Raw genomic sequence first — 54,409 nt, forward strand, 5'->3', positions numbered from 1 at the left:
CTCGGACAACGTGATCGACACGGCAGAAGGCCCAGGATGTGACACTCGAAAAGGGTAGCAACTTACCCTCGTGATTTGCGGCGCAAGACACTAGTAGGACCGCGGGAGGCCGAGGGTGTGCTGGGCGACGTAGTTGAGGATCATCTCGCGGCTGACCGGGGCGACCCGGCCGACCCGGGTGACGGTGAGCAGTGAGGCGAGGCCGTACTCCTGGGTGAGGCCGTTGCCGCCGAGGGTCTGGACGGCCTGGTCGACGGCCCGGCAGGCGGCCTCGCCGGCCGCGTACTTGGCCATGTTGGCGGCCTCTCCGGCGGCGGGGTCGTCGCCGGTGTCGTACAGGTGGGCGGCCTTCTGGGTCATCAGCCGGGCGAGTTCGACCTCGATGGCGCACTGGGCGAGCGGGTGCGCGATGCCCTGGTGGGCGCCGATCGGGGTGTCCCAGACGGTGCGGGTGCGGGCGTAGTCGACGGCGGTGTCCAGGGCGCGGCGGGCGGCGCCGATGGAGAACGCGGCCGTCATGATCCGCTCGGGGTTGAGGCCGGCGAAGAGCTGGAGGAGCCCGGCGTCCTCGTCGCCGACCAGGGCGTCGGCGGGCAGCCGGACGTCGTCCAGGAAGACCTGGAACTGCTTCTCGGCGGCGACCAGCTCCATCGGGATCGCCCGGTACTCGAAGCCGGGGGTGTCCCGCGGGACGACGAACAGGGAGGGCCGCAGCCGGCCGGTGCGGGCGTCCTCGGTGCGGGCGACGAAGAGCACGGCGTCGGCGTGGTCGATACCGGAGATGAAGACCTTGCGGCCGGTGAGCAGCCAGTCCTCGCCGTCGCGGCGGGCGACGGTGGAGATCCGGTGGGAGTTGGAGCCGGCGTCCGGTTCGGTGATGCCGAAGGCCATCCGGCGGGTGCCGTCGGCGAGGCCTGGCAGCCAGCGGCGGCGCTGCTCCTCGGTGCCGTACCGGGCGATGACGGTGCCGCAGATGGCGGGCGAGACGACGAGCATCAGCAGCGGGCAGCCGCCCGCGCCCAGCTCTTCGAGGACGATGGCGAGCTCGGTGATGCCGGCGCCCCCGCCGCCGTACTCGGCGGGCAGGTTGACGCCCAGGTAGCCGAGCTTGCCGGCCTCGGCCCACAGTTCGTCGGCGTACTCGCCGGCGCGGGCCTTGGCCTGGAACCAGGCGGGGCCGAAGCGGGCGGCGAGGTCGGCGACGGCCCGGCGCAGGGCCTGCTGTTCGGGGGTCTCGACGAGGGTGCCTGCGGTGGTGCGCGGTGCGGACATGCGGCGTCCTTCCGGGCGGTGAGGGTGGGTACGGCGTTCGACAAACAGGCGGTCAGGCGGTCAGGCGGTCAGGCGGTCAGGCGGTCAGGCGGGCTGGACGACCGCGAGGACGGCCCCGGGCTCGACCTGCTGGCCGGGGGCGACGCGGAGTTCGGTGAGCAGCCCGTCGGCGGGCGCGGTGACCTGGTGCTCCATCTTCATCGCCTCCAGCCAGAGCAGCGGCTGTCCGGCGGTGACGGTGTCGCCGGGGGCGGCGGCGGTGCGGACGACGATGCCGGGCATGGGGGCGAGCAGCGCGCCGGGGTCGGTGCGCTGCAAGGGGTCGGGGAAGCGGTCGAGCGCGGTGAGGGCGGTGGCGCCGTGCGGGCCGTCGACCCAGACGGCGGTGCCGTGGGCGGCGATGTGGAAGGTCTGCCGGAGGGTGCCGGTCTCCAGGACGACCAGGTCGGGGGCGGAGGCGAGGAGCCGGGTGCCGGGGTGGCCCTCGGCGTCCAGGCCGGCCCGGCCGATCCGGTAGCGGACCTCCCATTCGCCGCCGTCGGCGGCCCGGTACCGCTTGACCTGCGGCTGGGAGGGCAGGTTGCGCCAGCCGGAGGGCAGTGCGGTGCGGCGGGCGGCGGCGTCGGCGAGCGCGGCGGCGAGGGCGGCGAGCGGGGTGTCCTTGCCGTCGGGGGCGGTGAGGTCGGCGGCGTGTTCGGTGAGGAATCCGGTGTGCAGCCGGCCGTCCAGGAAGGCGGGGTGGCGCAGCGCGCGGACGAGCAGCTCGCGGTTGGTGGCGGGGCCGTGGACGCGGGCGCGGGCGAGGGCGTCGGCGAGCCGGCGGGCGGCGGCGGCGCGGGTGGGTGCCCAGGCGACGGCCTTGGCCAGCATGGCGTCGTAGTGCACGGTGACGGTGGTGCCGTCGGTGACGCCGGAGTCGAGGCGCAGCCCGGCGGGGGCGGCGGCGGTGGCGAACTCGGTGTGCGGGTGGGCGAGGGTGAGGCGGTGCAGGGTGCCGGTCTGCGGCTGCCAGTCGCGGGCCGGGTCCTCGGCGTAGAGCCGGGCCTCGATGGCGTGGCCGGTGGTGGCGGGCGGCTCGGCGGGCAGGGCGTCGCCCTCGGCGACGGCGATCTGCAGGGCGACCAGGTCGAGGCCGGTGACGCATTCGGTGACGGGGTGTTCGACCTGGAGGCGCGTGTTCATCTCCAGGAAGGCGAGCCGGCCGTCGGGGGCGAGCAGGAATTCGGCGGTGCCGGCGCCGACGTAGCCGATGGCCTTCGCCGCGTCGACGGCGGCCCGGTGCAGGTCCGCGCGCTGCCGGTCGGTGAGGCCGGGTGCGGGCGCCTCCTCGATCACCTTCTGGTGGCGGCGCTGCAGCGAGCAGTCGCGGTCGCCGACGGCCCACACGGTGCCGTGGGTGTCGGCCATCAGCTGGACTTCGACGTGCCGCCCGGTGGGCAGGTAGGGCTCGCAGAAGACCTCGTCGGAGCCGAACGCGGAGAGTGCCTCGGCGCGGGCGGCGGCGAGGGCGGCGGGCAGCTCGGCGAGGTCGCGGACGATCCGCATGCCGCGTCCGCCGCCGCCGGCCGCGGCTTTGACGAGCAGCGGCAGGTCGGCCTCGGTCGGGTGCTCGCCGACGGTGAGGACGGGCACCCCGGCCTCGGCCATCAGCCGTTTGGCGCCGGTCTTGGAGCCCATGGCGGCGATCGCGGCGGGCGGCGGGCCGATCCAGGTGAGGCCGGCGTCGAGGACGGCCTGCGCGAAGTCGGCGTTCTCGGAGAGGAAGCCGTAGCCGGGGTGGACGGCGTCGGCGCCGGCGGCGCGGGCGGCGTCGATCAGCAGGTCGGCGCGGAGGTAGGTGTCGGCGGGGGCGGCGCCGGGCAGCCGGACGGCGGTGTCGGCCTCCCGGACGTGCGGGGCGCCGGCGTCCGGGTCGGAGTGCACGGCGACGGTGGCGATGCCGAGGTCCCGGCAGGTGCGGAAGATCCGCCGGGCGATCTCGCCGCGGTTGGCGACCAGCAGAGAGGTGATCACGTGGGTCCGTTCCTCCACAAGGAGCTACATCCGGAAGACGCCGTAGCCGCGGGCGCCCTCGACGGGGCCGCTGTGCACGGCGGAGAGGCAGAGTCCGAGCACCGTCCTGGTGTCCCGCGGGTCGATGACGCCGTCGTCGTAGAGCCGTCCGGAGAGGAAGGCGGGCAGCGACTCGGCCTCGATCTGCTGCTCGACCATGGCGCGGATCGCCGCGTCGGCGTCCTCGTCGTACGGGGTGCCCTTGGCGGCGGCGGACTGCCGGGCGACGATGGACAGCACCCCGGCGAGCTGCTGCGGGCCCATCACGGCGGACTTGGCGCTCGGCCAGGCGAACAGGAAGCGCGGCTCGTAGGCCCGGCCGCACATGCCGTAGTGCCCGGCTCCGTAGGAGGCGCCCATCAGCACGGACAGGTGCGGGACGCGGGAGTTCGCGACCGCGTTGATCATCATGGCGCCGTGCTTGATGATGCCGCCCTGCTCGTAGGCCTCGCCGACCATGTAGCCGGTGGTGTTGTGCAGGAAGAGCAGCGGGATGTCGCGCTGGTTGGCGAGCTGGATGAACTGGGCGGCCTTCTGCGACTCGGCGCTGAAGAGCACGCCCTGGGCGTTGGCGAGGATGCCGACGGGGTAGCCGTGCACGGTGGCCCAGCCGGTGGCGAGGCTCGGCCCGTACAGCGGTTTGAACTCGTCGAAGTCGGAGCCGTCGACGATCCGGGCGATCACCTCGCGCGGGTCGAAGGGCACCCGCAGGTCGCCGGGGACGATGCCGAGCAGCTCCTCCTCGTCGTACTTCGGCGGTTCGGCGGCCAGGTCGGGCAGCGGGCCGCGGCGCTGCCAGTGCAGGCGTTTGACGATCCGGCGGGCGATCCGGCAGGCGTCGGGTTCGTCCTCGGCGACGTGGTCGGCGAGGCCGGAGGTGCGGGCGTGCATGTCGGCGCCGCCGAGCCGTTCCTCGTCTGCCTCCTCGCCGGTGGCCATCTTCACCAGCGGCGGCCCGCCGAGGAAGACCTTGGCGCGCTCCCGCACCAGCACGGTGTGGTCGGACATGCCGGGCACGTAGGCGCCGCCGGCGGTGGAGTTGCCGAAGACCACGGCGACGGTCGGGATGCCGACGGCGGAGAGCCGGGTGAGGTCGCGGAAGAGCGCCCCGCCGGGGATGAAGATCTCCTTCTGGCTGGGCAGGTCGGCGCCGCCGGACTCGACGAGGTTCACCAGCGGCAGCCGGTTGTGCAGGGCGATCTCGTTGGCCCGCAGCGCCTTCTTCAGCGTCCACGGGTTGCTGGCGCCGCCGCGCACGGTCGGGTCGTTGGCGGTGATGACGCAGACCGTGCCCTCGATCACGCCGATGCCGGTGACCAGGGCGGCGCCGACGGGGTAGTCGCTTCCCCAGGCGGCGAGCGGGGAGAGCTCCAGGAACGGCGAGTCCTGGTCGAGCAGCAGCTCGATCCGCTCGCGGGCGAGCAGCTTGCCGCGGCCGCGGTGCCGTTCGACGTAGCGGGGTCCGCCACCGGCGAGCGCCTTGGTGTGCTCGGCGTCGAGGGCGGCGAGCTTCGCCAGCATCGCGTCCCGGTGGGCGGTGTGCTCGGCGCCGCCGGGGTCGAGGCGGGTGGGGAGGACGGTCACAGGAGGGCCTCCGGGATGTCGAGGTGCCGGGAGCGCAGCCACTCCCCCAGCGCCTTGGCCTGCGGGTCGAAGCGGGCCTGCGCGGCGACTCCCTCGCCGAGCAGTCCGGCGACGGTGAAGTTGACGGCGCGCAGATTGGGCAGCAGGTGCCGTTCCACCGTCAGGCCAGCGGTCTCGGGGAGCAGTCGGCGCAGCAGGTCGGTGGTGAGGGCGTGGGCGAGCCAGCGCCAGCCGTCCTCGGTGCGGGCCCAGACGCCGAGGTTGGCGTCGCCGCCCTTGTCGCCGCTGCGGGCGCCGGCGACCACTCCGAGCGGGGCGCGGCGGGTGGGCCCGGCGGGCAGCGGTTCGGGCAGCGGCGGTTCGGCGAGCGGCTCCAGCGGGCGGGTGCGGTCGGGCGCCGGGACGGCGAGGCGGGTGCCGTCGGGCAGCACCGCGGTGTGCGGGACGCCGCGCCGGTCGGTGTACGCGGTCTCGAAGACGCCGTACGGGGTGCCGGGGCCGGGTGGCGCGGTGAGGTGGAAGCCGGGGTAGCCGGCCAGGCCGAGTTCGACGGCGGCGGCGCCGACGGCCCGGCCGACGGTCCGCTCGTCCGGGTCGCGGACGGTGAGGCGGAGCAGCGCGGAGGCGCTCTCCTCGGTGTCGGCGTCCTGGTGGTCGGTGCGGGCGAGGGTCCAGCGCAGTTCGGCCGGTCGCCGGGCGAGCGCGCCCTCGAACTGGCGGCGCACCAGATCGGCCTTGGCCTCGATGTCGAGGCCGGTGAGGACGAAGACGATTTCGTTGCGGTGGCCGCCGAGCCGGTTGAGGCCGACCTTGAGGTCGGGTGGCGGGGCCTCGCCGCGCACCCCTTCGACGAGCACCCGGTCGGGGCTCTGTTGGGCGAGCCGGACGGTGTCCAGGCGGGCCGTCACATCCGGTCCGGCGTAGCGGGGTCCGGCGGTCTCGTAGAGCAGTTGGGCGGTGACGGTCTCGACGGTGACGGCGCCGCCGGTGCCGGGGTGTTTGGTGATGACGCTGCTGCCGTCGGCGTGGATCTCGGCGAGCGGGAAGCCGGGGCGCGGGTCGGTGCCGGGGCCGAGGTGCTCGCGGAAGAAGGCGTAGTTGCCGCCGGTGGCCTGGGCGCCGCACTCGAGGACGTGGCCGGCGACGACGGCCCCGGCGAGCGCGTCGAGGTCGTCCGGGCCCCAGCCGAAGTGGGCCATGGCGGGGCCGGTGACGAGGGCGGCGTCGGTGACCCGGCCGGTGACGACGATGTCGGCGCCGCCGCGCAGGCAGGCGGCGATGCCGGCCCCGCCGAGGTAGGCGTTGGCGGCGAGCAGACCGGGCCGGGGGCCGAACTCCGCGGCGCGGGCGAGCAGGTCGTCGCCGAGGACGTGGCCGACGCGCAGCGTGAGGCCCTGCTTGGCGGCGAGTTCGGCGACCGCCTCGGCGAGCCGGGCGGGGTTGAGGCCGCCGGCGTTGACGACGAGTTTGACGCCCCGTTCGGCGGCGAGGGCGAGGCACTGTTCGGCCTGCCGCAGGAAGGTCTTGGCGTAGCCGAGGCCCGGGTCCTTGAGCCGGTCCCGGGCGAGGATGAGCATGGTCAGTTCGGCGAGGTAGTCGCCGGTCAGCACGTCCAGCGGTCCGCCGGTGAGCATCTCCTCGAACGCGGCGAACCGGTCGCCGTAGAACCCGGACGCGTTGCCGATCCGCAGCATGCCCGCCTCCCCTGCTCTGGTCGTGCAGCAGCCTGGCAGCGGCCCATGAATAAATCAAGCATGCATGCTTGTTTTTCTCCGCGACCCGTCCGGGCGGGGGCGCCGCGGCGGAACGGTTCGTCCGGCGAGGGACGGCGCCGTACGGGGGTGGTGCGGGCCCGAATCCGACGACCCGTCACAGCCCGTAACCAGCAGCGGGGGTGTCGGTACCGCCGATGGCCCAGTGTTCGTGAAGATTCCCACCCGGGCGGAGGAACCTCGCGCGCGCCCGGAGGACCGTTTCGTCTCGCCGTGCCAAGACTGGGTGGTGGGCACCGCCCTGCCGGCGAGCCGCCGGCCCGGCGCCCGGGTTCCACCCAGGAACGTCCCCTCCCGAATTGGAGAAGACCGTGAAGGACATCCGCAGGGCTCTCGCGCTGGCCGGCGCCGCCGGTGCTCTCGTGCTCGGCACCGCCGGTGTGGCCAACGCAGACGCGAGCGCCGTCGGCACGGCCACCGACTCCCCGGGCCTGCTGTCCGGCAACGTGGTTCAGGTCCCGATCCACATTCCCGTCAACGTCTGCGGGAACAGCATCAACCTGATCGGCCTGCTGAACCCGACGTCCGGCAACGTCTGCACCAACAGCTGAGCCTCGCGCACGGGTGCCCCCGGCGCGGCCCGAACAAGGGCCGTCCCGGGGGCACCGCCGCGAGTGCGGGCCGGCGGTCCGTCAGGCCTGCGCCTCGATCTGCGCCACCACGTGCTCGCACAGCTCGTGGGTGCGCAGTGCGTCCCGCGCGGAGAGCACCTTGCCGGCCCGGACGGACTCCAGGAAGGACAGCACGGTCTGCTCGATGCCGCGCTGGCGGGCGACCGACACCCAGTCGCCGCGGCGGCGGACGGTCGGCTGGCCGCGGAAGTCGACCACCTCGGCGAGGTTGATGACGCTCCGCTTGGAGTCGCCGCCGGAGACCTCCAGCACCTCCTCGGTGGCGCCGCTCATCCGGTTCATGATGCCGAGCGCGGTGAAGCCCTGGCCGGCCAGGGTGAGCACGACGTGCTCCATCAGCCCGTCGCGGCTGCGCGAGCGGACGTCCACGTGCTCGATCTCGCCGGGCACCAGGAAGCGCAGGGTGTCGACCACATGGATGAAGTCGTCGAAGACGGCGGTGCGGGCGGCCTCCGGCAGCCCCTCGCGGTGCTTCTGAAGCACGATCAGATCGCGCGGGCGCTCCATGGCGAGCAGGTAGCCGGGGGCGTGGCGGCGGTTGAAGCCGACCAGCAGCGAGCGGCCGGACTGCTCGGCCAGGTCGACCAGCCGGCGGGCACCGTCCAGGGTGTGGTCCAGCGGCTTGTCCACGTACACGTCGACACCCGCGGTGAGCAGCTGCTCGACGATCGGCACGTGCTGGCTGGTGGCGGCGTGCACGAAGGCGGCGCGGATGCCGCTGTCGATGACCTCGCCGAGGTCGGTGTAGCGGTGCCGGATCCGGTAGGCGTCGCCGAGGCGGTCCAGCTTGGCGCGGTCACGGGTCATCAGCCGCAGGTCGAGGCCGGGCTGGGCGGTGAGCACCGGGAGGTAGGCCTTCTGGGCGATGTCACCGAGTCCGATCACCGCCACCGGCAGGGGTGCGGCATCGATGTCGTGGTCGTGGCTCACGTGCTCTCCTGCTGAGGGTGTGGTGGCCCCCGGGGGTGGCCCGGGGGCCTGGCCGCCCAGCAGCATATGCCAGCCATGCCGTTGAGCAGTGCGGATGCGGAAGATCCGGTCCGACGGACCGTCGGACCGGCCCCTGGCGGCGCCTCGGCGCGCCGGTACCGTGGGAGACAGGAGAGGAGGCAGCAAGATGGCCGAGCGCATGGTCGAGGCGGACGGCGTCGAGCTGTGCACCGAGTCCTTCGGCGACCCGTCGGATCCGCCCGTCCTGCTCGTCATGGGCACCGGGGCCTCGATGCTCTGGTGGGAGGAGGGCTTCTGCCGGATGCTCGCCGAGGGCGGGCGCTTCGTGATCCGCTACGACCACCGCGACACGGGCCGCTCGACCACCTACGAGCCGGGCCGCCCCGGCTACACCGGCGCGGACCTGGTCGCCGACGCCGCCCGGGTGCTCGACGGCCACGGGATCCCGGCCGCGCACGTCGTGGGTGTCTCGGCCGGCGGGGCACTGGCGCAGCTGCTCGCGCTCGACGACCCCGCCCGCGTCCTCTCCCTCGTCCTGATCAGCACCACCTCGGCCGTGCCCGGCGGCACCGGCGGACTCCCGCCGCCGACCGAGGAGTTCATGGCCTTCGTCTCGACCGCGGACGCCGACCCGTCCGGCGCCGACGCGGTGGTCGACCACCAGGTGGCCTACGCCCGCCTGCTCGCAGGCGGGCGGCGCCCGTTCGACGAGGCCGCCGCCCGCAGCCTCGTCCGCCGCGACGTCGAGCGCGCGCACGACATCGCCGCGGCCCGCAACCACGACGTGCTCGCGGAGGGCGAGCACACCCGGGCACCGCTGTCCTCGATCACGGTGCCCACGTTGGTGATCCACGGAACCGCCGACCCGATGTTCCCGCTCCCCCATGGCCAGGCCCTCGCGGAACGGATCCCCGGGGCCCGGCTGCTGGCCCTGGAGGACGCCGGCCACGGGGTCGACCGCGCCGACCGGGCAACGGTCGTCCGCGCGATCCTCGACCACACCGCTGCCGGCAGCGGCGGCCGGACCGCCGGGTGACGCACCCGATGAGCGTTCCCCGGCTCGGCACTCGGGCCCCGGCATTCAGGCCCGGAGGAACCGGAGGACCGCCAGCACCCGCCGGTGGGTCTCCTCGGCCGGGGGCAGGTCCAGCTTCATCAGGATGTTGCCGATGTGCTTGCCGACGGCCGCCTCGGAGACCACCAGCTCGCGGCAGATCGCCGCGTTGGACCTGCCCTCGGCCATCAGCGCCAGCACCTCGCGCTCACGCGGGGTCAGCCGTTCCAGGGGATCGCGTCGGCGCCGCAGCAGGTGGCGCACCACCTCCGGGTCCACCACGGTACCGCCGGCCGCCACCGTTGCGACCGCCGCGAGGAACTCCTCGACCTGCCCGATCCGGTCCTTCAGCAGGTACCCCACACCGGATCCGTCCCCGGAGTCCAGCAGCTCGGCGGCGTACGAGCGCTGCACGTACTGGCTGAGCACCAGCACCGGGAGGCCCGGACGCCCGGCACGCAGCGCGACGGCGGCGCGCAGGCCCTCGTCGGTCTGGCCGGGCGGCATCCGGACGTCGGTGATGACGATGTCCGGCCCGTGCGCGTCGACGGCCGCGCTCAGCGCGTCAGCGTCCCCGACCGCGGCAACCACCCGGTGGCCGAAGCGGTCCAACAGGCCGAGCAGGCCCTCGCGCAGAAGCACGCTGTCCTCGGCGAGCACCACGCGGAGCGGCCTCACGGGCTGTCCGGGGCGCACGGCAGGTCCGGGGTACGCGGGCTGATCGGGGTGCGCGGGCCGATCGGGGTGCACGGGATCTCCACACGCAGCAGGGTCGGGCCTCCGCGCGGGCTGCTCACCGTCAGCGTCCCGTCGACGACGGAGACCCGGTCGGCCAGCCCGGTGAGGCCGGTGCCGCCCGCCGGATCGGCCCCGCCGCATCCGTCGTCCGACACCTCGATGGTCAACAGTCCGTCAGCGTACCGCCCGTCGACCCGGGCGGAGCGGGCACCGCTGTGCTTGGCGATGTTCGCCAGCGCCTCGGCCACCGCGAACCAGCCGGCCGACTCGACCGCGGCCGGCAGCCGCCCGGGCAGTGCGAAGGCGACGTCGACCGGCACCGGCGACCGGTCGGCGGTGTCCGCACAGGCATCCGGCAGGCCCCGGTCGGCGAGCACCCGCGGATGGATGCCGTTGATCAACTCTCGTAGCTCGGACAGCACTTCGCCCGCCTCGCGGTGCGCCTGGGCCAGCCGGGCCGCGAGCGGGCTGCCGGGCTGCGCGTCCAGCCTGGCGAGTCCGAGCGTCATCGCCAGGGCGACCAGGCGCTGTTGGGCGCCGTCGTGCAGATCCCGCTCGATCCGACGCCGTTCCGCCTCGAAGGCGTCCACCAACCGGGCACGCGAGCTGACCAGTTCACCGATCCGCAGCTCGTGGCCGCCCGGCGCCAGCACCGCCCGGACGAGTGCGGCCCGCCCCGCCGCCACCGCGGTCAGCGGATAGGCGAGCAGCGCCGCCGCCAGCACCCCGCCGAGCCCCAACACCCCTGCCAGGTAAGGGGAGTGAACCTGCCAGAGTTTGAGGACGTTCACCTGTTCGCCGTCCAGCAGGAGCAGGGGCAGCGCCGCCACCAGGTACCCGGGCACCGCGAGTGCGCAGCCCGCGACGACCAGGTCGATCGGCCACAGGACGAAGGCGGCGAGCGCGGCGAAACCCAGCTCCCGCCAGGTGGCCCGCTCGCGGTAGCGCAGCCGCAGCCAGGCCGAGAGCCCGGGGCGGGCCGGCAGCAGGTGCGGGCCGGGCACCGGCGCACCGTCCAACAGCGCTACCAGCCGCCGTTCCCACGCCGCGAACGGCACTCCGACCAGGCCCAGTCCCAGCAGCAGCGGCAGCCCGACCAGCAGCACGGCGAGCACCCCGGCGACCGTCACCGCCAGCAACAGCCCCGCGCAGAGCAGCAGCCCGGCCGTCCCGGAGGCGAGCAGATAGCCGGCCGCCCGCCAGGGCAGCGCGCCGCGCAGAAATCCGGGCCGGGCCCACGCCTCCCACAGCGCCCCGCCCCGCCCGTCCGCGTCCATCCGTCGCCTCTCCCCCGTCCCGGTATCCGCCCCACCCTAGGCCGCCCCGGCGGCCTGCACGGTAGGGCTGGGCCTACCCCGGAAGGTGGGCCCTGGCCTGCTGATCCGGCCCGGCGCCGCCGGTTGGCTGGGCGGCATGACAATGATGCGGATCGCGCTCAGGTCGCTGAGGGTGCGTTGGGTGTCGCTGCTGGGTGCGTTCACGGCCCTGGCGCTCGGAGTGGCCATGACGGCGGTGATGCTGCTCGGTCTGGCCACCGCGATGTCCTGGCCCGGCGGCGGCGAGGCCATGGTGTCGCTGGTCGCCGCGCTCGGCACGGCCGGCGGGGTGAGCGCCTTCGTCTCGGCGTTCGTCGTCGCCTCGACCTTCTCCTACGCCGTCGCCCAGCGCCGTCGTGAGCTCGGCCTGCTGCGGCTGGCCGGCGCCACCCGGGCCCAGGTGCGGCGTGCGGTGCTGGCCGAGGCGGTCGTGCTCGGTGCCGTCGCCTCGGCCGCCGGGTGCGCGCTGGGCCGGCTCGGCGCGCCAGGGATGGTGCGGTGGCTGGCGGACGTCGGGATGGCCCCGGCCGGGTTCACCGTCGAGCGAGGGATCTGGCCGCTGGTCGCCGCGTTCTGGACCGGCCTGCTGGTCGCCCTCGGCGGCGTCGCCGTCGCCGCCCGCCGCGCCGGGCGTCTCGGCCCGCTGGACGCGCTGCGCAGCGCCGACCTGGACACCGGCGTGATGACCGCCGGGCGCTGGTTCTGGGGCCTCGGGCTGCTGACGGCGGCGGCCGGGCTGATCGGCTCGGCACTGCTGACGAACCCCGTCGACCTGCTGCACCGCAAGACCTACACCGTCCAGCCGATGGTGCTCGTCTCCGCCTGCGGACTGCTCGCGCCGGTCCTCGCCCGGCCGCTGCTGCGCCTGCTCGGCCGGCTGCCGGCCCGGCTGTCCCGCTGGTCGGGCCGCCTGATGCGGGAGAACGCCGCCGCCGCGCTGCGCCGCACCGGGGCGATCGCCGCGCCGGTGCTGGTGTCGGTGGCCCTGACCGGATCGCTGGCGGGCGCGCTGGACACGGTGAGTGCCTCCCGGACGGCCGAGGCCCGGGCACGGACCGCCGCCGACTTCGTCCTCACACCCGGTGCGTGCCGCCCCGGGCTGGTCGAGGCTCTGCAGGCCGTTCCCGGGGCTGTCGTCTCCCCCACCGGGCCGACCCGGCTCGCGGTGGTCGAGGCGGACGGCACCACGGTCCGCTCCGAGGCGCGGACGGCCGATCCCGGCGGGCTGGCCGGCGTCGCCCGGCTGCCGGTGGTGACCGGATCGGTGGCCGCACTGACCGACGACGGCATCGTCCTGCCGCTGGAGTGGGGCCACCGGGCCGTCGGCGACCCGGTGCCGGTCGTGCTCGCGGACGGCCACCGGGTGACCCTGAAGGTCGCCGCCGTGCTGCGGGACGGACTCGGCGACAACGGCCTGTACGTGACCGCGCGCAACGCACCGGGATCCCGGGTGGACCGCATCGACGTCCGGGCCGCCGCCGGGGCGGACCGGGTCGCACTGGAGGCGCGACTGCGCGCCGCGGCCGCCGGGTTCGGCGCCCGGGTCGACACCCGCGAGCAGTGGCTTGCCGCCACCGCCCCCGCCAACGGCCGGATCGCTTGGCTGCGGACCGTGCTGGTGCTGGGCCTCGCCCTGACGTACACCGGCATCGCGCTCGCCAACATCCTCGCGATGGCGACCGCCGACCGCCGCCGGGAACTCGCCCTGCTGCGCCTCACCGGCGCCACCCGGGCGCAGGTGGTCGGGCTGGTGGCCGGCGAGTCGCTGCTCGTGGTGGCGGTGGGCGCACTGCTGGGCTGCGCGGTGGCGGCCGTCCAACTCGGGGCGATGAACGGCGCGCTGGCCCTGCTCGGCAGCCCCCCGCCGCTGGTGCTGCCGTGGCGGCCGGTCGGCGCGGTGACCGGCGCCTGCCTCCTGCTGACCGCCCCCTGCGCGGCCCTGGCCGCCCTCTGGTCCCTGCGCCGGCGCCCGGTGGAGGCGGCGCGGGACTGACGAGGGGCGAGTCCGGGCAACCGGGCCGGGCCGGCCGGCCGTTCACCCCGGCGCCGGTGGGCCCGGGGTGAACGGTCTGCGCGTCAGTGGCTGTCGAGGCCCCGGGCGGCGGCGGTGAGGGCGGTCAGCACGGGGGCGATCAGCGGGTGGTGTTCGGCGCCGGCGCGGACGGCGGCGAAGACCTTGCGGGTGGCGAGTTCGGTGTCCACCGGGCGGACGGCCACCGCGGTGAGGTCGGCGCCGCGCAGCGCGGAGCGCGGAACCAGTGCGACGCCGGCCCCCGCCGAGGCGAGGGCGATCACCGCACGGAAGTCGTCCGAGGAGTGCAGCAGCCGGGGCTGGAACCCGGCGTGCTCGCAGGCGAGCAGCACCACGTCGTGGCAGGGGTTGCCGGGGTACGGCCCGATCCACGGCTCGGCGGCCAGGTCGGCGACGGCGACCGGGCCCTCCCCGGCGGCCAGCCGGTGGCCGAGCGGCAGCACGGCGCGGAACGGCTCGGCGTACAGCGGGACGCGGGTCAGCCGCTGGTCGTCCGCGCGCGGCGCACCACGGTACTCGACGGCGACGGCGATGTCGGCCTGGCCGTCCAGCAGCATCGGCAGGCTGGCGTCGCCCTCGGCGTCCAGGACCTTCAGCCGGACACCGGGGGCGGCGGCGGCCAGCTCGGCGATCGCCGGGGCCAGGACGAGTGCGATGCCGGTGGCGAAGGCGGCGACGGTGACCTCTCCGGCGACGCCCGCGCTGTAGGCGGCGAGGTCGGCCTCGGCCCGCTCCAGCTGGGCGAGCACCGCGTCCGCGTGGCCGAGCAGGATCTCGCCTGCCGCGGTGAGCCGCACCCCGCGACCGTCCCTGGCCAGCAGGTGGTGGCCGGTCTCCTGCTCCAGCGCGGCGAGCTGCTGCGAGACGGCGGAGGGGGTGAGGTACAGCGCGGCCGCGGCGGCCGTCACGGTCCGGTGGTCGGCCACGGCCCGCAGGGTCCGCAGCCGTCGTGCGTCGATCACGGCTCAATTCTGCCAGCGCCCCGGAGCCTCCCGTTCCACACCCCGCACGGCCGGACGGGACACCCCGGTCACGGCTCCCGGCGGCGTTCGGCGGGTTCGGTGCTCGGGGCGGCGGGCGGGCCGGGGCCCGGTGCGGGGCCGGGGGATGCGGGGCCGGGGGGCGCGGGGCCGGTCACGGTGTCCGGGTCGGGTCGGCTGGCGGGGCGCGGTGCCCCGGCCCAGGCACCGGCGCGGACCGTCAGGGCGGCGGAGCGGTCCAGCAGCCGCCGCCCGGTCAGCACGTACTGGAAGAGGCAGCCCGCGAGGACGACGGCCACGCCGCCGACCGCGTCGAGCACCCAGTGGTTGGCGGTGGCGACCACCACGAGCAGGGTCAGCAGCGGGTAGAGCACCGCAATGGCCCACACCCAGCGGCGGCGGGTCGAAGCGATCACCGCCGCCGTGCACCAGAACGCCCAGGCGCAGTGCAGCGAGGGCATCGCCGCGAACTGGTTGGTGAGGGCGGTCAGCGCACCGAGCGGCGAGCTGTCGGGGGCGCCGAACGGGCTGTCGCGCAGGCCGAGGCCCGGGGTGAGCCGGGGCGGGGCCAGCGGGTAGCCCCAGAAGCCGAGCAGGGCGAGGCCGGTCGCGGTGAAGAGCACCGTGCGGCTCGTGCGGTAGCGGCGCGGGTGGCGCAGGTAGAGCCAGCCGAGCACGGCCAGCGGCCCGATCAGGTGGAACGTCTTGTAGTACTGCAGCGACAGGTCGAGTATGCCGTGGGTGCGCAGCACCCATCCGTTGACCGCGCGCTCGACGTCCATCCGCAGGAACTGCTCCACACCGTAGATGTCGCGCGCGTGGTCGACGGCGGCCTCGACCCGGTTCGGCGCGGCATTGCGGATCTTGGTGTAGATGCCGTAGCCGACCTGGATGAACAGCAGCTCCATCAGCAGGTTGGGCCGGCTGACCGGGCGCATCTTGGCGGGCAGCAGGGGCAGTCTGCGGCGGCCGAATGGATGGTGCGGGGTGGGTGCGGGCGTGCGGTGCAGCGTCCAGAGCGGGTCGGTGGTGCGGCGGAAGGGCAGCAGGGCGGCCGCCAGGGCGGCGGTCAGCGGGGCGGCGCCGCGCAGCAGGAAGGTCGTCACCGGTTCGATCTGGGGGTCGAGCATGCTGCTGGAGAGCAGCGCGACGGTCACGGCGACCACCGGCCACAGCGCGCGGTCCTCGGGGCGGCGGCCGAGGCGGCCGACCGCGGCGGCGAGCAGCCAGCCGAAGTCGGCCGGCCCGGTGAGCGGCGAGATCACGACGGCGGCGCAGCCGACCGTGCCGGCGGCGAGCAGGTGCTGCCCGTCCGCGGTGAAGGCCAGTCCGCGGCGGAGTGCCAGCGCGGCGACCAGGACGGCGGCGGCCAGGAAGACGGCGGCGAGCAGCGGCCCGCGCAGGCCGAGGCGGAGCAGCAGGCCGTAGGCCGACTGGTTGTCCGGCCCGACCCCGAGCAGCGGGTCGACCAGTTGCCGCCAGCCGCGGGCGGTCTGCACCGGACGGGCGGCCCAGGCCGCGGTGTTCAGGGCGAACGCGAGGACGAGGGAGTTGAGGGCGCGCCGGTGGGCCTTCCGGCAGATCAGCAGGACGGCGAAGAGGGCGAGCGCCGGTTCGAGGGCGATCGCCGCGCCGAGTGCGAGGCCTTCGGGCGCGCGGGCGCGCGGGAGCACCTCGGCGAGTGCGAGCGCGACGGCGGCGAGGCCGAGGACGGCGTCGACCGGCTGCCCGCGCAGGTCTGCGCTGAACAGCAGGGCGCCGGCCGCGGCGGTGCCGGCGGCGCCGGGGAAGGGCAGACCGGGCGGCGGGTCGCGGGCGAGCAGCAGGCCGACGGCGAGGACGGAGACGAGTGCCGCCGCCAGCAGGACGGCCCGGGTGCCGATCGCGTACCAGCCGCCGAGGCCGGTCGCGGCGAGGTCGGCGACCGGGCTGGGCCGGCCGACGGGGACCGCCAGCGTGTTCCAGGTGACGGGGGCGCAGACGCCGAGCACGACGAGGGCCGTGGCCAGGGCGACCAGGCGGCCTGCGGAGGCGAACCGGGGCCGGGGCAGCGGCAGCGCGGGCACCGGTGGCATCCCTGCTCCTCTCGCCGCTCGCACCGGCCGGTGGTCCGGGTGCCGCGGGGAGGGCGACGGGCCGGCGGCCGGTCCTACCCTGCGACTGTCCAGCGGCGGGGGTCGGCACGCATCCCGTGGGCTGCCGGCCGGGTGGCGGGCGCGGCCCGGGGACGCGGTACGGCGGAGGGGACGCCGCCGGCCCGGCTGGGGAAGGCCGGGCCGACGGCGGGGCGGGGCCGGGGGTTGCCCCGCAGGGGCGCGGTGAGGGTTGGGCCGCGCCCCGGGAAGGTGGCTCGATCAGTGCAGCTGCTACTCGCCCATGGCCGCGCGGGCGTCGATGAAGGCGGCGACGGCGCGCTCGACGTCCTCGGTCGAGTGGGCGGCGGACAGCTGCACGCGGATCCTGGCCTTGCCGTGCGGCACGACAGGGTAGGAGAAGCCGATCACGTACACGCCGCGCTCCAGCAGCAGCTCGGCCAGCCGGCCGGCCTTCGCCGCGTCGCCGATCATGACCGGGGCGATGGCGTGCTCGCCCGGCAGGATCTCGAAGCCGGCCTCGGTCATCTTGGTGCGGAACAGGTGGGTGTTGGCCGCGAGCCGCTCGCGCAGGTCGCCGGACTGCTCCAGCAGGTCGAGCACGGTCAGCGAGGCGGCCGCGATGACCGGGGCGAGCGAGTTGGAGAACAGGTACGGGCGGGAGCGCTGGCGCAGCAGGGCGACGATCTCGCGGCGGGCGGCGACGTAGCCGCCGGAGGCGCCGCCGAGGGCCTTGCCGAGGGTGCCGGTGATGATGTCGACGCGGTCCATGACGCCGTGCAGCTCGGGGGTGCCGCGGCCGGTCGGGCCGACGAAGCCGACCGCGTGCGAGTCGTCGACCATGACCATCGCGTCGTAGCGGTCGGCGAGGTCGCAGATCTCGCGCAGCGGGGCGATGTAGCCGTCCATGGAGAACACGCCGTCGGTGACGATCAGGCGGCGACGGGCGTCCTGGCTGGCCTTGAGCTGCTGCTCCAGGTCGGCGAGGTCGCGGTTGGCGTAGCGGTGGCGGCGGGCCTTGGACAGGCGGATGCCGTCGATGATGGAGGCGTGGTTGAGGGCGTCGGAGATGACCGCGTCGCGCTCGTCCAGCAGGGTCTCGAAGACGCCGCCGTTGGCGTCGAAGCAGGACGAGTAGAGGATCGTGTCCTCCTGGCCGAGGAAGTGCGAGAGGCGCTCCTCGAGCTGCTTGTGCACGTCCTGGGTGCCGCAGATGAAGCGGACGGAGGCCATGCCGTAGCCCCAGCGGTCCAGGGCGTCCTTGGCGGCGGCGACCACGGCGGGGTGGTCGGCGAGGCCCAGGTAGTTGTTGGCGCAGAAGTTCAGCACTTCGCCGGGGCGGCCGCCGCCGGTGACGGTGACCGCGGCGCTCTGCGGGGTGCCGATGACCCGCTCGGGCTTGAAGAGGCCGGCCTCGCGGATCTCGTCGATGGTGGCGGCGAGGTCCTCGCGCACGTTGTCGAACACGGGTGGTGTCTCCCAGAGTCGTGTGTCGCTGACGGTTCCGGACGGGTCCGGTCTCAGACCGTCCAGTCGAGGATGATCTTGCCGCAGTTGCCGCTCGCGGCCTCGTCGAAGGCCTGGTCGAAGTCGGCGGCGGCGTAGCGTCCGGTGATCACCGGGCTGAGGTCGAGACCGCCCTCCAGCAGGACGGACATCGCGTACCAGGTCTCGAACATCTCGCGGCCGTAGATGCCCTTGATGGTGATCATCGAGGTGACGATCGACGCCCAGTCGACCGGGAACTCCTCGGCGGGCAGGCCGAGCATGGCGATCCTGCCGCCGTGCGTCATGTTGGCGATCATCGAGCGCATCGCCTCGGGGCGGCCGGACATCTCCAGGCCGATGTCGAAGCCCTCGCGCAGACCCAGCTGCTGCTGGCCCTCCTCGATGGTGTGCTGCGAGACGTCCAGCGCCAGGGTCACGCCGACCTTGCGGGCGAGGTCCAGGCGGTACGGCGAGACGTCGGTGATCATGACGTTGCGGGCGCCGGCGTGCCGGGCCACCGCGGCGGCCATGATGCCGATCGGACCGGCGCCGGTGATCAGGACGTCCTCGCCGACCAGCGGGAAGGACAGCGCGGTGTGCACGGCGTTGCCGAACGGGTCGAAGATCGCGGCCACGTCCAGGTCGACCGGCACCCGGTGCACCCAGACGTTGGAGGCGGGCAGCGCCACGTACTCGGCGAAGGCGCCGTCGCGGCCCACGCCCAGGCCCACCGTGTTGCGGCACAGGTGCCGGCGGCCGGCCAGGCAGTTGCGGCACTTGCCGCAGACCAGGTGGCCCTCGCCGCTCACCAGGTCGCCCACCTCGACGTCGGCGACGGCGGCGCCGATCGCGGCGACCTCGCCGACGAACTCGTGGCCGACGGTCAGCGGGGTCCTGATGGTCTGCTGCGCCCAGCCGTCCCAGGAGCGGATGTGCAGGTCGGTGCCGCAGATGCCGGTGCGCAGCACCTTGATCAGCACGTCGCCGGGGCCGATCTCCGGCATGGGGACGTCCATCAGCCAGAGACCTGGCTCGGCCTTGTGCTTGACGAGTGCCTTCACGGCGAGCGCTCCTGACGCGGGGTGGAACGGGAGCCCGGCGATGCAACCCCTGCCTCGCCGGGCACAGTGAAATCTGCCGGGTCGGAGCAGGTCAGGTCCATCGAGGAATTCTTAAGGGCGGTCGCAGCTGGGCTGAACGATCGTCCCCGAGGTCCCGCCGCCGCGCGCCCCGGCCGCCCCCGCGGCGTGCCGAGCGCCACCCGTACGGGCTACCGGGCGGGCCGGGTGTCCGCCTGCGCGGCGTGCCGGGCGGTGGCGTCGAGCAGGCCGTTCACCGCCTCGGCCGGGGTCTCGGAGGTCTCCTCGCGGGCGGCGTGCCGGTGGCCGTCCGTGGCGAGGATCTCGCCGGGCTGCCTCGTCCGGTGTACCGGGGAAGACCCGGTGGAGGTCGCCGTCGCCGATCGGGGGCTGCGAATCCACGCTCCGGGAGCGCGGCCGCGGGGCACCGGCGATTTTCAGGGCCCGGGTCGGTGCGGGGGTGTGCGGTGCGGGCCCGTAGCGTGGGGCGCCGTGAGCGGAGTCGCGGGCGAGGAGGGGACGGTGTCCGTCGGGACGGCAGGGGTGACCGGGGTCGCGGGGGTGCGGAACCTGCGGGACGCGGGCGGGGTCGGGGCGCTGCGGCGCGGGGTGCTCTACCGGTCCGCGGCGCTGCACGGGCTGAGCCCCGCGGGGGCACGGCAGGTGGCGGAGCTGGGGGTGCGGACGGTCGTCGACCTGCGCAGCGTGCCCGAGGTGGCGGACCGGCCGGATGACGGGCTCGGGCCTGAGGTCGAGCACTGCCACCTGCCGGTCTTCACCGAGCAGCGGTGGCCGGCCGACCAGGCGGAGCTCTACCCGGCGATGGCGGAGCACGGCGGGCCCGCGGCGGCCGCGCTCGTCCGCCGGCTGGCCCGGCCGGGGGCGCTGCCCGCCCTCGTCCACTGCGCCTCGGGCAAGGACCGCACGGGTGTGGTGGTGGCCGTGCTGCAGCTCCTGCTCGGTGCCACGGACGAGGAGGTCACCGCGGACTTCCTCCGCTCGAACGCGGCCCTCGGCCTCACCGTCGAGGCCGCCGGCGCCGGCCACAACACCCGTCCGGTGGCGGCCGTCCATCTGCGCCGGGCACTGCTCTGGATCCGCAGCCACCACGGCTCCGTCGAGGACTGGCTGCGGACCCACGGCGCCGCGGCGAAGCACCTGGACGCCGTACGCGCCGCACTCGCCGGACCAGACGGTGCGCGCGGTGCGGGCGGTGACGATCGGCGGTCCGGGGCCGGGGCCGACTGACGGCGGCGGCGGTCCGGGGCCCGGTGGCGTTCCGGGCGGGGGGTGATCCGCTCGTTGCCCCGGCGGGCCCGGGTGGGCGTCCGGCCGGCGACGGCCGCACCGGCGGTGTCCGTGTCCATGCACGACGCGTCGGCGGTACAGCGGAGTGGGCGACCGGAGCGGCCGGGGCGGGTCGGCGGCGGCCGGTCAGCGGAGGATGTCCGCGAGGTCGTACGAGACCGGCTCCTCCAGCTGCGCATAGGTGCAGGTCTCGGGCTCGCGGTCCGGTCGCCAGCGGCGGAACTGGGTGGTGTGCCGGAACCGGGTGCCCTCCATGTGGTCGTACGCGACCTCGACCACCCGGTCGGCGCGCAGCGGCACCCAGGAGAGGTCCTTGGTGCCCGTCCAGCGGCTGACCGCGCCGGGCAGCCGGGAGGAGGCCTGCGCGCTCTCGTCGGCCCAGGCCGCCCAGGGGTGGCCGGTGAGGTCGTCGAGCCGCAGCGGGGCGAGTTCCTCGACCAGTTCGCGGCGGCGGGCCATCGGGAAGGAGGCGCAGACGCCGACGTGCTGCAGCTGCCCGTCGCCGTCGTAGAGGCCGAGCAGCAGCGATCCGACCACAGGGCCGCTCTTGTGCTCGCGGTAGCCGGCGAGCACGCAGTCGGCGGTCCGCTGGTGCTTGATCTTGAACAGGGTGCGCTCGCCGGGCGCGTACGGCTGGTCGAGCGGTTTGGCGACCACGCCGTCCAGGCCGGCGCCCTCGTACTGGGCGAACCAGGTGCGGGCGAGGTCGATGTCGGTCGCGGCGGGTGCCAGGTGGACGGGGGCGGAGGCGGCGGCCAGCGCCGACTCCAGGGCGCCGCGCCGTTCGCCGAGCGGGCGGTCGGCGAGGGCGGTGTCGTCGAGGGCGAGCAGGTCGAACGCGACGAAGGAGGCTGGGGTGCGCTCGGCCAGGGTACGGACCCGGGAGGCCGCCGGGTGGATGCGCTCCAGCAGTTCCTCGAAGCGCAGCCGTCCCTCCCGGGCGATCACGATCTCGCCGTCGACGACGCAGCGGGCCGGCAGCTCCCGGCGGAAGGCCTCGACCAGCTCGGGGAAGTACCGGGTGAGCGGCTTGGTGGTGCGGCTGGCGATCTCGATCTCGTCGCCGTCGCGGAAGACGATCGCGCGGAAGCCGTCCCACTTGGCCTCGTACTGCATGCCGGGCGGGATCTCGGCCACCGACTTGGCGAGCATCGGCTGCACCGGCGGCATCACGGGAAGGTCCATGCTCCGATCGTCGCCGCACGTCGCGCGGCCCGCGCGCCGGATACCGGGGGCCCGCCTAGCGTGGGAGGCATGGTCTCGACAGCGGTGGAACTGGAGGTGGAAGGCCGGCCGGTCCGGCTCTCCAACCCCGACAAGGTCTACTATCCGGCGCGCGGCTTCACCAAGCGGGACGTCGCCGAGTACTACCTCGCGGTCGCGCCCGGCGTGCTGCGCGGGCTGCGCGACCGGCCCACCACCCTGCAGCGCTTCCCGGACGGAGTCGAGGGCGAGTTCTTCTACCAGAAGCGCGCCCCCAAGGGCCTGCCGGAGTGGCTGCCCACCGCCCGGATCGCCTTCCCGAGCGGGCGCACCGCCGACGAGATCTGCCCGAACGAGCCGGCCGCGGTGCTGTGGGCCGCCAACCTGGGCTGCCTGACCTTCCACCCGTGGCCGGTGCGCCGCGGCGACACCGAGCACCCGGACGAGCTGCGGATCGACCTCGACCCGCAGCCGGGCACCGACTTCCACGACGCGGTGACCGCCGCGCACGAGCTGCGCGCCCTGCTGGAGGAACAGGGGCTGCGCGGCTGGCCGAAGACCTCCGGCGGCCGCGGGCTGCACATCTACGTGCCGGTGGAGCCGCGCTGGACCTTCACCGACTGCCGGCACGCGGTGATCGCGCTCGGCCGGGAGCTGGAGCGCCGGATGCCCGGGCGGGTGACCACCGCGTGGTGGAAGGAGGAACGCGGCGAGCGGATCTTCGTGGACTACAACCAGATGGCCCGCGACCGCACCATCGCCTCCCCCTACTCGCTGCGGGCCCGGGCCGAGGCCACCGCCTCCACCCCGCTGCGCTGGGAGGAGCTGGACGACGTCGTCCCGCTGGACTTCGACCTGCGGACGGTGCCGAAGCGCTTCGCCGAACTCGGCGACCTGCACGCCGACATGGACGAGCACGCCTTCGACCTGGAGCCGCTGCTGGAGCTCTTCGCGCACCAGGACGCCGGCGACCTGCCCTACCCGCCGGACCACCCGAAGATGCCGGGCGAGCCGATGCGGGTACAGCCCAGCCGGGCGAAGAAGGACTGAGGGCGGAGAACTCCGGCACCCGAGCGGTCGGGTGCGGTCGCTTGGCGCCGGTTCCGAAAGCCCCGCCTCGGCCGGCCGCGGGCGTGGCTACGCTCGCCGCACCTAACACCGGTTCGGAGGGGACGGCGACCATGGGCGAGACCACCCGCTGCGCGACGTGCGCGGCCGTCGAGGAGCCGCGCAGGCGCTGCCCCGGCTGCGGCGACGAGGGCTGACCGGCCGGTGGACGCCTACGAGGAGCTGCTGGCGCTGGCCCGCGGCACCGCCCGGACGATGCTCGCCCAGGGGGTCGCGCCGCGGTCGTTCCACGACGACGGCGGCAGCGCGGTCGAGGGCTGGGTGGTGGACCGGCTGCCCACCGGCGAGCAGGGCGGCGACGGGCTCCCGCTGCCGGCGTCCGGCGTCCGCAGCAGCTGTGCGCTGGTGCTGGACGTGGACGGCCGCTTCCACCGCTACCGGGACAGTTCGCTGCGGACGGCCGACAGCCGCGGACGGGCGGTGCTCACCCGTCGGCTGGAGCTCTCGCCCGCCTCCGCGCGGACCCTGGTCGGCCTCGGCCCGGGCAGGCCCTTCGACCAGGCGACGGTGCTGTTGGAGCAACTGCCGTGGACGGCGGTGGCGCGGCGCCCAGCGACCCGGCCGATCCCGGCGGCCGCCGTCCGGACTCCGGCGCGGCCGTCGTGGGCGCAGCGCCCGGAAGCGGAGCCGGTGGCCGTCGTACCGGACGGGGGCACCGAGCGCGCCGGTACGGCCGCCCGGCTGCTGTTCGGATTCGCCGGCGGCTGTGTCTGCGCGACCGCGGCCACCCTGGCCTGCGCCGCCCTCCTGGGCGACGCCGCCCGGCCGGTCGGCCTCACCACGGCGGGGGTCTGCGTGGCAGCCGGCACCGCGGTCGGGGCCCTCCGCGGCCGGCACGGTGCGGGGTCGGACTGACGGGCGGGCGCGTACCTGAACCACCCGCCGCCGTCGGCCGTACCACTGACCCCGTGCCGACCGCGGGCCGACGCATCACGCGGTGCCGAACGTCCGCTGATGTGGCGGCTGCGGCCCTGGGGGCCGCCTCGTTCGTCCGGGCGACGCGAGGCGGCGATGTCGGATCAGGGCAGCAGGACGGCCTTGCCGTGGTTGCGGTGGGCCTCCAGGTCGGTGTGGGCCTGCGCGGCGTCGGCCAGGGGGTAGGTGCGCCAGACCGGCACGGTGAGCCTGCCCTCGGCGGCCAGCTGCACCAGCTCAGGCAGCACGTGGCCGCCCTCGTCGGCGGCGCCGGCGCTGAAGCGCACCCCGTGCTGCGCGGCGGACATGTCCGCGATGGTGATGACCTTCGCCGGGTCCCCCGTGAGGGCGACGGAGTCGGCGAGGATGCCGGCGCCGGAGGCGTCGAGGACGACGTCCACCCCGTCCGGGGCGGCGGCCTTCACCCGCTCCACCCAGCCGTCGCCGTAGCGGACGGCGGTGGCGCCGAGCGCGGTGACGCGCTCGATGTCGTGCTCGCCGACCGTGCCGATGACGGTGATACCGCGGGCGACGGCCAGCTGGACGGCGAGGAAGCCCACGCTGCCGCCGGCGCCGTGGACGAGCAGGGTCCGACCCGGCTGCACACCCAGCTGACCGAGAACGCGCGACGCCGTCCGGCCGACCGTGACCAGCGAGGCGGCGACCTCCCACGACAGGCTCTCGGGCTTGGCCACCGCCCGGTCGAGCAGGGCGTATTCGCCGTAGCTGCCGCCGACCGTGGCGCCGAGGACCTCGTCGCCTGCGGCCGCCTCGGCTCCCTCGCCGACGGAGTCGACGACACCGGCCGCGTCCAGGCCGGGGATCACGGGAAAGTGCGCGGGGACCATGCCGGCCATCAGGCCGGACCGGATCTTCATGTCGAGCGGGTTGACCGAGGCGGCCCGCACACGGATCCGGACCTGACCCGGGCCCGGCTCCGGCGGGGTGACCTCGGACAGCCGGAGCACCTCTGGCGCGCCGTACTCGGAGAAGGTGATCGCTTTGGACATCGGGAACTCCCAGGTGGAGACGGGTGGAAAGGGGAACCGCAGTCGCTCCGGCCGGCGGCGCGGCCACGGGGGGCCTCGCCGCTCAGGCGGTGAGGGTGGGGTAGTCGGTGTAGCCGCGGTGGTCGCCGCCGTAGAAGGTGGACTGGTCCGGGGTGTTGAACGGACCGCCGGCGGCCAGGCGGGCCGGGAGGTCGGGGTTGGCCAGGAACAGCGCCCCATAGGCGACCATGTCGGCCGTCCCGTCCTCGACCAGCTTGAGCGCGTCGGGGCCGGTGACGTCCGGATGCGTGAACGGGTTGAGGACGAACGTGCTCGGCCAGGCCTTGCGCAGCCGTGCGGTCAGATCGCCGTCCGGGCCTTCCATCAGGTGCAGGTAGGCCAGATCCAGGCCGGCGAGGCGCCCCAGCAGAGCCTCGTAGACCTCACCCGGGTTGTCCTCGGCGATGTCGTTGAACGGGTTTCCGGGCGAGATCCGCAAGCCGACCCGGTGGCTCCCGATCGCCTCGGCCACCGCCGTGACGACCTCCACCGCGAACCGGATCCGGCCCTCGGTGCCGCCGCCCCAGGCGTCGGTGCGCCGGTTGGTGTTGGGGGCGAGGAACTGGTGGATGAGGTAGCCGTTGGCGCCGTGGAGTTCCACGCCGTCGAACCCGGCCTCGACGGCGCCCAGGGCCGCTGCGGTGAAGTCGGCGATCGTCTGCCGGATCTCGGCCTCGCTCAGCTCCTTCGGCGTCACGAAGTCCTGCGGCCCCTCGTGGGTGTACACCTGGCCCTTGGCGGCCACCGCCGACGGCGCGACCGGCACCAGGCCGTCGGGCAGCAGGCTGGGGTGGCCGATCCGGCCGGTGTGCATCAGCTGGGCGAAGATCGCGCCGCCTTCGCGGTGCACGGCGTCGGTCACCGTCCGCCATGCCCGGACCTGGCCGGGCGTGTGCAGACCGGGGGTGTCGGGGTAGCCCTGGCCGACCGGTGAGGGCTGGACGCCCTCCGTGACGATCAGCCCTGCCCCGGCGCGCTGCGCGTAGTACGTCGCCATCAACTCCGTCGGCTCGGCGCCGGGCCCGGAGGCACGGCTGCGGGTCATCGGCGCCATCGCGATGCGGCTGGTCAGGCGCTTGCCGCCCAGGACGATCGGATCGAAAGCAGTGGTCATGGTCTCTCCTCGGGATGGATGACGCTCTGTGGCTCGGGCGTTCCGCCGCCTGCGGCAGCAGATGCCTGTCCGAACAAGTACATCACAATCACCTGTCCGAACAGGTAAGCCGGGCAATCCATTCCCGGGAGCGCATGCGAGGCATGCAGAACCACCCCCACCTGCTCACATGCGCCCAGCCATCCGAACAAATCAGCGGGACTGCGGGTCCGGCGGTAGGATCAAGCTGATCAGGCAGGAAAGGTGAGCAAGCGATGACGCAGTCCACGCCGGAGTCCGGGAACAGAGCCGAGGGGATGGGGCAGGAGGCCACCGTCCCGATGCCGGGCGCCGCCACAGGCGGGCCGGTCAGCCATGCGATCTTTCGCCTGGCCCGCCTGCACCGCATGTTCGCGGGACAGCTGCTGCGCCGCATCGGCCTGCACCCGGGCCAGGAGCTGGTGATGATGCACCTGTGGGAACTCGGCCCGCAGCGGCAGGCCGACCTGGTGCGACTGCTGGACTCCGACGCCGCCACCATGACCCGCACCGTCCGGCGCCTGGAACAGGCCGGCTTCGTCCGCCGTCGGCCCTCGCCCACCGACAAGCGCGCCTCACTCATCGAACCGACCGCGGCCAGCCAGGCCCTGCGCCACGAGGTGGAGCGGATCTGGACCCAGCTCGAGGAGATCTCGACGGCGGGCCTCTCGGACGACGAACGCACCGCAGCCCTGCACACCCTGGAGCACCTGGAGCAGAACCTCGTACGGGCCGCCGCCGAACCCGCGGGCACGGAAGCGGAGGGCTAGCCTCGTCGGCGGCCCTCACCGGCCGCAGTCACCGGCCCGGCCGTCAGGGCAGTGGCTTGCCGGCCGGGCCGGTGACGGTCATGATGTCCGCGCTGAGCCACGGGTCGTCGGGCCAGGTCAGCTGCACCAGCTCCGCCGGCGGCCGGACGCCCTGCGCCACGGCGGCCACGTAGGCCTTGGCCTCACCGATGCCCAGCCGCGGGACCAGCCGGCGCAGCTGCCGCATCGCCGCGACCGGTCCGGCCGACTGCAGAAGGCCGCGGATCTCGACGACCAGCGGGTCGTCGTCGGTCCCTCCCCTGACCCGCCGTCGGTAGAACGTCTCCCAGTCGTCGCCCAGGCTGGTGGCACGGATGAAGTGGAGGCTGCCGTCCTGGCGGTCCACCAGGTACGGGCCGCCGACACCGCAGGTGTCGCGCCTGTCCCGGCTGCGCATCCACGCCACCGACTCCCAGAAGACCAGCCAGCCGACGGCGCGCTCCTCCACCCGGTACACGGCGAACCCGGGCTGACGCGCCATCCACGGGTCGGTTTCCCGCTCCCGCGCCAGCTCGGATTCGACCAGCTCGACCGCGTGCTCCTTGGTGATCACCGTCCCAGTGTCTCCGGCCTGGCAATCGGATTTTCCCGGCCGGCCCGCGCCGAGGCCGTTCACGGCCCGGCTGCGCCGCTCAGGCCAGGAGGGCGGCGAGGAGGGTGTCCGGGGTCCAGTCGCCGGCAGCGCCGGGGCGGGTGCTGAGGTAGGCGGCGGCGCGGGGGGCGGGCCAGCCGTGGGACTCGGCGAGGCCGGCGGCGAGGTTGCGGAGGTAGCGGGCCGACGGGCGGCTGAGCTGTGCCTCGCTGGTGCGTTCGGGGGCGGTGAAGGTGACCACCGGGTGGCCGTCCAGGGTGCCGGGGCAGAGCAGGGTCTCGTACCGGCCGGGGCCGAGGACCGCCCGGCCGTCGCGGAGGGCGGCGGCGAGGCCCGGCGCGGCGGCCCCGCTCGGGGTGCGGCGCATCTCCTGGGCGGCGATGTCGAGGAGTTGGCCGAGCGTCAGCAGGTAGCCGCGGGCAGGGAGTTCGCCGTCGTCGAGCCCGTCCAGGAAGGCCATGCCGCCGCCCCAGACCGCCGACTCGCGGGCGAAGTACAGCCGGCCGGGGAGCAGCAGCGGCAGGTCGGCGGCGGGCGGGCGGCGGTCCCGGCAGCCCGGGTAGTGGCGGGTGCTGCCGGGCGGGCGGCCGCCGGCGAGGTAGGTGTGCAGCCGGGCCCGGTACATGTTGGAGCCGTAGGCGGCGTACCAGACCGGGCGGGCCGGGTCGATCGGGTCGACCGGGTCCACCAGCCCGGCGGGGTCGACGAGTTCGGGCGGCCGGGCGGGGTCCGGCCGGGCGGGTCGGGGGCGGTGGGGTGCGGGGGTGCCCATGCCCGATGATGCGCGGGCGGGTGCGGCGCCGTCGGCCGTACACACCGTCGGTGGGCGGTGACGGCGGGCGGTTCACCCGTCCGGGCGCGGGGTCCGAACCGGCGGGCGAGGTAAAGAATCTTTGACACAATGTCCGGTCTGTTTTACCTTGATGGCATGGCAACCGAAGAGAAGCGCGCCTGGATCATGGTGGTGGTCACGGTCTGCGCCTATGCGGCCTACGCTGCCGTCGTCCTCGGCCGGGCCGACGGCGGACCGCTCACCGCGGCGCCGTACGCGGCGCCGCTGCTGTGGAGCGTCGGCCTCGCGATCCTGGCCTCGATCCTGCTGCACATCGCCGCCTCCCTCGTCTCGAAGGACGGCGGCCGGCAGAAGGACCAGCGGGACCGCGAGATCCACCGGTTCGGCGACCACGTCGGCCAGTCCTTCGTGGTGCTCGGCGCGGTGGCGGCGCTGGCCATGGCGATGGCCGGGTGGGACCGGTTCTGGATCGCCAACACGGTGTACCTGGCGTTCGTCCTGTCGGCGCTGCTCGGCTCGGCCGCGAAGATCGTCGCCTACCGGCGGGGGTTCGGCCCGTGGTGAAGCCGACCAGGATCACCAACAGCATCCGCGCCCTGCGGTTCGGCCACGGGGAGATGACGCAGGCGGCCCTCGCGGACCGCATCGGCGTGACCCGACAGACCGTCATCGCCATCGAGCAGGGCAAGTACTCGCCGTCCCTGGAGACGGCATTCCAGATCGCCCGGGTCTTCGGCGTCCGACTCGACGACGTCTTCCAGTACCCGGACACCGAAGGGGAGGCACCGTGAAGGCCGTCGTGCAGCAGAGATACGGCGAGGCGGACGTCCTGGAGCTGCAGGAGACCGACCCGCCGGAGATCGGCCCGGACGAGGTCCTCGTCCGGGTGCACGCCGCGGGAGTGGACCCGGGCGTCTGGCACCTCATGGCCGGACTCCCCTACCCGGTCCGACTGGCCTCCGGCCTGCGGACCCCGCGCAGGGCCGTCCCCGGCACCGACGCCGCCGGACGGGTCGAACGGGTCGGCAGCGACGTCACCGCCTTCCGGCCCGGTGACGAGGTGTTCGGCAACTGCGAGGGCGCGTTCGCCGAGTACGCCCGCGCCCGCGTCGACCGCCTGGCCGCCAAGCCGGCCGGGCTCACCTTCGAACAGGCCGCGGCACTGCCCGTCTCCGGCTGCACCGCCCTGCAGGCGCTGCGCGACACCGGACGGCTCCGCGCCGGCCAGCAGGTCCTGGTCATCGGCGCGGCAGGCGGCGTCGGCTCGTACGCCGTGCAACTCGCCAAGGCCCTCGGCGCCGAGGTCACCGGGGTGTGCAGCACCGGCAAGACCGAACTGGTCCGCGAGCTCGGCGCCGACCGGGTGCTCGACTACACCCGCGAGGAGATCACCGAGGGCGGGCACCGCTACGACCTGATCCTCGACACCGCCGGCAACCGGCCGCTCGGCCTGCTGCGCGGTGCCCTCACCCCGCGCGGCACCCTCGTCATCGTCGGCGGCGAGGGCGGCGGCACATGGCTGCAGGGCATCGACCGGCAGCTGCGGGCGGCCGTGCTCTCACCCTTCGTCGGGCAACGGCTGCGCACCCTGCTGGCCCGGACCACGGCCGAGGACCTGCGCCTCCTCGCCGAAGCCGCCGAGGAGGGCCGCCTGGTGCCGGTCCTCGACCGCACCTACCCGCTCGCGGAGGCGGCGGCCGCGGTGCGCCACGTGCACGGCGGCCACGCCCGCGGCAAGGTCGTGCTCACCGTCGCGGCCTGAGCCGAGCGACCTGAACTGCGCGACCTGAACTGCGCGGCCTGAACGGTCGGGGTCCGAGGGTGGTCAGCGGGGTCAGCGGTCGGCGCCGAGGACGGCGTCGGCGACCAGACGGGCCACCGCCCCGGGCTGTTCCACCATCACCAGGTGGCCGCTGTCCGGGATCTCCTCCAGTGAGACGGAGGGACAGGTCAGGAGGGCGGCGCGCTCCGAGTCGGTGAGGCCCACCTCGTCCCGGTCGCCGCGCACCACCCAGGCCCGGACCCCCGAACCGCACAGCCGCGACGCCAGCGACCCGTGCCGGTCGAGGTACTCGAAGTACGCGGCGATGGCCCGGCGGCAGAACGGCGCCGAGTTCTTCCTCAGGTCGGCGAGCAGCGCCGGCCTCCGCCGCTCCGGGATGCTGTCGGCGAGCGCCTTCGGCGCCAGCCACAGCATGGTCGGCCAGGCCAGCGCACCCAGCCCGGGCACCCGGCCCACCGCCGAGGCGACCGCCAGCGCCCTCGACTCGTCCTGCCGCGAGAACGTCGGCGAGAGCAGCACCACCGGACCGTTGAAGTGCCCGCCGCCCACCATCTCCAGCGCGACGTTGGCACCCATGCTGTGCCCGACCACGGCCGTGCAGCCGCGGTCGGCCGCGAACGCGGCGGTGATCGCCGCGTAGTTCTCCATCGACACGTCCTTGGGCGCGACCGTCCCCGCGTGGCCCGGGACGGTCGCGGCCACCAGCCGGATCGGCGCACCGGCGAGCTCCGGGGCAGCCATCATGTCCTCGTAGAAGCCCGTACCGCACAGCCCGCCGGGCAGCAGCAGCACCCGGTGCGGCGCGTCGGCGGGCCCCGACTCCCGGACGTCCCAGGCGTGGAACTGCGCGGCACCGCTCACGGCTCGGCCCTCCGTCTCGCTCGACCCCCCGCAGTCTCCCGCGCCGCCGGCCGGCGGCTGCCGACCCTGCGCCGAACGCGGCATGTCGGGCGTTGCGGGGCGCGGTCAGCCCGCCCGGCCGCGGCGGGCGCGGCCGCGCGGGGCCGGTCGGCGAGGGCGGCGCGGCGCGCGGCGACGCCCTCGCCGCGCCGGGTGCGCTGGACCGGGACGACCTTGACCCCCAGCAATCGACCGGAGGGTCAGCCCTGGCCTGAGCCTCCCCGCTCTCCACCGCCCGGACGAGTGAGAGGCTCGCGCAGCGAGACGACACCGTCGACCCACTGCTGGAACACAGCACCGTCGACTGCGTGGATCCGGTTGGCTGATGCGAAGTCGACAGCCGGGCGGGTGCGGTCGGCCGGGTGGGCTGGGGGTGTCGGCGGCGTCCTGCTCTTCGGAGTGCCGGTACGCCGAAAGCGGCTCGGGAAGTCCGGACGGTGGCCCGCACTTTCTTCCCGGCAGGGGCTGGTGGTCGGCCGCGTGCCGGTGGTGGGGCCCCGGTCCGGGAGCGTCGGGGGGTGCGGGCCGGGGTGATGGGGAGCGGGGCGGGTGGCCGGCTGTCGCGGTTCGCCAGGCCCCGGCCGGCCTACGGCCAGTCGAGGAGTTCGACGTCGCACTCCTCGAGTGCGTGTGCCTGCACGCCTGACGCCTTCGCCGCTTTCGAGCGGAGCTGTGCCTGCGGTCCCCGGGTGGCCTCCAGTGCCGCGCGGTCGCGGAAGATCGCCCCGACGCTACCGGTACCGCGCGTACGGTCGATCAGCAGGGCGCCGCCGGCGAACCGTCCAGGGACCCCAGCCCGGGCAGCGCGGTCGTCTCTAACACCGCCACCAGCCGGTCGGCCGCCGCCGGGTCGAACCCGAGGCGCACCAGCCGGAACCCCGCTCCGCCTGCACGTCGCCCCGGCGGGACACCGCGGCCTCCCAGCCGGCCACGACGACCGTGCCGCCGAACACGGTCAGCAGCTCCTGGCGCTGGTCGCGCAGCGCCGCATAGCTGTCCCGCTCGTTCTGCGCGCTCTCCCACCACGAACCCAGCAGGATCTCCCGAGCTGCCGGTCCGAGAAGATGCTGAACCCCCGGTAGCCGGCCTGGCCGGAGAGCAGCCCGACGGACTCCGCCTTCAGCCGTCCCGGTCCGCCACGGAACCGGCATCTTGCGCCCTCCCCGCCCACCTTCCATCGCACGCCCGACTCGACCCCCGGTCAAACGCTGAACGTCACGTGGTCGGGGATGTCTGCGGCGGACAGCCCTGACCAGCCTGAACGGCGGCCTGGCAATCGGGCGGCCGCCGACCTCTGGCGTCATGGGAATCTCCACGCGCGGCCACCGTCCCCATGTCCACAACGGTCGCGGCACCGCCGTCCCCCTGGCCCGTTCATGGCATTCAGGGTGGGAAATTGAGGCTCTTCGACACATTCCGTGACGGGTGGTCATCAGGCGAGGAGGATGCGACGCCTCAGGAGGTCGAATCCGGCTCGACCGTAGTGCTGGCGCTTGATCATCTTGATCCGGTTCACGTGTCCCTCGACCGCGCCGGAGTTCCAGGCCGTGGTGAGGCCAGCGGTGACGGCGGCGAGGTCCTGGCGCAAGCCCTTCGCGAAGGAGTGGAGTTCGGTGATCTCGCTCTGCTCGGCCTCGGCGAGCCAGTCCTGGAGGTGGTGGCCGTCGCGGCGTCTCAGGAGCGAGGCGAAGCCACGGGCGAGCCGACAGGTCGCGGCGATGTGAGTGCAGCGCGTGCAGAGTTCTTTGAGGTGCTGCCCGGCTGGCTCGCTCTGATTCTCCGGGCGACCGATGATCCAGTGCACCACGTCGGGGACGGCAGGTGCTGGAGCGGGCGGTGGTTGCCGGAGGACGGAGGTGCCAAGGGTGTTGAGGAATCGGCGGACCGTCCTGCGGGAGCCGGTGTAGCCGCGTTCCGCGAGTTCGTTGCGCAGTGTCTCGGCGTTGTCGCATCCCTCCTCCCAGCGCTGGACCAGATGTGCTTTGTGGAGGTCGAGGTCTGTGCGGGTGCGCCGGCGAGGCCGGATCAGTTCCTCGGCAGAGGTCGCGCGCGCGTATCGGCGAACGGTTGTGAGGTCGTAGCCGGTGTGCCGGCTGATGGCCTGGAGCGTCATGCCGTTCTCGAACAGCGGGCGGATCTGCTGCCAGCGGGCGCGGGTCGTCTGCTCGCGCCGCCCCGGGGCAGGCTGGTCCTCGACTGGTGGCGCCTGGCTTGCCCCGGTCTCGGTGGCGCCGGGGTCGAGCGCGGGAGGTGCCAAGCAGGTGCGATGTCGTCGGACGGCCTTCTCGACCGCGATGGCCAGGTTGTGGAGGATGTGCCACCTGTCGGCGACCTGCGGAACGCCGGGCAGGGCCCGCTGAGCGCCTTGGGCGAACGAGCCGCCGCGGTCGCGGCAGACCATCTGGACGTGGTGGCGGTCCTGGAGCCAGGCTGCGAAGGTGTCCGCGGTGTGGTCAGGCAGGACGTCCACTGGGCGGTGGGTCTCCATATCGATCAAGATCGTGCCGAACCTCCGCCCGCGCCGGAAGGCGAACTCGTCCACCCCCAGCACCGCCACGTCGCCGACCGGTGGGAGGTCGAGTCGGCGGATCAGCCGCAGCAGTGTCGAGCCGCTGACCGGGTACGCCAGATTTTCCACAAGGCGCTGTCCTGCCTGCCCGCCGAGCGCCAGCGCAACCTTCTCCAGGTCGCGTTGCAGGCTCATGGTGCGGCGGCCATACCGAAAGGTGAGCTGGTCGACCTGCTCGGCGAACGTCCGTTTCGGGCACTCTGCGGTGTCGCAGAAGAAGCGCCGCACCGTGAGGTCGATGGCCGTCATCTGGCCGCCAACGGCGGTGTCGGCGAGTCGGCGCCGATAGCGACTGTGAGCCCGAGACGAGGCAGTGCCGCATCCGGGGCACCTCGCCGTCGGGGCGATGGATCTCGCAACGATCCGCACCGACCGGCCGACACGGACGATCCGGTCGACCAGGACCTGATCCAGGTGCGGAAATAGGACTTTCAGCAGCTCAGGAGCTTGTTCCCCCACGATCGAGGGCTACCCCGAGGTCGTCCGTTTCACGGAAAGTGTCGAAGAGCCGAAATTGACTGACCGTCGACATCGCGTAGGGCTGCCCGCCAACTCGGGCAGAGGTGCTCGGCGTCGGAATGTGCCGCGCAGGTTCAGATCCTGTCGTCCCGACAGCGAGGTCGGAGCCCCGCTGACTGGACGAAAGTTCAGGTCAGCAGGTGCAACACGCCGATCCGGCTCGCCCGGCAGGACTGACCCGGGCGCCGAGGCTCCCGGCCGGCGCCGCCGGGTATACGGGGATGAGACCACCGCGATACCTCCGCACACCACGATGGCGTCCAGGGCGAGGGCTCACCCGGCGGCCCACTGCCAACGGACCGGAAGAGGATGCAGGACGGGATGCGGAAGATGTGCAAGCACGTGGCCACGGGTCCGACGGTGACCGCGATCGGGGCTGTCGGCGTATGAGTTCCGCCGTGCATCAGCGATTGACCGGCAGAGGTGTGCGGGTAGGGCTGGCCGGACTGGCCGGGCTCATGGTCCTTGCCCTGGCCGGTTGTTCGTCATCCGGGCAGCCAGCCGCAGGGGCGGTGCCGACCACGCAGTCGCCGTCCGCACTCCCGACGAGTGCTGATCCGCATCTTCCTATCGAGCCGTATCTCTTCTCCGAGGCGGAGGCGGAGAAGCTGACCAGGGCGGGAGCGGTGCTGCGCAAGGCGTGCCTGCAGCGGTTCGGTCTCGACTACGCCATCAGCCCCGCCGGCCCGCCGACCGGACCGGGCACGTTCAATGACCGCCGGTACGGCGTGACGGACCAGGCCGAGGTGGCGGCAAACGGCTACCACCTCGGCGACCGCGACCCGCGCCCCCACCCGGTCCGCCCGCCGCAGTTCTCCGCCGAGCAGCAGCAGGTGCTCACCGGGCACCTCCCGGGGAAGACCGGTGGGGACGAAACGAATCTCCAGGTCAACGGCGTACCGGTACCACCCGGCGGCTGTTACGAGGAGGCGAGGCGCGGCCTGGCTGGTGCGGGGGAACTGGGCTCGAGCAGCGTGGCCCAGCAGGCCAACTTCCAGACTTTCAAGGCCAGCATGTCGGTGGCGCAGGTCACGCAGGCATTCGAGGAGTGGTCCGGCTGCATGAAGAACAGGGGTTACTCCTACCCCAATCCGATGGATGCCCTCGGCGACCGGCGCTTCCTGGGGGACTCACCCACGCCGCTGGAGCTCCAGGTGGCGACGGCTGACGTGATCTGCAAGCAGCAAGTGGATCTGATCGACACCTGGTTCGCGGTCGAGACTTCCTTGCAGAAGGAATTGATCGCACGGCAACAAGCCGAATTCACGGCGGCGCTCGCGGCGAAGACCGAGCAACTCGCCAAGGCCGAGGCCGTGCTGCGCGATCAGTGAAGTAGTGGGCTGACACTTTTTCACGTCCGGGCGCGCCCACCCTTCCCCAGGCATGCCGAGGGGATTGCACACACGCCTGGAACGTCCATGAAGAGAGGATCAAAGAAGTGAAGCGCACCCTCAAGCTCGCCGCAGTGGCCCTGGGCGCTGCCCTGCTCGTCCCCACCCTCGCCACCTCCGCGCAGGCCGCCGTCGGCGACTGCCCGGACGGAAATTTCTGCCTCTTCTACAACTCGAACGAGCAGGGCTCCCACTTGGCGATGTCGACGAGCATTCGCGACCTCGCCGGGTACACCTTCACCAGCCCCGGCAACGGCCGGGGCCAGCACGTCAAGAACAACGCCGCATCGGCTGTCTCCAACGTGTGCATGACGGTCCGGGTGTACTACAACTCGAACTACAGCGGCCCGATGGACATGTTCAACTACCGCAATGCCGCGAACCTGGTCAACACGTACAACGAGAACGCCTCGGTGAGGTTCGCCGAGGACTGCTGAGCCTCACCCACGTGGCAACCGGTCGCCGGTACGCGCTCCGGCGTACCGGCGTACCGGAGCCGGGCTTCGGCAAAGACCGCGACAACACCGCCGTAACAGCGCGGGATCGCGCACGACCACCCCGCACCTGATCCGCGGTCACATGTGCAGCATCAACGCTCGTGCAGCGAAGCATCGAGCAGACTCTCGCCCGCGTGGGCGTCGCAGTGGTCGCCGTCCCTCGGTGGCGCAGGCCGCCGACTACAACGGGGTTTGCGGTTCGGGCTACGACGTCGTCGACTCGATGTCGCTCGCGGGTGGCACCGCGTTCCTGACGTACAACGGCTCGACCGGGCAGAACTGTGCCGTGACGGTCCGCGACAGCCCCGGCAGTCGGGTGTACGTGCTCGCATCCATCAGGGTCGCCGTCGGGGGAAGCCCCTGGAACAAGGACGGCGACTACTACGGCACCTACGCCGGACCGGTCTACGTGCAGGCGCCGGGCCAGTGCATCGACTGGGTCGCCCAGATCGACTAGGACTCGGCGCAGCAGCTCGATTCCCACTGCGGCTGAGGCGGTGGAGGTTCGCCCGCGTAGGTCGCTCTGACGGTGCGACGGTGCGCGGCGGCCAACCGGCCTGCTGCTGACCGGAGTCGAGGCCGACCGGCCCCGTGACACGGGCGTCCGCCGGGTTTCGGCTCGGACGAGCGGACTGCGGGTGAGGTCCTGCGGGTGCGGCTGCCGCCGGGCACGGGAGTGTCCCGGACCCGGCGGCGGTGCCGAGGCGTGGGCTGACGAGCGATCGGCCGAGGACGCGGATGGCGTAGCTGTGGCTTCCGTACACGTTGGTGACGTGCACGCCGTGTGTGCCGCGAAGCGGAGCGGCCTCGATGATCCGGCCGTTGCCGATGTAGAGGGCGACGTGGTAGGTGTCACCCGGGCTTCCCCAGAGGATGAGGTCGCCGGCCCGGACGTCGCTGGAGGGCACCCGGGTGGCCCGGACGGACTGTTCGTCGGTGTCCTCGCCGATGTCCACTCCGGCGCCGGCCCAGAAGAGGTACTCGGTGAACCCGGAGCAGTCGAACCCGAAGGTGTTGTAGTCGTTGTAGCCGCCCGGGAGAGCGAGTCGACACCGCAGCCCGGGCCGCCCTTCCCGCCGGCACCCCAGGAGTAGCTGAGGGCCTGGGTGGTCGTCTGCTGGGCGAGCGCGATGACGCGGTTGATCTCCTCGGTGGTGGTGCCGGAGGTGCTGCCCTGCGGGCCGTCGAACCGGCCGTGCCCCGTGGTGTCACAGCTGCCGTTGCCGGTGCCGTGATCGGAGATCACCGCAGGACCTGCCCCGGCAGGCCGGCAGGCCAGGCGCGTTGGGCGGGGGTGTCGGGGACGGCGAGGCCGCGGGCGTGTTCCACGGCGGTCCAGACGGTGTCGGGGGCGGTGCCGTTGAGGACGAGGAGGGAGACGGCGAGGAGGGAGGATCGGCCGATGCCGGCCCTGCAGTGCGTCACCACGTGGGCGCCGCCGCGCAGTCGGGCGGCGAGCCGGTGGAGGACGGGCAGGACGTCCGCGGGGTCGGGCACCGTGCGGTCGGGCATCGGGACCGGGACGAACTCCAGGCCGGCGGTGGCCGCGATCCGCGGCTCCTCGGTGAGGCCGAGCTCGTCGAGCTCCGCCGCGGTGAGTGCGCAGACCAGGACGTCCGCGAGCCAGTCGTGGCCGCGCGGGCGAGCCATGGTGCTGACCCGCCCGGGGCCGGGCAGGTCGAGGGTGAACAGGGAAGCGCGCACGGCGGGACCGCATTTCGCTCGGGGGTGTGGGCTCCGGGCCGGACGGCGGGCGACGCTCGTTCACCTGACGGAACGTCGAAGGGAGCGCGTACGCCCGGGCTGCGGCCACGGGGTGCCGGCCAGCCTACCGCGGCGGCTTGACCCTGACACCGGTGGCGGGGTCAAGCCGGCGGCCGCCTCCGGAGCAAATTCGTTTCCCGATCGTGGAGTTCAGGCTCGATCGGCAGGGTCTGCCTGGCTGTCCAGGGCGGCGCGGAGCCAGTCGTGGGCGGCGCCGAGGGTGGGGGTGTCCGGGTCGGTGAGGTCGGCGGCGAGCTGCCAGTAGCGGTCCATCACCGGGTGGGCCAGTGCGTCGAGGCGGTGGCCCAGCAGGCGGCGGAAGGCGGGTGTGTCGCGGTCGCCGTGGGCGGCGGCGTGGGCGGCGACGAAGCAGTCCAGTGCCTCGCCCGCCCGCGGTGCCCGCCCGGCCCGCAGGGCGGGCACGGCCAGGTCGTACGCCTCGGCGAGGCCGTCGTACAGCACGGCCGGGCGGTACGTCCCGCCGTCCGCGGGCGGCCGGGGCGGCGCGTCGACGCCGCCGGGGCAGGGCATGGTGGTGAGGGCGTGCAGCCGGGCGAAGGCCAGGACCTGGGCGGGTGACGGGTCCGCGGGCGGCTGCGGCACCGCGGCGTCGACGATCCGCGCGACCTGCGGGGTCGGGAGGCGGGGCGGCAGGACGCGCCGCCAGTAGCGGGCGAGCGCGGCGGTGTCGGGCGGGGATCCGACCGCGCCGATCAGTCGCAGCCGGTCGGCGCGTTCCTCGGCCGGGCAGTCGTGCAGCAGCCGCAGGGCGGCCTCGCGCCAGCGCAGGGCGGCGAGGCGGCTGCCGAGTTCCTTCAACTGCGTGGCGACGGCGTCCTCCAGCGCGTCGCCCAGCGCGCGCCCCGGCGCCTCCGCCGCCGCGTCCCCCGTCGCCTCCCCTGCCGCGTCCTGCCGGTTCAGGACGCGGTCGATCGCGGTGACGGGCAGGTCGAGGCCGCGCAGCGAGCGGATCAGGCGCAGCCGGTCGAGCGCGTCCGGTCCGTACCGGCGGTGGCCGCCGGAGCTGCGGGCGGCCTCGGGCAGCAGGCCACGGTCGGAGTAGTGGCGGACGGTCTTCACGGTGACGCCCGCGCGGTGGGCGAGTTCGCCGATGCTCCACAGTCCGTCCGGGACCACGACTTGAACCTCCCTCAGGGGGAGTTCCTACCGTACCGGCACGGGCGGGCGGCCGGACGGGGCGCCCCTGGACACCCGTGTGCGCGAGGAGGCGACGATGGCGGTTTTCGTGCTGGTGCCCGACTGGTTCACCGGCGGCTGGATCTGGGAGGACGTGGCCGATCGGCTGCGGGTGTCGGGCGCCGGGGCGCACCCGGTGACCCTCACCGGGATGGCGGGCGGCCGGGACGCGGCGCCGCCCGGCACGGACCTGGAGACGCACATCGAGGACGTGCTGCGCGTGGTCGACGGCCTGGACGCACGGGAGGTGGTGCTCGTCGGCCACGGCTACGGCATCCACCCGGTGCTCGGGGCGGCCGACCGCCGGCCGGGGCGGATCGCCCGGATCGTCCACCTGGACGCGGGCAGCCCCGGGGACGGCGACACGGCCCTGCAGGCGGTGCCGGCCCCGGAGGTCCGCCGACCGGTCTCCGCCGGGGCGGCGCACCTGATCCCTCCGCCGCGGCCCGACGGATGGCAGCGCTGGGGCAGCACCGCGGGTCTGTCGGCCGAGGCGCTGGCCCGGCTGTCCGACCGCGCCGCCCCTCAGCCGGCCGGCACCCTGACCCGGCCGCTGCGGCTCTCCGGTGCGGCCGCGGCCCTGCCGGCCACCGGCGTCCTGTGCACCGGGAGCGGCCTGACCGTCGCCCTGCTCGAATCGCTGGTCGCGGCAGGCCGGCCGGAGGCGCGGGACCTCACCCGGCCGACCTCGCGGTTCCTCGAACTCGCCGCCGGGCACTGGCCGATGCTCTCCTGCCCCGGCGACCTGGCCGAGGTGCTGCTGCGGGCCGCCGCCGGCGAGGGCCACCGGATCACGGCCTCCGCCGAACCGCCCGGTCACCTGCGTCCCTTCGTCCTGGACGTGCCGGAGCGGCCCCGCGAGCGGGTCGGCCGGGTCGACCTCCACCTCCCCGACGGCGCCGGGGACGGGCGGCGCCGGCCCGCGGTGCTGTTCGTCCACGGCGGCCCGCTCCCCGCCGACCTGCGGCCCACGCCCCGGGACTGGACGGGACTCGTGGGCCACGCCCGGTACGCGGCGGTACTGGGCGCGGTCGGGGCCGTGCTCGACCACCGGCTGCACGGCTTCGAGGACTACGGGCGGTCCGCCGAGGACCTCGCCGCGGCCGTCGAGTCGGTGCGCGCCGACCCTCGGGTCGACCCGGACCGCATCGCGCTCTGGTGCTTCTCCGCCGGCGGGCTGCTGCTCGCGGACTGGCTCGCCGCTCCTCCGCCGTGGCTGCGGTGCGCGGCGGCGAGCTACCCCGTGCTCGCGCCGCTCCCCGCCTGGGGGCCGGTCGACCCCCGGTTCCGTCCGGTGGATGCGGTCGGCTCGGCCGGGCGGCTGCCGATCGTGCTGACCCGGGCGGGCCGGGAGAACCCCGGGATCGCCGCCACCGTCGCGGAGTTCCTGGCGGCGGCGGAGAAGGCTTCGGCGCGGGTGGAGGTGGTGGACGTGCCGGAGGGGCGTCACGGCTTCGACACCGTCGACCCCGGCGAGTCGTCACGGCAGGCGGTGGAGCGGGCGATGCGGACGGTCGTGGCCCATCTGCGGGTCTGACCGGTCGTCACAGCGGGCGGTCGTCACAGCGGCCGGTTGTCACAGGGGTCGGTCGTCACAGCGGCCGGTTGTCAGGGGGAACGGTCGGTTGTTGGACGGGGGTGGGCCGGACGGGGTCTGCTGGGCGAGGGGGAACCGTTCCCCGTCCGCTCGCCCGTGAGGATCCCATGACCGACAGCCCCGACCTCTCGTTCCTCGACCTGCCCGCCGTGGCGGCGGGCTTCGTCGAGGAGACCCGCCCGCGCGCCCACGGTGCCGGTCTCGACGCCTGGGAGTACCGGCGGGTCACGGCGGGGCTCGCCGCGCTGCGGGAGTGGCCCGGTGTCTGCGGTGCGGCCGCGCGGCGGCACCTGGCGGCGGCCGGGCAGGCCGCGGCGGAGGGGCGGACGGTGACGGCCGGCGAGGCGTACCGGACGGCGGCCCGCTGGTTCCATCTGGCCGGGCTCGTCCCGGACCCGGACCGGGCGGCCGCCGCCCGCGTCGCCACCGCGGCGGACGAGGCGATGCGGGCGGCCCTGGCGCTGCTCGACCCGGGCGCCGAGCGGGTCGAGGGCGAGGGCTTCGCCGGGTGGCTGCGGAGGCCGGCCGGCGTGCGGCGGGCTCCGGTGGTGGTGGTCGTGCCCGGGCTGGACTCCGGCAAGGAGGAGTTCCACCGCGTCGCTGAGGCGCTGCTCGCCCGGGGTTCGGCGGTGCTCGCGATCGACGGCCCCGGCCAGGGTGTGCTCGCCGCGACCAGCACCTTCGAGCCGGACTACCACCGGGTGGTGGGGCGCGCCGTGGACGCCCTGGCGGAGCGGGACGGCCTGGACACCGCGGACGGCGTCGCCGTCATCGGCCTGAGCCTGGGGGGCTGGTTCGCGGCGGCCGCGGCGGCGGGTGAACCGCGGGTCCGGGCGGCGGCGCTGGTCAGCGGCCCGTCCCGGCTGGACTGGGACGCCCTCGTCCCGTTCGTCACCGCGACGCTCGCCCAGCGCTGCGGCGGCATCCATGCCGCCCGTTCCTTCGCCCGCCGGGTCGACCTCGACACCCTCGCCGACCGGCTCGACCTCCCGCTCCTTGTCGTGGAGGGCGGCGAGGACCGCATCCCCGGGGTCACCGGCGCCGAGCTGCCGGCCCGTCGGCTCCCGAACGCGGAGCTGCTGCTCGTCCCGCACGGCAACCACCTGCTCGGCAACGCCCTCGCCGACTGGCTCCCCACCACCGCCGACTGGCTCGCCCGGGCGGCGTCGGCGCGGCTCTGACGCATCCTCCGCCGCAGGACACGGAGCCGGACGCGGCGCAGGATCCGCCCGCCGACCGCCCGGCGGCGGCCGGATCCGTCAGGGGCGGGGGGCCGGCGGGGCGGGGGCCGGGACGGCGAGGAGTAGGCCCGTACGGGCGGCGGTGGCCCCCGCGGTGCCGGTCCACTCTGCGGCGGTGATGTAGAGGGTGGGGACGCCGGCGGGGGTGCCGAGGGCGCAGGAGAAGCAGCCGCGGTCGGTCTCGACGGTCTGCAGGATCTCGCCGCCCTCACGGACCCGGACGCAGCGGCGGTTCGGCACGTCGGCGTACCAGAGCGCCCCCTCGGCATCGAGGCTGATACCGTCGGGAGCCGATCCCTCGACCTCGGCCCAGGTGCGACGGCCCGTCAGACCGCCGTCGGGGGCGATGTCGAAGGCGGTGATCCGGGCTGCGTACGACTCGGCGACGAGCAGGGTCGCGCCGTCCGGGGTGACGGCCATGCCGTTCGGGAAGGCGAGGTCCTCGGCGACGGTGCGGGCGGTGCCGTCGGGCGCGACCAGGGCGACGAGCCCGGGGGCGGGCGGCTCGCCGGTCATGAGGTCGAAGCCGATGCAGTTGGCGTAGGCGTTGCCGCGGCCGTCGGCGGCGACCTCGTTCCAGGGCCGGTCGCAGAGCGGGCGGAGGTCGGCGTAGGGGGTCAGGGTGCCGTCCGGTTCGCGCCGGAGCAGGCGGCGGTCGCTGCCGGCCACGACCAGCAGACGGCCGTCGGGCAGCGGGTCGATGCAGAACGGGAAGGCCTCGACCCGGCCGACCGTCTCACGTGCGCCCTGCTCGTCGACGGTGATCAGCTCGTGGGCGCCCCAGTCGCAGAGCCAGAGCCGGCCGTCGTGCCAGCGCGGGGACTCGCCGAGGACGAGGCCGTCCAGGAGGACACGGGGTTCGGTCACGGCGGGCTCCTCGCTGCGGACGGATGCTCGGCACCATCATGGGCGACCGGGCGCAGCGGGCAGAGGTCGTGCGGGGGCGTGTCGGGGCGTCAGGTCCCGGGCGGCGCCCGGTCCGACGTTGCGCAGCCCCGGGGCGGCCGTCAGGCGGGGCGGGTGGCGGCGATGATGTGGACGGCTTCGGCGATCTGGGCGTCCGTCAGGTCGCCGCGGGCGGTGAGGCGGAGGCGGGAGATGCCGTCGGGGACGGACGGGGGGCGGAAGCAGCCGACGGCGAGGCCGGCGGTGCGGCAGTCGGCGGCCCAGCGGACGGCGGCCTCCGGGCCGGGGGCGCGGACGGAGACGACGGCGGCGTCCGGGGTGGAGGCGTGCAGGCCTGCGGCGGTGAGGCGGGCAGCGAGGGTGTGGGCGACCTCGCGGGCGCGGTCGGCGCGGTGCGGTTCGGCGCGCAGCAGCCGCAGGGCGCCGAGGGCGGCGCCGGCGGCGGCGGGGGCGAGGCCGGTGTCGAAGATGAAGGTGCGGGCGGTCTCGGTGAGGTGCCTGATGACCCGTCGGGGTCCGAGGACGGCGCCGCCCTGGGAGCCGAGCGACTTGGAGAGGGTGACGGTGGCGACGGTGTCGGGTCCGCCGGCGAGGCCCGCGGCGGCGAGGGCGCCGCGCCCGCCGCGGCCGAGGACGCCGAGGCCGTGGGCGTCGTCGACGAGCAGCGCGGCGCCGTGCGCGCGGGCGGCGGCGGAGTGCCCGGCGAGCGGGGCGGCGTTGCCGTCGACGGAGAAGACGGAGTCGGTGACGACGAGGGCGCGGCGGTGCGAGCGGGCGGCGAGCACCTCGCGGACGGCGTCCGGGTCGGCGTGCGGGGCGCGGTGGACGTCGCTGCGGGCGAGCCGGCAGCCGTCGATCAGCGAGGCGTGGTTGTACGCGTCGGAGACGATCAGGGTGTCGGGGTCGGTGAGTGCGGTGAGTGCGGCGAGGTTGGCGGCGTACCCGGAGGAGAACACCAGGGCGGCCTCGAAGCCGCAGAACTCGGCGAGTTCGTCCTCGAGTTCGGTGTGCAGCGCGGTGGTGCCGGTGACCAGGCGGGAGCCGGTGGCGCCGCCGCCCCAGCGGCGGGCGGCCTCGGCGGCGGCCTCGGTGACGGCGGGGTGGTGGACGAGGCCCAGGTAGTCGTTGCTCGCGAGGTCCAGCACCGGGTCGTCGGCGGGGCGGCTGCGCAGGGTGCGGGTGAGCCCGGCGCGGGCGCGGAGGTCGGCGGCCTCGTCCAGCCAGTCGAAGACGGCGGACGGCGCGAGGGTCTGCTGCGGCACGGTGGGGTGGACCATGGCCGCACTCTGGCACGGCGGCGCTACGGGCGGCAACGTGCGTCGGCCCACAGTGGCGCGTGTGTCGGCCCGGCCCCTGACGGGGGGTGCTGCGCGTAGACTCCCCCGACCGGCTGGAGTCCTGGCGAGGGGAGAGCTGGTGGAGAACGGCCGCCTGACCGTGCGGGACGTGCTGGCGCTGGAGCTGGTCGCGCCGTGGGACGCGGAGGTGGTCGCCTGCCCGGACCGGTTGGACCGGCCGGTGCGCTGGCTGCACGTCGCGGAGGCGGCGGACGTCGCGGTGATGCTGACCGGCGGTGAGATGGTGCTGACCACCGGTCTGCTGCTGGCCGGGGACGAGCAGGCGCAGGCCGCGTACATGGAGTCGATGCGGCGGTCCGGGGCGGCCGCGGTGGTGCTGGGGTTGGGGCGGGCGTTCTCGACCACGCCGGGGGCGATGCGGCGGGCGGCGCAGCGCTGCGGGGTGCCGTTGGTGGTGCTGCACCGGCCGGCGCCGTTCGCCCGGCTGACGGAGGAGGTGCACGCGCGGCTGTTGCACGGCCGGTACGCGGCGCTGGACCTGTCGGACCGGATGGGCGGTTCGCTGGCGGCGCTGAATCTGTCCGGGGTGCCGTTGCAGCGGCTGCTGGACGAGATCGCGGGTTTCGCGGGGTGTCCTGCAGTGGTGGTGAACCTGGCGCACCGGGTGCTGGCCTCGGCCGGGGAGCCGGGGGCGCTGGGTGATCTGCTGCGGGACTGGGAGCGGGTGTCCCGGCAGGTCGCGGAGCTGCTGGGGAACGGGCCGGTGACGCCGGGCCCGGACGGCTGGGTGGTGGCGCGGTTGGAGGCGCGCGGTCGGCAGTGGGGTCACCTGGTGCTGTTCGGGCACCAGGGCGGCGAGGAGACCGGGCGGGTGCTGGGGCGGGTGGCGGCGGAGGCGCTGGCGGTGCACCGGCTGCTGGCGGACCCGGTGGGCAGCCGGCAGCGCGGCTGGGAGGACCAGGCGGCGGAGGCGCTGCTCGCGGACCTGGCCTCGGGCACGGCCCGCCCCGAGCATCTGCTGCCGCGGTTCCGGGCCGCGGGGCTGCCGACCGAGCGGCGCACCTTCGTGCCGGTGGTGCTGCGGCCGCCGTCCGGGGCGGGGGTGCTGTGCGAGGCGGTGCGCCGGACGCTGGACGAGGAGGCGCTGGCCGGTCTGGTGGCCCGGGTGGGGCCGGACGGGGCGATCGCGGTGCTGCTCAGCGTGCCGCCGGAGCGGGACGCGGACGCCGAGGTGGACCGGCTGGCGGTGCGGCTGCTGGAGCGGGTCGAGGGGGCGGTGCTCGGCGCGGGTTTCGGCTGCCGGGTGCTGGACGAGGTGCGCCGCTCCTTCCTGGAGGCGGTGCACGTCGCGGACGCGGCGCTGGCCGGACCGCCGTCCGGCCCGGTGGCGCGGCTGCGGGACGTGCGGCTGCGCGGCCTGGTCCGGCTGCTGCGGGACGAGCCGGAGCTGCAGGCGTTCATCGGCCGGGAGCTCGGGCCGCTGCTGGGCCGCAAGGAGTTGCTGGACGTGCTGCGCACCTATCTGCGGACGGGCCGGAACAAGTCGCTGGCGGCGCAGGAGCAGCACGTCAGCCGGCCCGCGATGTACCGGCGGCTGCAGAGCATCGAGTCGCTGCTCGGGATCGACCTGGACGATCTGGAGCAGCTGACCTCGCTGTACGTGGCGCTGCTCGCGCACGACGCGCAGCGCGGGCCGTAGGGCCTGTGTTTGCCGGGGCCGGGTGGGCGGGCCAGAGTGGAGGTGCCGGCGTCGCGGCTCGTCAACGGAGCAGATCATGGCAGTTCCCCGCCCCGTCCCGGCCGGGCCGGCCGACGGCTGGGGCTTCGAGACGATCCCGGTCGGCCAGGGGCCGCACAGTGTGACGGTGAGCCGGGACGGCAGCCGGGTGTACGTGACGTGCGCGCGGACGGGTTCGGTGACGGCCGTGGAGCCGACCCGGCGACAGGTGGCGGCGGTCCACCGGGTCGGGGCGTCGCTGTACGGGGTGGCGGTGAGCCCGGACGGGGAGCGGCTGTACACGGCTGACCCGAGCCGGTGCGCGCTGTCGGTGGTGGGGGCGGAGAGCGGCGCGGTGGCGGCCGAGACGGTGTTCGAGGAGCGTCCGTTCGGGCTGGCGATGGCGCCGAACGGGGCGCGGCTGCTGGTGTCGGCGCCGCGCGAGAACGCGGTGCTGGTCACGGACGGCCTGGGTGCGCCGCGGGGCCGGCTCACCGGGGTGGACTTCGCGGTGGGGCTGGCGCTGAGCCCGGACGGCCGGCTGCTGTACGCGGCGAACGTCTTCGCGGGCACGGTGAGCGTGCTGGACGTATCGGGCCTCGGCTCGCTGGCGGGCAGCGCGGCGGCCGTCGCGGCGGCGCGGATCCCGGTGGCCCGCAGCCCGTACGGCCTGGCGCTGAGCCCGGACGGCGGGCGGCTGTACGTGGCGCACTTCCCGTTCGACCTGGTCTCGGTGGTGGACACCGACGAGCGGGCGGTGGCGGGCACGTTCGCGGTGCCGGACGGCCCGCGCGGGGTGGCGGTGAGCCCGGACGGCGCCAAGCTCTACGTGGCGAACGGCTTCGCGAGCACGGTGACGGTGGTGGAGCTCTGGGGCCGCGGGGACGGCGGTGATCGGCGGCTGCGATGACGGCGGGTTTCCGGACGGCCACCCGGCGCGTTCGCCCGCACCCGGCTCTACAGCGCTGTAGAGTCCAACGGCCGGGTGCGAACGACACGGGAGGCGGGCGACGGTGGACAACGTGCGGACACAGGCGTGGGAGCCGCCGCAGGCGCAGGTGGAGCGGGCGTACCAGCCGGTCGAGGTCCGGTTCGAGGACGGCAGCTGGGCGGTCGGCCGGATCAACGCCTGGTGGCGGCCGACGGACGGCAGCCCGTGGTGCCGGGTGCGGCTGCTGCGCCGCGGCGGCCCGGAGCGCTGGATGGTCTTCGACCCGGAGCAGCTGATGCTCCTGCCGGCCGGCGGCATCTGAGCCGGGGCGTCCGGGCCGGGACATCCGGCCCGTGCGGCGGGAGTCGACCGCTCCCCCGGTGGGAAGATCCTCCCCGTCGGGAGTGCCGCGCACGGCGCGCGTCCCGGCTGCAGGGCGTCGGATCAGCGAAAGGGTGACGGGCCTGATGAGCGTGAACCTGGGCAAGGGCGAGAAGGTCGACCTCGGCAAGCCGGGCGGTGGCTCGCTGGAGGTCGTGCGGATGGGCCTGGGCTGGCAGGCCGCGCCCCGCAAGGGGTTCTTCGCCAAGCTGATGGCCCGTGAGATCGACCTGGACGCCTCGGCCGTGCTGTTCGCCGGCCGCACGCCGGTGGACGTGGTCTACTTCCAGCACCTGACGAGCTCCGACGGCTCGGTGCGGCACGGCGGAGACAACCTGACCGGCGGCGCCGGGCAGGGCGCGGACGACGAGGTCATCACGGTGGACCTGACCCGGGTGCCGAAGAAGGTCGACCAGATCGTCTTCACGGTCAACTCGTTCACCGGCCAGACCTTCCAGGACGTGCAGAACGCGTTCTGCCGGCTGGTCGACGACTCCACCGGCCGGGAGCTGGCCCGCTACACGCTGACCGGCGGCGGCAGCCACACCGCGCAGATCATGGCGAAGGTGCACCGGTCGAACGGCGGCTGGCAGATGACGGCGATCGGCGTGCCCGCGCAGGGCCGGACCTTCCAGGACGTGATCCCGGACATCGAGCCGCACCTCTGAGCCGCACCGCCCGGGCCGCACCGCCGAGCGGCCACGGCGAGCCACGGCGGGCGGGGCGGGCGACACTGGGGGCGAGGGCCCCCGGGCTTGTCCGGGACGGCCCGCCGCGGTACGGGACGGAGGCAGCTCGGATGGGTGGTGCCGGGCCCCGCGCGCCCGAACGCGACCGCGCCCCGTGGCCGCCGATCGACCTGCTCGGGCGGATCCGGCACGACCCCACGCACATGGCGGAGCGGGCGGCGCTGTTCGGCGTCGAACGGCTCGGCCGGGAGTCCGTCGAACGGCTCGCGAAGATGCGCAGGTCGGTGCCGCCGGAGCGGCTCAAGGACACCGTGGTCGAACGGGGCGTGCACACCGCGATCGCGGAGGGCGCCTTCGTCGGCGGGCCCTTCATGGGGCTGATCCCGGTGATGTTCTGTGCCGCGCTGCTCGCCCAGGGCCGGATGGTGCTGGAACTCGCCGAGCTGTCCGGACGGTCGGCCACCGATCCCGAGCGGGCCGTCGACATGCTGGTCCTGCAGGGCGCCTACCCCACCCGGGAGCAGGCCCGGCGGGCGCTCGCCGAGCTGCCGGAGCCGGACGATGCGGCGGAGGGCGCGGCGGAGGGCACGGAGGCCGGCACGGCTGGTGGCACGGCGGAGGGCTCTGCGGCCGGCGAACCGGCACCGAAGCTGTCGCTGCGCGAGTGGCTGCGCGTGGTCGAGCGGATGGCCTACGTGCTCGGCGTGATCTCGCCGGGCGGTAGCAGCGCGGCGGCCGGGCGGCTGCGCTATCTGCGCTGGGCCGGGGTGGTGCTGCTGGTCGCGGTCGGCCTGATGCTCCCGTTCGTCTGGGTGCCGGTGCTGGGCGTGGCGTACCGCTCGGCGACGCTGCGGCTGGCGACCCGGGCGTCGATCCTGTTCGGGCTGGTCGAGGACGAGCGGGATCAGGCGGCACGGACCCGCGGGCGGGGCCGGGTGCGGCCGCTCGCGATGCTGGTCTTCCTGCGGACGATCGCGGTGCTGGTGGTGCCGTTCGCCGTATCGGTGATCATGGTATTCACCGGGGCCCACATCGCCAACCAGCGCTGGCTGGCGGTCGCCGCCGGAGTGGTCGGGGTGTCGATCGGGTCCTGCCTGGTGTGGCGGTTCCGCCAGTGGCGGCGGGGGCACTGACCCTCACTCGTAGGTGGCGAGGGCCGCCTCCAGCCACTCCACCCAGTACGTCTCCAGGCCGATGCCGGCCCGCAGCACCAGGTGTTGCAGCCGGTTCTCGCCGCCGGCCCGCTCGGCCGGGAAGTCGCGCAGCTCGATCTCCCGGTACTCGTCCAACTGCCGCTGGTGCAGGTCGAGGTGGCGGCGCAGCTCGTCCTCCAGGGCGGCGCCGGCGCCGACCGCGGCGGCGGCCCGCAGGCGCAGCAGCAGCGGATCGCGGATGGGCCGCGGGTCCTGCGGCTGCCCGATCCACTCGGTGAGGGCGGCCCGGCCCTCGGGGAGCACCTCGTACTCCTTGCGCTGGCCGCGGCTGGGCGGCTGGGGGACGGCGCGGATCAGGCCGTCCTTCTCCAGCCGCCCGAGCTCGCGGTAGATCTGCTGGTGGGTGGCGGACCAGAAGTAGCGGATCGACTTGTCGAAGCGGCGCGTCAACTCCAGTCCCGAGGACGGCTTCTCCAGCAGGGCGGTGAGGATGGCGTGCGGCAGCGACATGAGGTGATCCTAGATCGTCAGTCCGTTCCGCCGAGGGCGTCGGCGACCAGGGCGCGGGCCTCGTCCTGGACCTGGGCGAGGTGGGCGGGGCCGTGGAAGCTCTCGGCGTAGATCTTGTAGACGTCCTCGGTGCCGGAGGGGCGGGCGGCGAACCAGGCGTTCTCGGTGCAGACCTTGAGGCCGCCGATGGCGGCGCCGTTGCCGGGGGCCTCGGTGAGCACCGCGGTGACCGGCTCGCCGGCCAGCCGGTCGGCGCGGACCTGGGCGGGCGAGAGCCTGCCGAGGACGGCCTTCTGCTCGCGGGTGGCGGGGGCGTCGACCCGGGCGTAGGCGGGGTCGCCGAACCGGGCGGTGAGCTCGCCGTACAGCGCGGAGGGGCTGCGGCCGGTGACGGCGGTGATCTCGGAGGCGAGCAGGGCGAGCAGGATGCCGTCCTTGTCGGTCGTCCACACCGAGCCGTCCCGGCGCAGGAAGGACGCGCCGGCGGACTCCTCGCCGCCGAAGGCGACGCTGCCGTCGAGCAGCCCGTCGACGAACCACTTGAAGCCGACCGGCACCTCGACCAGCTCGCGCTTCAGCTCGGCGGCCACCCGGTCGATCATCGAGGAGGACACCAGGGTCTTGCCGACCGCTGCCGTCTCGGCCCAGCCGCCGCGGTGCCGGAAGAGGTAGTCGATCGCCACGGCGAGGTAGTGGTTGGGGTTCATCAGGCCGCCGTCGGGGGTGACGATGCCGTGCCGGTCGGCGTCGGCGTCGTTGCCGGTGGCGACGGTGTACTCGTCCTTGCGGCCGATCAGGGAGGCCATCGCGGAGGGTGAGGAGCAGTCCATCCGGATCCTGCCGTCCCAGTCCAGGGTCATGAACCGCCAGGTCGGGTCGGTGAGCGGGTTGACCACGGTGAGGTCCAGGCGGTGGGTCTCGGCGATCCGGCCCCAGTAGGCGACCGAGGCGCCGCCCAGCGGGTCCGCACCGATCCGCACGCCCGCGGCGCGGACGGCGTCGAGGTCGAGCACCTGCGGGAGGTCCTCGGTGTAGGTGGTGACGTAGTCGTACCGGCCGGTGGTGTCGGCGGCCAGCGCCCGCGTGTACGGGATGCGGCGGACGCCGGCGAGGCCGGCCTCGATCAGGGCGTTGGCGCGGTCCTGGATCCAGCCGGTGGCGGCCGACCCGGCCGGACCGCCGCTCGGCGGGTTGTACTTGAAGCCGCCGTCCCGCGGCGGGTTGTGCGAGGGCGTGACCACGATGCCGTCGGCGAGCTGCCGCGGGTGGGTCCGGTTGTGGGCGAGGATCGCGTGCGAGACCGCCGGGGTCGGGGTGAAGCCGTCGGCGCTGTCCAGCAGCACGGTGACGCCGTTGGCGGCGAGCACCTCCAGGGCGGTGGCCCGGGCCGGCTCGGAGAGAGCGTGGGTGTCGATGCCGAGGAAGAGCGGGCCGGTGGTGCCCTGGGCCGCGCGGTACTCGCAGATCGCCTGGGTGGTCGCGGCGATGTGGTCCTCGTTGAACGCGGTGTCCAGCGAGGAGCCGCGGTGGCCGGAGGTACCGAACGCCACCCGCTGGCCCGGCTCGGTCGGGTCCGGATGCAACGTCCAGTACGCGGTCACCAGCCGGGCCACGTCCACCAGGTCCTCCGGACCGGCGGGCCGGCCGGCACGAGCGTGCACCATCGTCTCTCCTCCTGGTCACCGCCCTCGGTACGGACCGGAGGGGCGGGGAGTGGGTGCCGCCTCCGTCGGCGGCCGCTGCGCGTTCGCCTTCAGACCTACCCCGGGCGCCGCACCGCATTCGGCCGCCAACCCGGTCGGCCCTGTCGCCGGTACCGCCGCCATCGCGGTGCGCCGGGCCCGCAGGGCACGGACGGCCCCGCGGACCGGCGGCGCGCCGATCAGGCCGAGCACCGCGCCGATCGCCAGGCCGAACAGGTTGTCCCAGACGTCCTGCTCGTCGCAGGCCCGGCCGAGCACCGGCAGCGCGTACTGCAGGGCCTCCACGCCGACCGGCAGGGCGAGCGCGGTGACCGTGCCGGCGATCCGCCGCGGCCAGGTGCCGGCCAGCGCGACGGCGGCGCCGAGCGGGACGAACAGCGCCACGTTGAGGCTGCTCTGGGTGGCGGTGAGCAGCTCGGCGAGCGGCCGCGGCCCGGCCTGGCCGAACACGCAGGCGTCGGCGGCGTAGCGGGCGTTCTCCCAGAGCGGGCGGCGGATGTCCGGGAGCAGGGTGAGGGTGACGATCCCGCCGAGCGAGAGCACGAGGAGGAAGCCGGCGACCCGGTGCGCGGCGAGCAGGGGGCCCGCCGGACGGGCGAGCAGCAGGGCCAGCACGAGCGAGCCGAGCACCCCGGGCCACAGCAGCGGGGATGCGTCCATGACAGCTTTGATCACGGAACCGGGGACGCCGGGCGCGCCGTGCCCGGTTCGCCACCTGCAGTGACGGACCCCGGCTCTGCCCCGGCGGACGGGGATTCGCCGGACGATCACACGCACGAGTGACGTCACCCCCGTGCGCCCTTCCTGCTCCCCCTCACGCTCCGTCACCGTGACTCACAGGCGGATCGCTCGGACACGTACCGATACCGGCCGCTTTCCCGTCACGATCTCCACATGTCGAGGAAACTGATCCGTCATCACATGCGTTTATCAACGTGAACATGTCCAGCCGGCCGGCCACGGGAGGGGGAGCACCGGTGCGTACACGCGGCACGATCGCCGGCCTGCTGGCCGCCCTGCTCGGCCTCGCCCTGCTGCTGGGCGGCGGCGCCTCCGGCGCCCTGAAGCCCCGCCAGGCCGTCCCGGCCGCGGCCTCCGCCGACATCGCCGAGCACAAGGAGACCGAGAAGGAGCTGCCGGCCGGTGTGCCGCTGCGGCACGGCCCGCACGCGGCCGGCCGGCCCGCCCCGGGCGGCGGCACCGTACTGCGGCCGGTCGCCCCCGCCGTGGCGGCCACCGCGGCCGCCGACCCGTCCGCCCGGCCCGGGGCGCCCGGCGCGCCCCTCCCCTACCCGTCCAGACCCACCGGTGGATCCACCGCCTCCGTGTACCAGGTCTTCCGCTGCTGACCGTGCCCGGGGCCCGCTCGTCGGACCCCGCCGCCCGGCCCGCGACCGCGCCGCGCTGACCCGCGCCCGGCCGCGCCGCCGCACGCTCACCGCGACCGCCGCCCGACGCGGCGGGAAGCCCTCGTCCACATCACGCCCCCGCGCGACCGCGCGCCGGGGCCATGGAGGTATGCCCCGATGGACCCCTTGATCGACCGCGCCCGCTCCTTCCGCGACCGGGCCGCCCAGGACGGCCGGCAGTTCCTCGGCCTGGCGGCCGGGCAGTCCCCGCAGGCCCTGTTCATCACCTGCTCCGACTCGCGGGTCGTCCCGTCCCTGATCACCGGTGCCGACCCCGGCGACCTCTTCGAACTGCGCACCGCGGGCAACATCGTCCCGCCCTACCGGGTCGACCACCCGTCCGGCGAGGCCGCGACGGTCGAGTACGCCGTCGAGGTGCTCGGCGTACGCGACATCGTCGTGTGCGGCCACTCGCACTGCGGGGCGGTCGGCGCGGTCGTCCGCGGCGACGACCTCAGCGCCGTGCCGGCCGTCCGCGGCTGGCTGGCGACCACCGACCGCGCCGCGCTCGCCGACGGCCGCGCCGAGATCTTCGACCCCACGGTGGCCGGCCCGGTGCAGCGGCACGTCCTGACCCAGCTCGACCGGCTGCGCGACTACCCGGGCATCGCCCGCCGCACGGCCGACGGGCAACTGCGCCTGCACGCCTGGTTCTACGAGGTGCACACCGGCCTGGTCCTGGCCCACCGGCCGGACCACGACGCCTTCCTCCCGCTCTGAGCGGCCCTTGAGCCGGCCGTTCCACGACCGACCCACAGAGGACCTCATGTTGCGCACAACCGCATTCGACCCGCCCGCCCTCCGGGCGGACTTCGCCGCCTCCCTCGTCGTCTTCCTGGTCGCCCTGCCGCTCTGCGTCGGCGTGGCCGTCGCCTCCGGCGTCCCCGCCGAACTCGGCCTGGTCACCGGCATCGTCGGCGGCCTGCTGACCGGGCTGCTGCCCGGCAGCAGCCTCCAGGTGTCCGGCCCGGCCGCCGGCCTGACCGTGCTGGTCTACGAGGCAGTCACCGAGTTCGGCATCGGCGCGCTCGGCGTCATGGTGCTGACCGCCGGCCTGCTCCAGCTGCTCATGGGCGTACTGAGACTCGGCCGGCTGTTCCGCGCCATCTCGGTGTCCGTGGTGCACGGCATGCTGGCCGGCATCGGCCTGGTGCTGATCGCCGGGCAGCTGTACGCGCTGGCCGGCGCCAAGGCGAGGGGCAGCGGCCCATCGAACATCGCCGGGCTGCCCGGCCTGGTCGCCGACACCGCCGGCTCCTCCACCGGACTCGCCTCGCTCGCCGTCGGCGCCGGCACCGTGGCGGTGCTGGTGCTCTGGAAGAGGATGCCCGCCAAGGCCCGCGCCCTGCCCGCACCGCTCGCCGCGGTCGGCCTCGCCACCGCGGCCGTCGCCGCGCTCGGCCTGCCGATCGCCAAGGTCGAGGTGAAGGGCCTGCTCGGGGTGATCGAACCGCCGGACGCCTCCGGCTTCGCGGTGCTCACCGAGGCCGGGGCGATCGCCACCGTCCTCGCCTTCACCCTGATCGCCTCCGCGGAGAGCCTGTTCAGCGCCGCCGCGGTGGACCGGCTGCACGACGGCCCGCGCACCGACTACGACCGCGAGCTCATCGCGCAGGGCGCCGGGAACACCGTCTGCGGCCTGCTCGGCGCACTGCCGATGACCGCCGTCATCGTCCGCAGCGCGGCCAACGTCCAGGCCGGCGCCCGCACCAAGGCCGCCCGGGTCATGCACGGCCTGTGGCTGCTGCTGTTCGCCGCCCTGTTGCCGGCCGCGCTCGGGGTGATCCCGCTGGCCGCCCTGGCCGGTGTCCTGGTGCACGCCGGCTGCAAACTGCTGCCCGTCTCGGCGATCCGGCCGCTGTGGCGCTCGCACCGCGGTGAAGCCGTCGTGCTGGTGGCCACGGCCGTCGCGATCGTCGCCACCAACATGTTCGAGGGCGTACTCCTCGGCCTGGTGCTCGCGGTGCTGAAGACCGCCTGGGAGACCTCCTCCGTTCACCTGGAGGTGACGGACACCGCGGACGGCCCCATCCGGGTCGCGGTCACCGGCAACGCCACCTTCCTGCGGCTGCCGCGCATCCTGGACACCCTGGAGGCGCTGCCGCGGGACCGGCCGATCGAACTCGACCTGAGCGCGCTGCGCCACCTCGACCACGCCTGCCGCACCGCGCTGCAGGATTGGGCGGGCCGGCACAACGAGCTCGGGGTCGACCCGGTGCACGCACCCTCGCCGAACTGATCACCTCCGGCGCCTACGACCGGCACGTCCGGCGCAGCCGGC

The 54,409-nt window shown here is 74.6% G+C and carries 49 protein-coding genes and 1 pseudogene; 23 read left to right on the top strand and 27 right to left on the bottom strand.

The features are described from left to right. Positions 1-90: 90 nt before the first annotated feature. The 4 genes from AB0P35_RS30465 to AB0P35_RS30480 all read right to left on the bottom strand — a co-directional run bounded on the left by AB0P35_RS30465 (position 91) and on the right by AB0P35_RS30480 (position 6,602). On the bottom strand, positions 91-1,272 hold the full coding sequence (locus tag AB0P35_RS30465; protein WP_095871423.1) for an acyl-CoA dehydrogenase: 1,182 nt from the start codon (positions 1,270-1,272) through the stop codon (positions 91-93). A gap of 84 nt (positions 1,273-1,356) precedes the next feature. After that, a complete protein-coding gene (locus tag AB0P35_RS30470) occupies positions 1,357-3,285 on the bottom strand; it encodes a biotin carboxylase N-terminal domain-containing protein (RefSeq protein WP_363517138.1) in 1,929 nt (642 codons plus the stop codon). A gap of 24 nt (positions 3,286-3,309) precedes the next feature. Next, a complete protein-coding gene (locus tag AB0P35_RS30475; protein ID WP_363517141.1) occupies positions 3,310-4,908 on the bottom strand; it encodes a carboxyl transferase domain-containing protein in 1,599 nt (532 codons plus the stop codon). Continuing rightward, positions 4,905-6,602 carry an acyclic terpene utilization AtuA family protein gene (locus AB0P35_RS30480; RefSeq protein ID WP_363517144.1) on the bottom strand — a complete coding sequence of 566 codons (1,698 nt, stop codon included), beginning with the start codon at positions 6,600-6,602 and terminating at the stop codon, positions 4,905-4,907. Before AB0P35_RS30480 ends, AB0P35_RS30475 begins: the two co-directional genes overlap by 4 nt. 389 nt (positions 6,603-6,991) lie before the next feature. Here AB0P35_RS30480 and AB0P35_RS30485 point away from each other — a divergent pair, with 389 nt between their 5' ends. Next, entirely contained in the window at positions 6,992-7,231 is a 240-nt protein-coding gene (locus AB0P35_RS30485) for a chaplin (RefSeq protein WP_363517253.1), read from the top strand. A gap of 81 nt (positions 7,232-7,312) precedes the next feature. Here the strand turns inward: AB0P35_RS30485 and AB0P35_RS30490 are convergent, their stop codons facing one another. Further along, positions 7,313-8,209, bottom strand: a complete 897-nt coding sequence (locus AB0P35_RS30490) for a Gfo/Idh/MocA family oxidoreductase (protein ID WP_363517256.1) — start codon at positions 8,207-8,209, stop codon at positions 7,313-7,315. 220 nt (positions 8,210-8,429) lie between these two features. Between AB0P35_RS30490 and AB0P35_RS30495 the strand changes: the two genes are divergently transcribed. Beyond that, complete coding sequence (locus tag AB0P35_RS30495; protein ID WP_363517147.1) at positions 8,430-9,299, top strand: alpha/beta fold hydrolase; 870 nt, start codon at positions 8,430-8,432, stop codon at positions 9,297-9,299. Positions 9,300-9,344: 45 nt separating this feature from the next. On the opposite strand, the gene AB0P35_RS30500 is transcribed toward AB0P35_RS30495, so the two are convergent. Next, positions 9,345-9,977 carry a response regulator transcription factor gene (locus AB0P35_RS30500; protein WP_095875215.1) on the bottom strand — a complete coding sequence of 211 codons (633 nt, stop codon included), beginning with the start codon at positions 9,975-9,977 and terminating at the stop codon, positions 9,345-9,347. A gap of 14 nt (positions 9,978-9,991) precedes the next feature. Further along, on the bottom strand, positions 9,992-11,332 hold the full coding sequence (locus tag AB0P35_RS30505; RefSeq protein ID WP_363517150.1) for a sensor domain-containing protein: 1,341 nt from the start codon (positions 11,330-11,332) through the stop codon (positions 9,992-9,994). A gap of 181 nt (positions 11,333-11,513) precedes the next feature. Here AB0P35_RS30505 and AB0P35_RS30510 point away from each other — a divergent pair, with 181 nt between their 5' ends. After that, on the top strand, positions 11,514-13,364 hold the full coding sequence (locus AB0P35_RS30510; protein ID WP_363517153.1) for an ABC transporter permease: 1,851 nt from the start codon (positions 11,514-11,516) through the stop codon (positions 13,362-13,364). An 83-nt stretch (positions 13,365-13,447) separates the two neighbouring features. On the opposite strand, the gene AB0P35_RS30515 is transcribed toward AB0P35_RS30510, so the two are convergent. The 5 genes from AB0P35_RS30515 to AB0P35_RS30535 all read right to left on the bottom strand — a co-directional run bounded on the left by AB0P35_RS30515 (position 13,448) and on the right by AB0P35_RS30535 (position 19,471). Continuing rightward, complete coding sequence (locus AB0P35_RS30515; protein ID WP_363517156.1) at positions 13,448-14,365, bottom strand: LysR family transcriptional regulator; 918 nt, start codon at positions 14,363-14,365, stop codon at positions 13,448-13,450. A 68-nt stretch (positions 14,366-14,433) separates the two neighbouring features. After that, positions 14,434-16,458: a phosphatase PAP2 family protein gene (locus AB0P35_RS30520; RefSeq protein ID WP_363517159.1), complete on the bottom strand. Its 2,025-nt coding sequence runs from the start codon at positions 16,456-16,458 to the stop codon at positions 14,434-14,436. A gap of 291 nt (positions 16,459-16,749) precedes the next feature. Then, a complete protein-coding gene (locus tag AB0P35_RS30525) occupies positions 16,750-17,943 on the bottom strand; it encodes a glycine C-acetyltransferase (RefSeq protein ID WP_095871433.1) in 1,194 nt (397 codons plus the stop codon). Between the two features lie 53 nt (positions 17,944-17,996). Continuing rightward, positions 17,997-19,025, bottom strand: coding sequence for an L-threonine 3-dehydrogenase (gene tdh, locus AB0P35_RS30530; protein ID WP_095871434.1), 1,029 nt, complete (start codon positions 19,023-19,025; stop codon positions 17,997-17,999). Positions 19,026-19,234: 209 nt separating this feature from the next. Continuing rightward, positions 19,235-19,471 (bottom strand): hypothetical protein, encoded by a 237-nt coding sequence (locus AB0P35_RS30535; RefSeq protein WP_363517163.1) that lies wholly within the window; start codon positions 19,469-19,471, stop codon positions 19,235-19,237. Positions 19,472-19,535: 64 nt separating this feature from the next. Here AB0P35_RS30535 and AB0P35_RS30540 point away from each other — a divergent pair, with 64 nt between their 5' ends. Further along, positions 19,536-20,291: a tyrosine-protein phosphatase gene (locus AB0P35_RS30540; RefSeq protein ID WP_363517166.1), complete on the top strand. Its 756-nt coding sequence runs from the start codon at positions 19,536-19,538 to the stop codon at positions 20,289-20,291. Positions 20,292-20,477: 186 nt separating this feature from the next. On the opposite strand, the gene AB0P35_RS30545 is transcribed toward AB0P35_RS30540, so the two are convergent. After that, the gene (locus tag AB0P35_RS30545; protein ID WP_363517169.1) at positions 20,478-21,536 is read right to left on the bottom strand and encodes an ATP-dependent DNA ligase; all 1,059 of its coding nucleotides are present in this window, start codon (positions 21,534-21,536) and stop codon (positions 20,478-20,480) included. 84 nt (positions 21,537-21,620) lie between these two features. Here AB0P35_RS30545 and ligD point away from each other — a divergent pair, with 84 nt between their 5' ends. Further along, positions 21,621-22,604: a non-homologous end-joining DNA ligase gene (gene ligD, locus AB0P35_RS30550; protein WP_363517259.1), complete on the top strand. Its 984-nt coding sequence runs from the start codon at positions 21,621-21,623 to the stop codon at positions 22,602-22,604. Between the two features lie 222 nt (positions 22,605-22,826). After that, a complete protein-coding gene (locus tag AB0P35_RS30555) occupies positions 22,827-23,537 on the top strand; it encodes a hypothetical protein (RefSeq protein WP_363517172.1) in 711 nt (236 codons plus the stop codon). A 164-nt stretch (positions 23,538-23,701) separates the two neighbouring features. Here the strand turns inward: AB0P35_RS30555 and AB0P35_RS30560 are convergent, their stop codons facing one another. Further along, a complete protein-coding gene (locus AB0P35_RS30560) occupies positions 23,702-24,607 on the bottom strand; it encodes an NADP-dependent oxidoreductase (protein WP_363517175.1) in 906 nt (301 codons plus the stop codon). A gap of 82 nt (positions 24,608-24,689) precedes the next feature. Next, positions 24,690-25,760, bottom strand: a complete 1,071-nt coding sequence (locus AB0P35_RS30565; RefSeq protein ID WP_363517178.1) for an alkene reductase — start codon at positions 25,758-25,760, stop codon at positions 24,690-24,692. Positions 25,761-26,014: 254 nt separating this feature from the next. Here AB0P35_RS30565 and AB0P35_RS30570 point away from each other — a divergent pair, with 254 nt between their 5' ends. Further along, positions 26,015-26,548 carry a MarR family winged helix-turn-helix transcriptional regulator gene (locus AB0P35_RS30570; protein ID WP_363517181.1) on the top strand — a complete coding sequence of 178 codons (534 nt, stop codon included), beginning with the start codon at positions 26,015-26,017 and terminating at the stop codon, positions 26,546-26,548. A 43-nt stretch (positions 26,549-26,591) separates the two neighbouring features. Here the strand turns inward: AB0P35_RS30570 and AB0P35_RS30575 are convergent, their stop codons facing one another. Both AB0P35_RS30575 and AB0P35_RS30580 read right to left on the bottom strand, forming a co-directional pair. Further along, a complete protein-coding gene (locus AB0P35_RS30575) occupies positions 26,592-27,140 on the bottom strand; it encodes a YrhB domain-containing protein (protein WP_363517184.1) in 549 nt (182 codons plus the stop codon). Positions 27,141-27,219: 79 nt separating this feature from the next. Further along, a complete protein-coding gene (locus AB0P35_RS30580) occupies positions 27,220-27,951 on the bottom strand; it encodes a histone deacetylase (protein WP_363517187.1) in 732 nt (243 codons plus the stop codon). A 156-nt stretch (positions 27,952-28,107) separates the two neighbouring features. Here AB0P35_RS30580 and AB0P35_RS30585 point away from each other — a divergent pair, with 156 nt between their 5' ends. The 3 genes from AB0P35_RS30585 to AB0P35_RS30595 are packed head-to-tail and all read left to right on the top strand — an operon-like array spanning position 28,108 to position 29,734. Beyond that, positions 28,108-28,536: a hypothetical protein gene (locus AB0P35_RS30585; protein ID WP_363517190.1), complete on the top strand. Its 429-nt coding sequence runs from the start codon at positions 28,108-28,110 to the stop codon at positions 28,534-28,536. An 11-nt stretch (positions 28,537-28,547) separates the two neighbouring features. Then, the gene (locus AB0P35_RS30590) at positions 28,548-28,763 is read left to right on the top strand and encodes a helix-turn-helix transcriptional regulator (RefSeq protein ID WP_363517262.1); all 216 of its coding nucleotides are present in this window, start codon (positions 28,548-28,550) and stop codon (positions 28,761-28,763) included. Continuing rightward, on the top strand, positions 28,760-29,734 hold the full coding sequence (locus tag AB0P35_RS30595; protein WP_363517193.1) for an NAD(P)-dependent alcohol dehydrogenase: 975 nt from the start codon (positions 28,760-28,762) through the stop codon (positions 29,732-29,734). Before AB0P35_RS30590 ends, AB0P35_RS30595 begins: the two co-directional genes overlap by 4 nt. Before the next feature lie 72 nt (positions 29,735-29,806). Here the strand turns inward: AB0P35_RS30595 and AB0P35_RS30600 are convergent, their stop codons facing one another. Together AB0P35_RS30600 and AB0P35_RS30605 are read right to left on the bottom strand one after the other, a co-directional pair. Beyond that, on the bottom strand, positions 29,807-30,616 hold the full coding sequence (locus AB0P35_RS30600) for an alpha/beta hydrolase (RefSeq protein ID WP_363517196.1): 810 nt from the start codon (positions 30,614-30,616) through the stop codon (positions 29,807-29,809). Between the two features lie 1,471 nt (positions 30,617-32,087). Beyond that, positions 32,088-33,683, bottom strand: coding sequence for an ISL3 family transposase (locus tag AB0P35_RS30605; protein ID WP_363517199.1), 1,596 nt, complete (start codon positions 33,681-33,683; stop codon positions 32,088-32,090). A 446-nt stretch (positions 33,684-34,129) separates the two neighbouring features. Between AB0P35_RS30605 and AB0P35_RS30610 the strand changes: the two genes are divergently transcribed. The 3 genes from AB0P35_RS30610 (at position 34,130) to AB0P35_RS30620 (ending at position 36,088) form a co-directional block, all read left to right on the top strand. Continuing rightward, the gene (locus AB0P35_RS30610) at positions 34,130-35,074 is read left to right on the top strand and encodes a hypothetical protein (RefSeq protein ID WP_363517202.1); all 945 of its coding nucleotides are present in this window, start codon (positions 34,130-34,132) and stop codon (positions 35,072-35,074) included. Between the two features lie 107 nt (positions 35,075-35,181). Beyond that, positions 35,182-35,571, top strand: a complete 390-nt coding sequence (locus AB0P35_RS30615; protein WP_363517205.1) for a peptidase inhibitor family I36 protein — start codon at positions 35,182-35,184, stop codon at positions 35,569-35,571. A 223-nt stretch (positions 35,572-35,794) separates the two neighbouring features. Beyond that, positions 35,795-36,088, top strand: a complete 294-nt coding sequence (locus tag AB0P35_RS30620; protein ID WP_363517208.1) for a hypothetical protein — start codon at positions 35,795-35,797, stop codon at positions 36,086-36,088. Between the two features lie 304 nt (positions 36,089-36,392). Here AB0P35_RS30620 and AB0P35_RS30625 read toward each other — a convergent pair. From AB0P35_RS30625 to AB0P35_RS30635, 3 genes and pseudogenes are all read right to left on the bottom strand, one after another. Next, positions 36,393-36,719, bottom strand: a pseudogene (locus AB0P35_RS30625) (NlpC/P60 family protein); the annotation flags it as partial. 154 nt (positions 36,720-36,873) lie between these two features. Continuing rightward, positions 36,874-37,335 (bottom strand): tyrosine protein phosphatase, encoded by a 462-nt coding sequence (locus tag AB0P35_RS30630; RefSeq protein WP_363517211.1) that lies wholly within the window; start codon positions 37,333-37,335, stop codon positions 36,874-36,876. Between the two features lie 210 nt (positions 37,336-37,545). After that, positions 37,546-38,532, bottom strand: a complete 987-nt coding sequence (locus tag AB0P35_RS30635) for a MerR family transcriptional regulator (RefSeq protein WP_363517214.1) — start codon at positions 38,530-38,532, stop codon at positions 37,546-37,548. A 97-nt stretch (positions 38,533-38,629) separates the two neighbouring features. Between AB0P35_RS30635 and AB0P35_RS30640 the strand changes: the two genes are divergently transcribed. Both AB0P35_RS30640 and AB0P35_RS30645 read left to right on the top strand, forming a co-directional pair. Beyond that, positions 38,630-40,129 (top strand): dienelactone hydrolase family protein, encoded by a 1,500-nt coding sequence (locus tag AB0P35_RS30640; protein WP_363517217.1) that lies wholly within the window; start codon positions 38,630-38,632, stop codon positions 40,127-40,129. 167 nt (positions 40,130-40,296) lie between these two features. Further along, the gene (locus tag AB0P35_RS30645) at positions 40,297-41,370 is read left to right on the top strand and encodes an alpha/beta fold hydrolase (protein ID WP_363517220.1); all 1,074 of its coding nucleotides are present in this window, start codon (positions 40,297-40,299) and stop codon (positions 41,368-41,370) included. A gap of 78 nt (positions 41,371-41,448) precedes the next feature. Here AB0P35_RS30645 and AB0P35_RS30650 read toward each other — a convergent pair whose 3' ends face one another. Beyond that, a complete protein-coding gene (locus tag AB0P35_RS30650) occupies positions 41,449-42,297 on the bottom strand; it encodes an SMP-30/gluconolactonase/LRE family protein (RefSeq protein ID WP_363517223.1) in 849 nt (282 codons plus the stop codon). A gap of 140 nt (positions 42,298-42,437) precedes the next feature. Beyond that, entirely contained in the window at positions 42,438-43,613 is a 1,176-nt protein-coding gene (locus tag AB0P35_RS30655) for an 8-amino-7-oxononanoate synthase (RefSeq protein ID WP_363517226.1), read from the bottom strand. Positions 43,614-43,752: 139 nt separating this feature from the next. Here AB0P35_RS30655 and AB0P35_RS30660 point away from each other — a divergent pair, with 139 nt between their 5' ends. From AB0P35_RS30660 to AB0P35_RS30680, 5 genes are all read left to right on the top strand, one after another. Further along, positions 43,753-45,333 (top strand): PucR family transcriptional regulator ligand-binding domain-containing protein, encoded by a 1,581-nt coding sequence (locus AB0P35_RS30660; protein ID WP_257018878.1) that lies wholly within the window; start codon positions 43,753-43,755, stop codon positions 45,331-45,333. A 76-nt stretch (positions 45,334-45,409) separates the two neighbouring features. Next, positions 45,410-46,261, top strand: a complete 852-nt coding sequence (locus tag AB0P35_RS30665) for a YncE family protein (RefSeq protein WP_363517230.1) — start codon at positions 45,410-45,412, stop codon at positions 46,259-46,261. Between the two features lie 112 nt (positions 46,262-46,373). Continuing rightward, entirely contained in the window at positions 46,374-46,604 is a 231-nt protein-coding gene (locus tag AB0P35_RS30670; RefSeq protein ID WP_257018879.1) for a hypothetical protein, read from the top strand. Positions 46,605-46,749: 145 nt separating this feature from the next. Next, the gene (locus tag AB0P35_RS30675) at positions 46,750-47,331 is read left to right on the top strand and encodes a TerD family protein (protein WP_095871465.1); all 582 of its coding nucleotides are present in this window, start codon (positions 46,750-46,752) and stop codon (positions 47,329-47,331) included. Positions 47,332-47,462: 131 nt separating this feature from the next. Further along, positions 47,463-48,485: a hypothetical protein gene (locus AB0P35_RS30680; protein ID WP_363517234.1), complete on the top strand. Its 1,023-nt coding sequence runs from the start codon at positions 47,463-47,465 to the stop codon at positions 48,483-48,485. A gap of 3 nt (positions 48,486-48,488) precedes the next feature. Here AB0P35_RS30680 and AB0P35_RS30685 read toward each other — a convergent pair whose 3' ends face one another. Genes AB0P35_RS30685 through AB0P35_RS30695 form a run of 3 tightly spaced genes read right to left on the bottom strand, consistent with a single transcriptional unit; the run spans position 48,489 to position 51,379 of the window. Continuing rightward, on the bottom strand, positions 48,489-49,016 hold the full coding sequence (locus tag AB0P35_RS30685; protein WP_095871467.1) for a PadR family transcriptional regulator: 528 nt from the start codon (positions 49,014-49,016) through the stop codon (positions 48,489-48,491). A gap of 17 nt (positions 49,017-49,033) precedes the next feature. Then, positions 49,034-50,680 carry a phosphoglucomutase (alpha-D-glucose-1,6-bisphosphate-dependent) gene (gene pgm, locus AB0P35_RS30690; protein WP_363517238.1) on the bottom strand — a complete coding sequence of 549 codons (1,647 nt, stop codon included), beginning with the start codon at positions 50,678-50,680 and terminating at the stop codon, positions 49,034-49,036. Positions 50,681-50,695: 15 nt separating this feature from the next. After that, a complete protein-coding gene (locus AB0P35_RS30695; protein WP_363517241.1) occupies positions 50,696-51,379 on the bottom strand; it encodes a VanZ family protein in 684 nt (227 codons plus the stop codon). Between the two features lie 317 nt (positions 51,380-51,696). On the opposite strand from AB0P35_RS30695, the gene AB0P35_RS30700 reads away from it, so the two are divergent. The 3 genes from AB0P35_RS30700 (at position 51,697) to AB0P35_RS30710 (ending at position 54,367) form a co-directional block, all read left to right on the top strand. After that, complete coding sequence (locus tag AB0P35_RS30700; RefSeq protein ID WP_363517244.1) at positions 51,697-52,068, top strand: hypothetical protein; 372 nt, start codon at positions 51,697-51,699, stop codon at positions 52,066-52,068. 177 nt (positions 52,069-52,245) lie between these two features. After that, the gene (locus AB0P35_RS30705; protein WP_363517247.1) at positions 52,246-52,848 is read left to right on the top strand and encodes a carbonic anhydrase; all 603 of its coding nucleotides are present in this window, start codon (positions 52,246-52,248) and stop codon (positions 52,846-52,848) included. A gap of 46 nt (positions 52,849-52,894) precedes the next feature. Beyond that, positions 52,895-54,367, top strand: coding sequence for a SulP family inorganic anion transporter (locus tag AB0P35_RS30710; RefSeq protein WP_363517250.1), 1,473 nt, complete (start codon positions 52,895-52,897; stop codon positions 54,365-54,367). Positions 54,368-54,409: the final 42 nt, after the last annotated feature.

The organism is Kitasatospora sp. NPDC085879 (assembly GCF_040686255.1).
Lineage (GTDB): Bacteria > Actinomycetota > Actinomycetes > Streptomycetales > Streptomycetaceae > Kitasatospora.

What these genes read in the sequence shown, in the direction of transcription:
- AB0P35_RS30465 (WP_095871423.1), bottom strand. Translation starts at nt 1,272, where the DNA reads ATGTCCGCACCGCGCACCACCGCAGGCACCCTCGTCGAGACCCCCGAA.
- AB0P35_RS30480 (WP_363517144.1), bottom strand. Translation starts at nt 6,602, where the DNA reads ATGCTGCGGATCGGCAACGCGTCCGGGTTCTACGGCGACCGGTTCGCC.
- AB0P35_RS30495 (WP_363517147.1), top strand. Translation starts at nt 8,430, where the DNA reads ATGGCCGAGCGCATGGTCGAGGCGGACGGCGTCGAGCTGTGCACCGAG.
- AB0P35_RS30505 (WP_363517150.1), bottom strand. Translation starts at nt 11,332, where the DNA reads ATGGACGCGGACGGGCGGGGCGGGGCGCTGTGGGAGGCGTGGGCCCGG.
- AB0P35_RS30520 (WP_363517159.1), bottom strand. Translation starts at nt 16,458, where the DNA reads ATGCCACCGGTGCCCGCGCTGCCGCTGCCCCGGCCCCGGTTCGCCTCC.
- AB0P35_RS30545 (WP_363517169.1), bottom strand. Translation starts at nt 21,536, where the DNA reads ATGGACCTTCCCGTGATGCCGCCGGTGCAGCCGATGCTCGCCAAGTCG.
- AB0P35_RS30560 (WP_363517175.1), bottom strand. Translation starts at nt 24,607, where the DNA reads ATGTCCAAAGCGATCACCTTCTCCGAGTACGGCGCGCCAGAGGTGCTC.
- AB0P35_RS30565 (WP_363517178.1), bottom strand. Translation starts at nt 25,760, where the DNA reads ATGACCACTGCTTTCGATCCGATCGTCCTGGGCGGCAAGCGCCTGACC.
- AB0P35_RS30570 (WP_363517181.1), top strand. Translation starts at nt 26,015, where the DNA reads ATGACGCAGTCCACGCCGGAGTCCGGGAACAGAGCCGAGGGGATGGGG.
- AB0P35_RS30580 (WP_363517187.1), bottom strand. Translation starts at nt 27,951, where the DNA reads ATGGGCACCCCCGCACCCCACCGCCCCCGACCCGCCCGGCCGGACCCC.
- AB0P35_RS30585 (WP_363517190.1), top strand. Translation starts at nt 28,108, where the DNA reads ATGGCAACCGAAGAGAAGCGCGCCTGGATCATGGTGGTGGTCACGGTC.
- AB0P35_RS30610 (WP_363517202.1), top strand. Translation starts at nt 34,130, where the DNA reads ATGAGTTCCGCCGTGCATCAGCGATTGACCGGCAGAGGTGTGCGGGTA.
- AB0P35_RS30640 (WP_363517217.1), top strand. Translation starts at nt 38,630, where the DNA reads ATGGCGGTTTTCGTGCTGGTGCCCGACTGGTTCACCGGCGGCTGGATC.
- AB0P35_RS30645 (WP_363517220.1), top strand. Translation starts at nt 40,297, where the DNA reads ATGACCGACAGCCCCGACCTCTCGTTCCTCGACCTGCCCGCCGTGGCG.
- AB0P35_RS30655 (WP_363517226.1), bottom strand. Translation starts at nt 43,613, where the DNA reads ATGGTCCACCCCACCGTGCCGCAGCAGACCCTCGCGCCGTCCGCCGTC.
- AB0P35_RS30665 (WP_363517230.1), top strand. Translation starts at nt 45,410, where the DNA reads ATGGCAGTTCCCCGCCCCGTCCCGGCCGGGCCGGCCGACGGCTGGGGC.
- AB0P35_RS30675 (WP_095871465.1), top strand. Translation starts at nt 46,750, where the DNA reads ATGAGCGTGAACCTGGGCAAGGGCGAGAAGGTCGACCTCGGCAAGCCG.
- AB0P35_RS30680 (WP_363517234.1), top strand. Translation starts at nt 47,463, where the DNA reads ATGGGTGGTGCCGGGCCCCGCGCGCCCGAACGCGACCGCGCCCCGTGG.
- AB0P35_RS30685 (WP_095871467.1), bottom strand. Translation starts at nt 49,016, where the DNA reads ATGTCGCTGCCGCACGCCATCCTCACCGCCCTGCTGGAGAAGCCGTCC.
- pgm (WP_363517238.1), bottom strand. Translation starts at nt 50,680, where the DNA reads ATGGTGCACGCTCGTGCCGGCCGGCCCGCCGGTCCGGAGGACCTGGTG.
- AB0P35_RS30695 (WP_363517241.1), bottom strand. Translation starts at nt 51,379, where the DNA reads ATGGACGCATCCCCGCTGCTGTGGCCCGGGGTGCTCGGCTCGCTCGTG.
- AB0P35_RS30705 (WP_363517247.1), top strand. Translation starts at nt 52,246, where the DNA reads ATGGACCCCTTGATCGACCGCGCCCGCTCCTTCCGCGACCGGGCCGCC.
- AB0P35_RS30710 (WP_363517250.1), top strand. Translation starts at nt 52,895, where the DNA reads ATGTTGCGCACAACCGCATTCGACCCGCCCGCCCTCCGGGCGGACTTC.